A 57,671-nucleotide genomic window follows, 5' to 3' on the forward strand; every position below is an offset into this window, starting at 1 on the left:
AACACCATTTATTCGGAAAAAGAGGTTGTGACACGTTTTGTCACAGCCTCTTTTCTTTACTTGAATGGAAAAATTATAAGATTGGAGAAAACAATCGAGAAATTTGTTGTTTGAATAACAGCCAGTTAGACATTTCCTTCACTGTTTCAGTCGTCATTGGTGAACAATGTGTCTCATCTTCTTTGAACTGAGTAGCAAGTTCTTCTAAAAACTCAGGATCGTAGATGACAGCACTTGTTTCAAAATTCAATCGGTAGCTACGAATATCTTGATTTGCTGAACCTACCATGCAGATTTCATCATCCATTATCAATGTTTTTGCATGGAGGAAGCCATTCTCATAGACAAGGATCTGTACATTTTCCTTGATGAGCTGACGAGCATAATATTGTGTTGCTCGATAAATAAAAGGATGATCCGGTTTATTGGGGATCATGATTTTCACATCGACACCAGAAGCAGTTGCGATCTTCAAAGCAGCAATGACACTTTCATCAGGAACGAGGTAAGGTGTCTGTATCCAAACACGTTTTTTAGCAGAAGTAATCAATTTGATAAACGAAAGCTTGATTTGTTCTCGTTCGTTATTTGGTCCGCTTGAGACAAGCTGGATGGACGTATCAGCAAGTTTGGATTCGTCTCGATCGGCTTTTTTAAAGAAATAATTCAAATGATAGCCGACCTTTTTTTGTTCAGGCACTGAAACGTTCCAGTCTGTTAAAAAACGAAGTTGAAGCAAAGAAGAAGCGGCACCGAAAATCCGTATATGCGTATCACGCCAATAACCGAATTTTTTTGTCGTATTTACATATTGATCAGCAATATTGAAACCACCGGTGTAACTGATCTTTCCATCGATCACAACGATTTTTCGGTGATCATGGTAATTCAATCGGAAACGAAGCAATGCTTTTTGCGAGGTAACAAATGTATGGACATGTCCACCATTTTTGATTAGACGATTGAAATCTTTTGCTTTTGTGCCGTGGGAGCCAAATGCATCATATAATATACGAACTTCTACGCCTTCTGCGGCTTTTTCTTCTAAAACGCGTAAGACTTGCTGACCGATATTATCTGTCACAAATGCGTAATATTCAATATGGATCGAATGTTTGGCTTTTTTTAGATCTTGAAGCAGTGAATCTAATTTCTTTTGTCCGTCTGTGAGAAGAGTGACAGAATTCATTCTTGTCAGCGGCATACGATTTAATGAAGAGAAGAAGTCGACAAATTGTTGTTTGTCTTTGTCGCCCATGTCAGGATCGTAATGTTCAATGGTATCTCCTCTAAAAGACTGAAAGTTTTCTAATTCTTTCAAGTCACTTTGTCGGAGATAGAATTTTTTCTTATCCGTTAATCCACGTCCGAAAAATAAATATAATACAAAACCCACCCCAGGAAGGGCAAACAATACTAAGAGCCATGCCCAAATAGCTGCTACATCTCGGGGTTTGATCAAGATAGCCACTAAAGCAATAAGTGCATTCAATAGATAAAGGGCGGTTATAATACTAGATACCACAAAAATGTTCCTCCTTACATACAATAACATTAGTATAGCATGATAGAAGAAAGAAGCCTACCAAGGTGAATATACTTTTCACTCTTTTCATGAAAATGTAGGTAAATCGGGCTAAAATAGTTGCTTTTTGTAGTTTAATAAGGTAGGATATTAGTACAGTTGAATATCTCCTTAGGGGAGTAACCGGCAACATTTTGTTGCGATAATATCAACAGTAAGTTAACCAAATGGTTTTCTGGTATTGTATGAAATGGTGAGACCTAAGACAAATGCGCATTTGTCTTAGGTCTCTTTTTTTTCAGACAGGACTAGGACCGAGATCAAAAAATGGGGGATGAAATTTGGAAAACAAGGAACAAGCACAACAAGCGGTCTATAAAGAAACGATCGACTCGTTGATGCAGCAAACGCAGAGCTCAACCGATGGATTGAGCACCACGCAAGCGAAGGAAAAATTAGAAAGAGATGGCTTGAACCAGCTAAAAGAAAAGCCGAAGAAGCCAACTTGGAAATTGTTCTTAGAAACCTTCAAAGATGCAATGGTTATCGTATTGCTGATTGTCGCACTGATTCAGATGGTCATGGGAGACTACATTGAATTCTTAGTTATTTTTGCAGTGTTGATGTTGAATTCTATCATCAGTGTTGTCCAAACAAAAAAAGCAGAAGGTTCTTTAGAGGCATTGAAAAATCTTTCAGCACCTGATGCTCGAGTGATTCGTGACGGTAAAGAAAAAACGATTCCGGCAAACGAACTTGTCGTAGGGGATATCGTGTTGTTAGACGCAGGCGATTATGTACCTGCTGATGGACGTTTACTAGATGCGGGTTCATTAAAAGTAGATGAAGGCATGCTGACAGGAGAGTCGACTTCCGCAGAAAAAGAAGTAATGGATATCACAAGTACTGTTCCAGTCGGTGATCGTACGAATATGGTATTCAGTGGAACGATCGTAACTTACGGACGCGGTAAATTCTTAGTGACTTCAACTGGGAACAATACGGAGATCGGACAAGTTGCTGGTCTTTTGGAATCAACAACTGAGCAAGTCACTCCGTTACAACGAGGTCTGGATAAATTCAGTAAAAAACTAAGTCTGGCTATTTTGGCATTATCTCTACTGATTTTAGGTATCCAATTGTTCCGTATTTATCTTGGAGAAGGTACAGGAGATATGACTGCAGATATCGTCAGCGCAGTGATGTTTGCCGTAGCTGTAGCCGTAGCTGCTATTCCAGAAGCATTACAGTCTATCGTAACAATCGTGTTATCTTTGGGAACGAACAAAATGGCGAAACGTCATGCCATTATCCGAAAACTTCCAGCAGTTGAGACACTTGGCTCGACAAGTATCATCTGTACAGATAAAACTGGTACATTGACACAAAACAAAATGACAGTTGTTGACTACTTTTTAGGGAATGGCGATACTGGAGATTTCACAAATGATCCTTCGAAGTGGACAGCTGACGAACGTCGTTTGATTGAAATCAGTGTCTTAGCGAATGATGCATCGATCAGTGAAGACGGTACTAAATTGGGCGATCCTACGGAAGTAGCGTTTATCGATTTTAGTGAAAAACTAAACCAGCCTTATCAGGAAATTCGAAACAACTACCCAAGACAAGCAGAACTTCCTTTTGACTCAGATCGAAAATTGATGTCTACTGGACACACGATCGATAACGAAAATTACTTATTTGTCAAAGGTGGACCAGATATCGTCTTCCAACGCAGTAAAAAAGTATTACTGAATGGCGAAGTTGTTCCGATGACGGATGAATTGATGAAAAAATTCCAAGAGCAAAATGAAGCTTTTTCAACACGAGCATTACGTGTACTAGCTTTTGCTTACCGTCCACTTGATAATTTTGATTTATCATTTGAAGATGAAGATGATTTGATCCTTGTTGGTTTGCTTGCTATGATCGATCCTCCACGTGCTGAAGTCACTCAAGCGGTGACAGAAGCAAGAAGTGCAGGAATCAAAACGATCATGATTACCGGTGACCACAAAACAACAGCTGTTGCTATCGCAAAACAAATCGGGATTTTTGAAGAAGGAAACTTAGCTCTGACTGGAACGGAATTAGATGAATTAACAGAAGATCAACTAAACGAAGTTTTAGAAAAAGTGACGGTTTATGCACGTGTTTCTCCTGAAAATAAAATCCGTATCGTTCGTGCTTGGCAAAATAAAGGTCATATCTCCGCTATGACAGGTGATGGTGTAAATGATGCACCAGCATTGAAACAAGCAGACATCGGGATTGCTATGGGAACTGGTACAGATGTGGCAAAAGATGCAGCAGCGATGGTATTGACGGATGACAACTTTGCTTCTATTGTCAGCGCAGTAGAAGTAGGACGTAACGTGTTTGATAATATCAAGAAAGCTATTTCTTATCTATTTGCCGGAAACTTAGGTGCGATCATTGCAATCATCTTTGCCTTAGTTGCTGACTGGTCCAATCCATTTACAGCATTACAACTGCTGTTCATCAATTTAGTCAATGACTCACTGCCAGCGATTGCATTAGGTACAGAAAAAGCAGAACCCGCTACGATGAACCGTCCGCCAAGAGATCCAAATTCAGGAATCTTTACGGACAAAACATTGATTTCTGTAACGTATCGTGGTGTGCTGATTGGGATTGCTGTTATCTTCGCTCAATGGCTTGGCATGCAACATTCACCTGAATTCGGTGTAGCTATGTCATTTTCAACATTGATTTGGTGTCGGACATTGCAAACATTCCCAGCACGTTCAAATACACAAACAGCTATCCAAGCAGGGTTCTTCTCTAACAGAAGTGTCTTACTAGCTGTAGTTGTATGTAGCGCGCTTTACTGCTTAACAATGATCCCAGGACTGAAAGAAGTCTTCTCTATCCCATCAGCATTTGGATTGACAGAAGTCTTTACATGTATGGGAATCGCCCTTGTGACAATCATCTTGATGGAAATCACGAAATTGATCATTGTACGAGTACAAGGAAATAAATAAAACGAATCAAGGAGGTTGTGACACATCTTTTGTCACAGCCTCTTTTTATTTATAATAGACGGAAAGCAAAACATTTTTTTATTCATCAAAAGAGATATAATAGATAAAAGAGGAGAATGATTTATTCCGAAAAGTGAAAATATCTAACAAAAATCAAAAAGTAAGAGGGATTCAAATGAATGAAAAAGAATGGGATGATTTTGCGGAAGAATATTATGAAATCCAGCAAGAATCACAAACAACTATTGCAGAAGATGTAAGAGAATATCTGAAGTCGGAGAAAGTCCTGCCTGCTGAAATAGTAGCAGACGTTGCCGGAGGATCTGGTAGATTTCTTTCTTTAGCAAAAGAAGTTAATCACTACGATTTGATTGATTTTTCTTCAGGAATGTTAGCAAATGCAAAAAAAGAAGCAGAAAAAATTGACTTATCAAATGTTTCCTTTATCAAACGATCATTAGAAGAATTTATCCAATCCAGTGAGACATATGAAGTGGTTTTTACAGCAGCAAACCCAGCTTTGACACATCCCAATCAATTAGAAAAACTGATGAAAAAGTCAAGCAAATGGTGCGTGATCATCAGAGTAGTGGAATCAATCGATGATGTTTTTTATCCTATCGAAAAGCAGCTAGGAATGATAGAAGAAGATCCTAATACAACCCCATTTATCATGGATCAATTTGAATCATATTTAATTGATAAAGGATTCAAAGTACAGAAAAAAGATTTTACTTATTTTGCACAGGAATCAATTACTGAAGAGTGGATGAAGATGTACTATGAAGAGTACGCAAAAGATCCTGTTGTGACTAGATATATTCGCAAACTATTCAGTGAAAAACAAGAAATCATCAGTACGACTAGGTTGACCTATCGACTGCTTCTCTGGTCCAAGGACAAAAAAAGATCCCCCCACATTTCGTGAAGGGATCTTTTTTATGCGTTTATTATATTTTGTAATAACGAATATCATTTTCAATTTTTGTAATCGAGAAAGGTACGTCTGATGTATATTCTGCGCTTTCTCCATGTTCAGGAAGCGATTCGCTGAAAATCGTTTCATATTCGTCAACAGAGATTCGTTTTCGAGAATCCAGCATCTCTTGATGAGATTGTGCGAAGAGATATTCTTGATAGTTTTCCTCCAGATAACCTGTAAAAAATTCACTTACTGCACCAGAACCGTAGCTGAATAAACCAATGCGGTCTCCTGGCTGTAATGATTTCGAATTTTCCAGTAGAGAAGTTAGTCCAAGGTATAATGAACCAGTGTAAAGATTACCGATTCGTCGGCTGTAACGAATACTTTCTTCATAGCGAGCCAGTAGCCGTTCTTGATTTCCTTCATCTGTTTGGTCTAATACGCTTTGCAATGCCTTTTTTCCCATCTTCGTATATGGGATATGGAAAGCAATCGCTTGATAATCTTCAAGTCCTCGACCCGATAATTCTTTATGTCGATTCCAAACTTTTTGGAACGATTCAATATACGTAGAATTAGATAAAGGTCCATCGACAACAGGAAATTCACTGTAATCTGGACGCCAGAAATCATAGATATCTTCTGTCAGAAATACGCTGTCGTCTTCAATCGATAAAATACGCGGATTTTGAGTGATCATCATCGCAACAGCACCGACACCTTGCGTCACTTCACCCCCGCTTGCCAAGCCGTAACGAGCAATATCACTTGCTATGACTAGTACTTTTCGTTCTGGATGATTTTTGACATATTCTTTTGCCATGTGCAAAGCTGCGGTGCCACCGTAGCAAGCTTCTTTTACTTCAAAAGAACGAGCAAAAGATTGGATTTTTAGTAAATGGTGGATAATTACCGCACTCGCTTTTGAATGGTCAATCCCGGATTCTGTTCCGACGATGACCATGTCGATTCGCTCACGGTCTTTTTCTGTCACGATCTTGCTGGCAGCATTTGCCCCTAGTGTAATGATATCTTCATTCGCACGATTGACTGCCATTTGGTCTTGACCAATACCGATATGATATTTTGCAGGGTCATCTCCACGGCTTTCTGCTAATTCTGTCATATCTAAATATAAATTAGGAATAAAAAAGGAAAGACGATCAATCCCTATTTTCATTTCAACACCTCTTTACTCATGATAAAAAACTTACTTTACTAAAGTATCATAAAAAGATTAAAAGAAATATAAAAAAGCGAATATTTAAGGATTGTTAAAATTTAATCTTAGAAAAAAACAACTGGAACAAGAGCTATTTGTTTTTATAGCAAAGAATGGTATATTTTTGTAGGAGGTGGCTTACTTGAAAGAAGTCGTAATGATAGATGCTGCAAGAACGCCAATAGGAAAGTATCGCGGAAGTTTAAGTTCATTTACTGCAGTTGAATTAGGCACACTTGTGACCAAAGAATTATTAGATAAAACAAAACTGAAAAAAGATAAAATAGATCAAGTAATATTCGGGAATGTCCTGCAGGCTGGTAATGGTCAAAATGTTGCTAGACAAATTGCTTTGAACAGCGGTATCCCAGTGGATGTCCCTGCAATGACAATCAATGAAGTTTGTGGATCTGGTATGAAAGCAGTGATTTTAGCACGCCAGCTGATCCAATTAGGTGAAGCAGAGCTTGTGGTAGCCGGCGGAACAGAGAGTATGTCTCAAGCACCTATGCTGAAACCCTATCAGTCAGAAACAAATGAATATGGCGAACCAATTTCCAGTATGGTCAATGACGGATTGACTGACGCATTTTCAAATGCACATATGGGATTAACCGCAGAGAATGTGGCAACTCAATTTTCTGTGAGCAGAGAAGAGCAGGATCGTTATGCCTTGGCATCTCAGTTGAAAGCAGCTCAAGCTGTTGAAGCTGGCGTATTTGCTGAGGAGATTATTCCGGTCAAGATTTCTGCTGAAGACGTGTTATCTGAGGATGAAGCAGTTCGTGGAAATAGTACATTGGAAAAATTGGGTACATTACGTACAGTATTCTCGGAAGAAGGAACAGTAACAGCAGGCAATGCTTCTCCATTGAATGACGGTGCCTCAGTGGTGATCCTTGCATCCAAAGAATACGCAGAGAATAATAATCTGCCTTATTTGGCAATCATCAAAGAAGTAGCGGAAGTTGGTATTGATCCAAGCATCATGGGAATTTCTCCAATCACAGCTATTCAAAAATTGACAGATAAAGCAGGAATAGCTTTACCAACGATCGATCTTTTTGAAATCAATGAAGCATTTGCGGCTTCATCTATCGTGGTCAATCGAGAACTAAAGTTAGATGAAGAAAAGATCAATATCTATGGAGGAGCAATCGCATTAGGACATCCAATTGGGGCAAGCGGTGCGCGTATTTTGACCACGTTATCCCACGGATTGCTTCGTGAGCAGAAAAGATACGGGATTGCTTCATTATGTGTTGGCGGAGGTTTAGGCTTGGCAGTCTTGCTAGAAGCGAATACGGAGCAAACACGTGAGGATTTGCAAAAAAAAAAGTTCTATCAGCTCACGCCATCTGAACGGCGCAGTCAATTAGTCGAAAAAGGTGTATTGACACAGGAAAATGCACTGATTTTTGAGGAACAAACACTTTCTGAAGAGCGCTCAGATCACATGATTGAAAACCAAGTGAGCGAAGTGGAAATCCCAATGGGCATTGCGCAAAATTTCCAAATCAATGGTAAGAAAAAATGGATCCCGATGGCAACAGAAGAACCATCTGTTATTGCAGCTGCAAGCAATGGCGCAAAAATCTGTGGAAATATCTGTGCAGAAACACCTCAACGGCTGATGCGCGGACAAATCGTTCTATCAGGAAAATCGGAGTATCAAGCAGTGATCGATGCAGTGAATCATCGAAAAGAAGAACTGATTCTTTGTGCAAATGAAAGCTATCCTTCCATCGTGAAACGCGGGGGTGGTGTTCAAGATATCTCTACACGGGAATTTATGGGAAGTTTCCATGCCTACCTATCTATTGATTTTTTAGTGGATGTAAAAGATGCAATGGGGGCCAACATGATCAACTCGATCCTTGAGAGTGTAGCAAACAAATTACGGGAATGGTTCCCTGAGGAAGAGATTCTATTCAGTATTTTAAGTAATTTTGCTACAGAATCGTTGGCTTCTGCTTGTTGTGAAATCCCCTTTGAACGCTTAGGAAGAAGTAAAGAAATTGGTGAACAAATCGCTAAAAAAATCCAGCAAGCAGGGGAGTATGCGAAGCTGGATCCGTATCGTGCAGCGACGCATAATAAAGGAATCATGAATGGTATAGAAGCTGTAGTAGCAGCTACAGGAAATGATACACGTGCGGTAAGTGCTTCGATCCATGCCTATGCGGCAAGAAACGGATTATACCAAGGATTGACAGACTGGCAGATTAAAGAAAATAAACTAGTTGGGAAGTTAACGGTGCCTTTGGCTGTGGCTACAGTAGGCGGAGCTTCTAATATCTTGCCAAAAGCTAAAGTATCCTTGGCTATGCTAGATGTTGATTCAGCCAAGGAACTAGCACAAGTAATGGCTGCTGTAGGGTTAGCTCAAAATCTTGCTGCTTTGCGAGCATTAGTTACAGAAGGAATCCAAAAAGGACACATGGGGCTTCAAGCTCGTTCATTAGCAATCTCAATTGGGGCAGTTGGTGAGGAAATCGAGCAAGTTGCGCAAAAATTACGTGAAGCAGAAAAGATGAATCAGCAGACAGCTATACAGCTATTGGATAAAATCCGGGAAAAATAAAAAATATCTTTAGAGGAATAAAGCAAGATTTGCAGTTATTTTAGTTACTGCAGATCTTGCTTTTTTTCTTTTATGAGAAAAATGTGTTCATTGTTAGAATGTTTTTCTAGCTATAATTAAGTGTGCGCACAAAATAAAAAAGAATGGAGAACTTATGAATAAGAAAAAAATTACCGCACTACTGAGCATCTGTTTTGGGTTGTTTTTACTAGGTTATAAAGCCCCAATCTCTTATGCCGATATGAACACCGAATCTTGGACAGCTCGTACATATAATCGGAATTGGATGAGTCAGTTAAGAGATGATGTACGTCTATCAGAATTGTCTATTCCAGGGACACACAATTCAGCGACAGCAACTTATAGAGGAGGATTCAGTGGTTATGTGAGAACACAAAGTATCGATATTCGCAGGCAGCTTGACAACGGGATTCGTTTTTTAGATATACGCGCACGTGCCATTGATGATGTTTTTACGATGCATCATGGTGCGTATTACCTAAATCAAAATTTCGGTGATGTACTTAATAAGACAGTGGCCTTTCTTCGTGACAATCCTGAAGAAGTAGTCTATATGAGATTAAAACAAGAATACAGTAGTGTAAATGACCATACATTCAACCATATTCTTAATACACGATATTTACAAGATAGTCGCTGGAGAGATTACTTTTATTATGGAAACGCTAATCCGACTCTTAGCGAGACACGAGGAAAAATCGTCATTTTTCGTAATTTCTTAGGAAATAATGTCGGAATCCCTTATCCGTCAAGTTTTAATATACAAGACTATTGGGATCCAGTGAATCCAAATGATAAACGATGGGCTGTCGAGCAACAAATTGATAGAGCAAATCAAAGTAGAGGGACGAATGGCGTTAAATATATCAATTTTTTAAGTGCAAACGGATTTTGGAGCGGCGTACAGGGGTATGCAGCAGTAACCAATCCTTTTACCTATCGTCGTATATTACATAGAAATATCAGACACGTAGGGATCGTTCCTAGCGATTACCCAAGCGAGAAGCTCGTCAATGCGATTATTGACATCAATCATCGTTTATTAAAAAATACTGAAAGCAGAGGTAAATACCATGGCTATATCGCTTCTATTCAATGTCAAGCAGATGTTTGGAGAGTAGTAGACTGGAATCAGAGTAACAATACTGGGATCATATTTAGCAACCGAGGTCATTCAAATCAAAAATGGATTTTCGAATATGATGAACAGACAAGATCATATATCCTAAGAAGTCTGGCAAATCCAAGATATCTTCTAGCAGAAGATATCTCATCTCGTGAGGTAGAGATGATCGGTGGTTTCTTGACTCGGGCAAGATGGCGATTGATACCAGCTAGGGAAGAGCATGTAAATGGGGATGTTTATTATCTACAAAGTGTTCGGAGCCAACGAGTCTTAACTGTGCTAAACGACATATATTTAGATAATCGTCCTTTACGTATACGTCCTTTGGAACATGCGCAAAGACAACGCTTTGTCATTCACAGAGAGGACATGCAATAGACAAGAAAAACAAATTGAAAAAAGCACGAATCTATTGTTATATTCGGATATATACTTTTAATATTAACTATTTATTATATGACTAAAAAGGCTGGAATCAAAGATTCCAGCCTTTTGTGACAAATAGAATTTTTATCTATCGGCAATCGCTGTCGCTGCAAATTGTTCAATTAAAGGAATCAGAGTCAATTTGACTTTGTATTTTCGTTCAAGTGCTTTTTCGATGACAAACTCATTTTCAACAGTCATAGAAATGGTTGCTAACTTACGAGGTTCATCAGCATTTTTTTCATAAATAACTACTTCTTGTTCATTTTGTTCTGTGTAAAATTTAGGATACTCAGCAACGGCTTTTGAAAAATCAGCAAAACTTAAAGCGGCATTCGTATCAGTTGAGCGTGTATTTTCAGTTGTGTCCGCTTTTGGTTCTTCCACTTTTTCTTCTGGCACACTGACTGTTTCTTCTGTCACTGGTGTTGCAACGGCTTGTGCAGTTGGTTCATCGTTTTTCAATCGTTGATCATTCCAGTAAGATACGATCTCAATAAGAAGATTGTCACGGAATCGTTCGAAAATACCGTTTTCTCCCGAACGGATCCGCTTTAATACAGTATTGAAATTATCATCGATAGGCACGTTGATTCGTGTATCTTCATTTGTTTTTCCAGCTAATCCGATCGTTAAGATTTGACGGTTTTTGGGATCAAGCATGACTTGTAATGGCAAACCATAACGTCTCAAGCTTTCATCTTCTAGAGAACGGAATAACTGTCCTCTTACACCATCCAATGAAGGACGGAATTGATTTAATAATTTTTGTTTCTGTTTTTTCTTCATATGTTCTCTCCTTCGCTCATACCCTTTCGATTATAAGAAAAAAAAAGCCAAATGAAAAGGAGTAATGCAAAAAAACTTGCGTATACGCAAATTACAACAGAAAAATTTGCTTATTTTTCCATTTTTTGAAAGAAAAATAAAAAAAAGGAACAGGTTATCTATTCACATAACCTGTTCCAATCTTTTTATTTTTTTGGTATCAAGGCAAAAACAGGTACCTCAGGTGAATAAATGACTTCATGTTCGTGCCAAGTTGTGACCATTAGTGAATGATCGAACCGTTTTTTCAGTTCCTCGATAATTTGATCATGTGTCCAGTTTCTTGCAGGAAAATGTTGGATCTTCTCTGCATCGATCAAAAAGACAAAATCGGAATGAAAAGTCTGAATGACGTCTTCCGAGAGAGAATTCAAGCGTTCGATTGGATCCATAAAATCACCTTTCGACTTAGAATTGGGTAGTATCTGGGTCTTTTGCTTTACCAACTACACCATCTAACTGATCAATTTGTTTCATTTCTTCTTCTGTCAATTCAAAATCAAACAGTTCAGTATTTTCTTTGATTCTGCTTGGTGTGACTGACTTAGGAAGAGGAAGAAATCCGTGTTGCAATGACCAACGTAAAGCAACTTGTGCGATCGTCTTGTCATGCGCTTCAGCGATTTGTTTCATTTCAGGTACATCGAAGATTTTACCAGTGCCTAATGGGCTGTATGCTTCAAGGATCATCTCATGTTTTTTTGCATACTCAACTACAGCTGGCTGTAATTCACCTGGTGCAAGGAAAACTTGATTGACCATTGGCATGATTTTTGCTGTTTTAGCAAGTGTATCTAGATGGTGGGGCAAGAAATTGCTGACACCAATTGCTTTGATTTTACCTGCTTCATACAGTTCTTCAAATGCCCGCCATGTATCTGCGTTTGCTTGTTCCCAATTATCACGAAAAGCAACTGGATTTGGCCAGTGAATCAAGAACAAATCTACATAATCTGTTTGTAGTTTCTTTAATGATTCCTCAAAAGAAGACATCACAAGTTCATAACTGTGATTGGCATTCCATAACTTTGTTGTTAGGAAGATCTCTTCTCTAGGAATGCCACTTTCTTTAATGGCTTGGCCGACACTTTCTTCATTCTTGTATCCTTGGGCAGTATCGATATGGCGATAACCTGCAGCCAGTGCTTCTTTAACAGAGGAAACAGCGACATCCCCGTCAGGTGTTTGCCATGTGCCGAATCCTACTACTGGAATTTCGTAACCATTCGATAGACGATACGTGCTTGTTAATGAATTCATACTTTCAGCTCCTTTTTTATTCGTTCATCTATAAGTTTAGCGCATTTTCCAAAAAAAAGAATCCATTTTGTTTCTACTATTGAAATTTTTGTTTAAAAGAAAATGATTTTGATTCTGGCATTTTTGATTTTTTTTCCGTAAACTAGGACAGAAGGGAATGAGGAAATGGATATCTATTTAAAAAAAGCAATTCTGCATATTATTGACAGAGAAACGGGTTCGCCGGTCTTTTCGCAAAAAGAGCTGGATCTGACAAAAGAATATATTCGTGATTTTCTTCAAAAGAAAATCCAAAAAATCTCTTCTGCCCAAACGAAAACTGGACAATTGGCAGAAGAAAGCATGATCGTTGAATCACTTAAAATCGCTCAAGAAAATTTTGTGGAAGCAAGTGAAGCAATCGTTCAGCGATGGTTCGATATTTACCAAGAAAGTGAAGAGGCGCCAAGTGCAGATGTATTTGTTGTTTTGTATGAATTAGATACAGTGATGTACCTATCTTTATTGAAAGTCAATTATCGTGAGGCTTATACGCATTTTGTTGAAGCAGACGAAGTAGGGATTGACAACCGTTTGATTTTGAACCGAGCAATACTAGGCGCGAAAACACAAAAAGCAGATGAAGCCTTCGCAGTGAACTTGTCCGATTGGACCTACGAATTGATTGAAAAAAAATATGAGTTTTCTGGTAAAAAAGAGCTTTATTTTTCTGGAAGAGTGATCGAAAGTGTTCCTGCACCTTCTTTAGAAGAAAATGTAAAAGTGATACAAAAAGTAGCCAAGCATCTCGGAAAAAAATTCGAGACAGAAGAATTTGATATCATGGCTGATTTAAAAGAAGCTGTCTATGATACGATAGAAGAAAAAGGACGGTTGGATCATGAGATGATCGCAGAAAAAGTCTTCAAGGAAAACATTACGGCAAAACTGGCTTTTAAAGAAGAAGTACAGGAGCAAGGGTTTGTCCCAGAAGCACCCCCTGTAAAAGAAGTACAAGAAATTTCTGAGAAAAAATTTGGAAAACAAAAATTTAAACTATCAAACGGAATCGAACTGATTGTACCAGTTGATGTATATCGCAACCCAGATTTGATTGAATTTGTGAATAATCCGGATGGTACGATATCTGTGATGATCAAAAATGTGGATGAAGTATTGAATCGTTTATAAAAGTGACTGGAATATTAGATGTTCAACTACCGATGTTTAGTTGAATGAATGGTCCATGAGAAGGATCTGAAAAGACGAATATAACAAAAAAAGAGCGTGGGACAAAAGTAAAGAACACTTTTGTCTCACGCTCTAAACACGTATAAACGGCGGAAGCAGAAGCAACTCCTTCGGAAATAAACGCTTCTGTCCCAGCCTCTTTTTATCTAATAAAATTTTAAGACCATTGATTATTGATCGATTTTTTCTGCCGCATTTTTAGGGACTTCAGAAGCCTTTATTTCTTCCCAGCTTAATACACCTTTACGAGGATTGACTTTGAGTTGGAGATACGCATTCATCTTTAATGGATGTTCTCTCTCTTCGCGAAGCGTCACTTGTTTTTTTTCTCCATCTTTGTTATAAGCCGCTTGCTTGTAGGTATAAGTCGTAAATTTTTCTCCATTATCTGTTCGGTAAGCTGACATTTCGCCATTTGTCGTAATTTTTGTATAATAGGCTTCGCCCCCGTAAAAATAATGATAAGCTGCAAAACTTCCGCCGAGAAAGATGCCTAAAACGACAAGTACGCCAATTAATTTTTTCATGTACTTCACCTCTCTTCTTATTATTAACGAAATAGAAGATTTCGTCTATTGAAAGTTGTTGGCGACAGCTGAATTTTAAACTTTTCCTCATTTTGTTCTTATTGCTTCAAAAGAAAGTTAAGGACTAGCTTGAAGTCTTTCTCAAAAAACACAATTTTTTATTTATAAAAGGTACTTTTTTCGTGTATAAGATAGGCGAGTGCTCTTAGTTGACTTTGACCAAGTTTGACGTATAATAAGCTTAGTTCGAATCTTACAAAAAGTAAGCCGGACGTATTCTTTTTGATTTATTCAAAAAAAGACTATAATAAAAAAGTGAGAGCTGAAATCCTTCAGTGATCTATATTATTTAGGAGGTTTGTAAATTATGGCAAAAGAACATTACGACAGAAGTAAACCACACGTTAACATTGGTACAATTGGACACGTTGACCATGGGAAAACTACTTTAACTGCTGCGATCACTACAGTATTAGGCAAAAAAGGCCTAGCAAATCCTCAAGACTATGCTAGTATTGATGCAGCTCCAGAAGAACGTGAACGTGGGATTACGATCAATACCGCACACGTAGAATATGAAACAGAAAAACGCCACTATGCGCATATCGATGCACCAGGACACGCGGACTATGTGAAAAACATGATTACAGGGGCAGCACAAATGGATGGTGCCATCTTAGTCGTTTCTGCCACTGATGGTCCGATGCCTCAAACACGTGAACACATTTTGTTGTCACGTCAAGTTGGTGTAAAATACCTAATTGTTTTCTTGAACAAAGTAGATTTAGTCGATGATGAAGAATTGATCGATTTGGTAGAAATGGAAGTTCGCGAGTTATTGAGTGAATATGGTTTCCCAGGCGATGATACTCCTGTGATCAAAGGTTCCGCATTAAAAGCATTGCAAGGTGATCCAGATGCTGAAGCTGCTATTATGGAACTGATGGATACAGTGGATGAATATATCCCAACACCAGAACGTGATACAGATAAACCATTACTATTACCAGTGGAAGATGTTTTCTCCATTACAGGACGAGGAACTGTTGCCTCAGGTCGTATTGACCGCGGTGCTGTTCGTGTCGGTGATGAAGTAGAGATCGTAGGGATCAAACCTGAAACACAAAAAGCAGTTGTCACAGGTGTAGAAATGTTCCGTAAAACGTTAGATTACGGGGAAGCTGGGGATAACGTAGGCGTACTGTTACGTGGTATCCAACGTGACGATATCGAACGTGGACAAGTACTTGCTAAACCAGGTTCCATTACTCCACATACAAAATTCAAAGCTGAAGTGTACGTGTTGACAAAAGAAGAAGGTGGACGTCATACACCATTCTTTAACAACTACCGCCCACAATTCTACTTCCGTACAACTGACGTTACTGGAACAATCGCGTTACCAGAAGATACAGAAATGGTCATGCCTGGTGACAATGTGACGATTGATGTTGACTTGATCCACCCAATCGCTGTTGAAAACGGAACGACCTTCTCGATTCGTGAAGGTGGCCGTACAGTAGGTTCAGGTATCGTTACAGAAATCGAAGCATAAGAAACGTGATTCGAATATTTTGGTAATGAAAAATGTTTAAAATGAAAAAGCGGACAAAACAGAAATCCTGTTTTGTCCGCTTTTTTTGTTCTTCAATTGTACAATAATAGATGGCAGGAGCCGTACCTCACGCTTTGGTTCAGTCTCTTTTATTTATACTGTGAGTGTTTCCTTACTAATACACAGTTTTTAGTACTTTCTTCGTATCCATTTTTTCAAACCACTTATTCTACCTTGTGTCTGCTCAACTGGCGCATTATCAATAATCAGCAAAGCAATCATAACGTATGCAATCCAACTATCTCGCGAATATAGGGTGTAGCGTGAGACCCAGTTCGTAGCGTACTTGCTTTTGTATTCTCTTAATCCATGGAAAGAATAAAAATGAGAGCCAAACTCGTAAACCAAGTAAGCAATTCTTTCCTGTAAAAAACTCTTTCTGGAAGTTCCAACATTTGAAAGAGGTGCCATCCCTAAATTGAACCATTGGATATGTTCTTCTTTCATATAAGAAAACAAATGCAGGAACAAGAAATCCATACTGCCGGAAGGGGCTTTTTCGGGATCATATCGCATCAAATCGATCGTTCCTACTTTGTTGTTCGTGTAAGTAGGCATGATCGTCGCAAAAGCGACAATTTCTTCTTGAGTATTTTTGACTACAGCAATAGGCGCTCTTTGTAAATAATCTTCAGAGAAAAAGCCTAAAGAAAAACCTTTTTCTTTTCGAGAACCCAACCAATTATCAGAAATATTTTTGAAAATACTCATTTGCTCAGCAGAAAACGGCGGTTGTAAGACATCAAATGTAAATCCTTCTCGTTCAATCCGGTTCAAGACAGCCCGAGTGCCCTTCATTTTTTTCCCTGATGTTGTAAAACTATTCAGATCTACATAAGCTTCTTCCCCCATTTTAATGAAGTCATAGCCGAATTCATGCAAAATCATAACGATCTCTTCGCTTGTTTCGTAGAAAACAGGTAAATAGCATAATCGGTCTGTCTCTTCGATGAAAGCTTCAATTGCTTCTGGAAAATCTTCTTTCTTACCAGAAGGATCGCCCATTACGATGCATTTATTATTGAAGCAAGCGAATTGGAGAAGCACAGTTGGTTCACCGTCTTTTTCGTAGGCAAACATCCGCTTGTCTTTTAAGAAGATCAATTGACTGTCGGAGTTTCCTCCATAAGTTGTGAGGATCTTCAGTGCCTTTTCTTCATTAAAGGCTTCGCCAATCTGTTTCTTTTCTCCTTGAAGAAAATGGACAAATAGAACGATCATGAAACTAACGGCGATAATGGCCAACAACCCTGAAAACCAAATCTTTTCAGAAGGGAATAAGAAAAAGGAAATAAAATGGTGACGCCGATGTGGAAAATCAGGCAGATTGTATACACCAATAACAATATAAAGCAATGTCAATGCACCGATAATGATTCCGTCGATCGTACGCCATTCCCATGAGTAGATGAGTTGTTCCCGAAACAGTTCGTTTTTGGACGCAAGAATGATCAGAAGCAGAATAGACAAGAAAATCACCGGTGTGAAGCTAAAATCGCTTAATAAAACATAAAACAAAGCGAGTGCGATCAAGAAAATTGTAGGCAGATAGGCTCGTTTTACGCGTGCAGCGATCCCTCTCCCCATAACAATCAAAAGAAATCCTAATAATATACTAGGAAAATGGATAATAAAATGGAATTTCAATGGGTTCAAACTATGAAGCCAGCGAAACTCTGTAAAAGCTTGCGGAATAGTGGCAGAAAGTACCAACATGATTCCAGAAAAGTATAAGAGGACAACCACGATTTTATGCGCGATTTCTGTTGCTAACTGCTTAGGGATACCTGAATAACGCTGATCAAAAGTGGAACCGATATTTTTGAAGAAAAAGACGATTCCAATCAAAAACGGAATGATGTAGTAGAACAGACGATAAAGCAAGATCCACACAACGACTGTTTCTCTTGGCACACCAATAGCAGATAATCCGATAATCATCATCACATCGAAACTGCCGATCTCGCCAGGAATCATAGACACGATCCCTATCACTGAAGCAGCAATGAATAACGGAATCGTTTGCCACAGATCGATTCGGATTTCCATTAGGTAACCAACAGAAAGAAAACTGAACAGGACACCAGACCATTCCAATAATGAAACAAGCAAGAGCTGTCCTTGCGTTTTAAGTGAGGTACCACCAAGGAATCCTTTCTTTTTGAAAGTAGTGAATAAAAAGACAACAGGGAAATACAGACCACCGCCAATCAGCCATATCCAATATTGCTTCAAGAAAGGAGCAACTGGCGTGAAGACTACAAGTAAAAAAGAAAGCAGACTGTAAATAGAAAGTCCAGCCATCAAAAACAAGAAAACTTTCGATAAGGCCTGGATCACGTTTCTGCTCTCTTTCTTTTGTCCATATAGTTCAGAGCGAAGCCCCACACTGACAAACCCGCCGAAACCGGCAATATTGTTGATTGTATTGATCAGCCAGCTTGTCTCAAACAAGTAACGAGGATTCTGCTTTTGTTCAAGCATCCGATTCAAAATAATATCATAACCAATCATAGGTAACACAGAGACAAGACCAATCAACAGCATAAGTCCGCTTTTCCAAATAGGTATAGTGGCAAACGTTTCTCCTAATTGCTGGATAGATAGAGTTTTACCGATGGACATCAATTCACCGACAATAATGACAATGACAGAAATCAAAAAGATTGTTTTGAACAGTCCTAGATGGTTTTTCAGCCATTGTATGGTAGTTTTTAACAAATAAATCACCTTCTATTCCTAATAATTATGTTTCAGAAAGAAATTGAAGAACTTCTCGGTTGAAGCGTTCAGGATCTTTTCTAGCTAATTCATGTCCTTGTTCTTTTACAAGTACAAAAGAAGCTTTTGGTATAGTTTTAGCTATATACAGAGAATGTTTCAGTTTGATTACATCTTTTTTTCCTACAATAATCAAAGTTGGGGAGTTGATTTTTTTTAAATCATTTTCTGTAAGGCCGATATCATGTAGCAATAGTTTGATAACTAGCAGATTTTTACGAAGGCTTGGGCGAAATAAAGAGAACAACCATACCCATGCATAATGAAAATTGCTGATGACTCTGGCAGAAAAACGAACGCCTTTAACTAGCGTGTTTCCAGAATTTAAAATCAGTCGATGAACTTTTTGAGGAAAGCTGCTGGCAAATACCAATGCCAGATTTGCGCCATCACTAAACCCAAGAAAATCTGCCTGATTGATTTTTTCTAGCAACATAATCGTATTCAGATCCTCAGCCATCAAATGAAAATTCAATATAGATGCTTCATTTGTTGAACGGCCATGTCCTCGGCTGTCTACTAGATAAACAGTATAGTAGCGTTCAAGTACAGGAACCTGTTCTGAAAAAAAGCGGCCGCTGCCATCATTGCCATGCAGTAAAAAGAGTGGGAAGCCTTGACCACTCTTTTCATAATAAATTTCGCTCCCATCTGACATTTTTGCATATTTCTTTTCTTTTTTCACATAATCACCTACTGTGTAAAGTATAACGATTATAACAGTCATTGGGCAATCGTTTTTACTGAAAAACAACGATCATTTTCGTAAGATGATAAAAAACACAGGAAAATTCATTTTTTCTTAAGGTGTACACAGAATTTAAGGAAGAAATAGCCAAGAAGATAAAGAAATAGTAAGATAAAAAAGATGTCAAAATAACTAGGTGATGAAATGAAGCGAAAACGATTATCTATTATCCGTATTCTTTTTTACATGATCCTTCTAACGGTCATTGGTGCGGTGTTGTTTTTAGGAGGAAGAACTTATCGCTCGGTAAAACGGGTGGAAAGCTATCAAATAGAAATAACGACAGCTGCAAAAAATTATCATATGGAAGCATACGAAAAATTGATCAAGGCAATAATCTTGACCGAATCAAAAGGAAAAGGGACAGATCTCATGCAGAGTTCAGAGAGTTTGCATGGAGAAGCCGATGTCATTGATAATCCAGCTGACAGTATTGATCAAGGGGTAAAATATTTGGCGGAGATGATAATGGAAGCAAAAAAACAAGGATGTGATCTGTGGACCGCTGTCCAAGCGTATAATTTTGGGAAAGATTATATTGCCTATGTAAAAAATCATGGCGGAGAAAACACAGTAGAACTAGCAGAAGCGTATTCTAAAGATGTGTTAAGCCCACTTTTAGGAAATGAAGAAGGAAAACAGTACCGATATTGGCGGATCCAGTCCTTGCTTTACAACGGCGGCTATCTCTATCATAATGGAGGTAACATGTTTTATCCTGATATTGTCAAAATGAATGAAAAAATAATAGAGACTTACGAAAAAGTCTTTAAATAAATTAGTAGGAAATATCCAAACATAATAAAATGAGTTGAAAGAAGGAGTGCGCAAATAGTGGAAAAAAGGCAAAAAATGGAAAATCAAAAAGTGGGGTACACAACCAAAGATTGGATGTTGCGGTTTGTGAAGGGAATGTTTATCGGTTCAGGATTTATCTTGCCGGGGGTCAGCGGTGGTGCCTTAGCAGCTGTTTTTGGCATGTATGAGCGACTGATTTCTTTTCTAGCCCATATCACAAAAAATTTCAAAGAAAACGTTTTGTTTTTCCTGCCTGTTGGTCTAGGCGGAGTGACAGGCATCTTTTTACTTTCTTTTTTAGTCAGTTTTTTATTAGGGGCGTATGAAACAACAATATTGTGGTTTTTTGTTGGGTGTATCGTCGGAACTGTTCCTGCATTATGGAAAGAAGCAGGAAAAAAAGGACGAGATACTTCTGATGTGATCATCATGGTTGTTACTTTTGTTCTGGCTTATTTGTTTTTATTATACGGTGCTCGATTATTTGATGGACAAGTCGATCAGAATTTTGGGACTTGGCTGATCGCCGGCGGATTAATTGGTTTAGGTATGATTGTCCCAGGATTGAGTCCATCTAATTTTTTGGTATATATGGGATTGTACAAAGCGATGGCTGACGGATTTAAAGAAGTTCGGTTTGAAGTCATCTTGCCGATCGGAATTGGTGGGGTTCTTTGTGTCCTTGGCTTGTCAAAAATCATGGATTATATTTTCTCAAAAGCATACAGTAAGCTATTCCATTTTATTTTAGGCGTCGTTTTTGCTTCAACGATTATGATCATCCCTACTGATTACGCGGGATTGGGAGTCGCTGGAGTGCTAGCTTGTCCTGTTCTTTTTGTAGCTGGTACAGCACTAGGATGGTGGATGAGCCGTTTGGAAGAACAATATAAGTAAAGATAGTTCGATAATAAAAAACAACACACGGGTGATTCATACAAAAAAGGTCAGCATCTTTTTCGTAAGAATCATTCGTGTGTTTTTCTATAAATTTTATAAAAACAAGTTGTTTTTAATCTTGGAACACGCTAGACTTAAACACGTGATTATTTTTGAAAGTTGGCGGAAAATGGAGAAAAAGAAAATGAATGGACTTACACAGCAAGAAGTAGTTCAGAAAATGGCTTCTGGCCAGCAAAATGACTACCAGGAAGATGCATCAAAAAGTACAAAGCAAATATTCAGCGATAATATATTGACGTTATTCAATTTTCTGAACTTCGGTATCGGGATTTGCCTGTTATTTGTAGGTGCTTATTCCAACATGGCGTATTTAGCAATTATTATCGTAAATATCGTTATTGGAATTTATCAAGAAATACATGCAAGAAATCTTGTACGGAAATTATCGATTGTTTCCCAATCAGAAGTACTAGTGATTCGGGACGGTAAAGAACAATCGATTTCTACTAAAGAGCTGGTATTAGGAGATTTGGTAAAAATCGGAGCAGGAGAACAGATACCAGCCGATTTGCAGGTCATATCAGGACGGGCAGAAGCAAATGAAGCTCTTTTGACAGGTGAATCTGACTTGATTGTCAAAGAAGCTGGAGCTGAATTGCTTTCTGGGAGCTTTTTGACAAGTGGTTCTGTCATGGCTGAAGTCATCCGAGTAGGGGCAGATAATTATGCTGTCCGCTTGACTAGCGAGGCAAAAACCCACAAAGCTATTCATTCTGAACTTGTAGATTCGATTCGTAAAGTATCCAAGTTCACTAGTTTCGTGATTATTCCTTTAGGGATCATACTATTTTTGGAGGCACTGTTCATTCGCGATGCTTCTATCAAGATTTCAGTTATTGCCTCTGCAGCAGCTTTGTTAGGGATGCTTCCAAAGGGATTAGTATTGCTGATAAGTATTGCGTTAACGACAGGTGTAACAAAACTGGCAAAAAAACGGATTCTTGTTCAAGACATGTATTCCATTGAAACACTTGCTCACGTCGATACATTATGTTTGGATAAAACAGGAACCATTACTGAAGGGAAAATGAGTATCCAGCGTGTAGAAGCATTACATCCGCTGTATGAAAAAGCTATTCCAGAAATTATGGGAACGTATCTTGCAGAAAGCAGTGATAACAACATCACCATGCGGGCTATGAGAGAGTATTTTGAGCTTTCTAATCGTTATGATGTAACAAACAAAGTCGCATTTTCTTCTGATCGCAAATGGGGTGCGATGGAGTTTCCAGAATTAGGAGTCGTATACGTAGGAGCGCCTGAACGCTTGGTGGAAGAAGATCGGCTGCCAGATAGTCTAAAAACAGCTCAAGCGAATGGCTATCGCGTACTTATGTTGGGGATTGCTCCAAATCAGCAATTAAACGAAGAAACCCCCGCGTTTGTTGAGCCAGTTGCTCTGTTTGAAATCGATGATCCAATCCGAAAAAATGCGCCAGAAACACTAGCTTATCTTCATGAGGAAGGCGTTGACCTGAAAGTAATCTCTGGAGATAATCCATTTACTGTCTCCAATATTGCTAGACGTGCAGGATTACCGAATTATGATGCGTATATCGACCTTTCTCAGATTACTGAAGAATCGGACGTGCGAGAAGCTGCACATCAATATACAGTTTTTGGTCGAGTGAGTCCTCAGCAAAAGAAATTACTGGTAAATGAATTGAAAGATAGCGGCAGAACGGTTGCGATGACAGGTGACGGCGTGAATGATGTTTTGGCATTAAGAGAAGCAGATTGCAGTATCGCCATGGCAGAAGGTGACGGAGCGACACGTCAAATTGCTAATCTGGTATTGTTGGACTCTGATTTTACGACATTGCCAGAAGTCCTGTTTGAAGGACGTCGAGTAGTCAACAATGTGACGAAAGTCTCAGGTATCTTTTTCATCAAAACGATTTATTCTTTTATTTTATCGATTATCTGTGCCGTTACAGCTATTGGATTTCCATTTATCCCTATTCAGATCACGCTGATTGATTTGGCGATTGAAGGGTATCCTTCCTTCTTTTTATCATTTGAACAAGATAAACGCAAAATCACTTACCGTTACTTGCCTACTGCACTTATCAACGCTTTGCCGAATGCCTTGCTTGTAGTAGTGAATATCATAGCAGTGTATCTACTTGGAAAAACGTTCGCGTGGGGAAGTAGTGAAACCACTACGTTGATGTATTACTTGCTAATTGGAATCAGCTGCATGGCAGTTGTAAAAGCTTGTTATCCTTTCAACCCGTTGCGAATATTCTTAGCAGTAACGACAATCGTAGGGATATATGTAGCTGCGATGCTGTTCCACGGAATTTTGGAAGTAAACTTAGGTTTAGGAGAAACCATAGGATACTTCGTTATGTTCATGATCATAAATATTGTCCTTCGATTATTGTACTGGAAGGCCGATATTCAAAATCAGCTACTGAAAAGAGTAGCAAATTGATGCTTAATTAAATAGAAATGTGTTATACTTGAAAAAGAATTGAAATATGATACAATCAAACATGTATAATTGTGTCCTTTAAAATCGCACTGATTTCAGTTAGTGCGATTTTTTACCGGTTATTCTCCTGAAATATCTTTTGTTAAAACGAAAAGATATCAATAAAGCAGGGGGTGGAAAAATGGCTCAACGGATTCCTCAAGAAGTTATTGAAACGGTACGCAGTCAAACGAATATCGTTGAGGTGATTGGACAATATGTCCAATTGAAAAAGTCTGGTAAAAACTACTTAGGGCTGTGTCCTTTTCATGAAGAACGCACACCATCCTTCTCTGTTGCAGAAGACAAGCAGATCTTTCATTGCTTTGGTTGCGGTAAGGGCGGAAACGTGTTTACTTTTCTTCAAGAACTAGAAGGACTGAGTTTTCCAGAAGCAGTGATAAAAGTAGCAGATTTCGAACAGATTCCGTTGGAAGATCAATGGCGTCAGCGAACGGTAACTGTACAAAATCCTGAATCTGCTACAGGAAAATTGATTGCTGCTCATGAAAAAGCAGCGGAAATCTATCATCACATGCTGTTGCATACAAAAGCGGGACAGCCAGCCCTAGAATATTTGCAAAGTCGTGGGTTGTCTTTAGAATTGATTGAAGAATTCAATATCGGTTTTGCACCTAATGAACGCTCGTTTCTTCAGAAAGTCTTCAAGAATGAATCATTCTCAAATGAATTGTTAGAACGTTCTGGATTGTTTGTCACACATGATGATGGCCGTATGTCGGACCGTTTTTACCAAAGGGTGATGTTTCCCCTTCGTAATCCTCAAGGCCAGACAATCGGGTTTTCAGGACGCTGGCTTGCACCTGAAAAAGGGCAGGAAAAAGATCAGCCCAAATATTTGAACAGTCCGGAAACAGAATTGTTCAATAAAAGACAAGTTTTATTTAATCTTGATAAAGCAAGAAGCGATATCCGAAAAAATGGAGAAATCTTGTTGTTCGAAGGTTTTATGGATGTGATTGCTGCATGGCAGGCTGGTATCAAAACTGGATTAGCTTCCATGGGAACAAGTCTGACAGCTCAACAGATCCAGCAAATGGAAAAATTGACGAAAGAACTGGTTTTTTGTTATGACGGAGATAACGCAGGTTTTGAAGCAACCAATCGAGGGATTGAATTGCTTCGGCAAAATAGTCGCTTAGGACTTTCGGTCGTAGTCGTTCCAGAAAAGCTTGATCCTGATGAATATCTCCGTAAGTATGGGGAAGCATCTTTTCAAGAATTAGTGGCTCATGGGCGTGAAACAGTTTTTACTTTTAAATCACGTTATTTGAAACAAGGGAAAAATTTAGAGAATGAAAAAGACAAAATCGAGTACCTTGAAGAATTATTAGTTGAACTTAGCCGAGTCGTTTCACCAATTGAACAAGATATGTATTTATCGCAACTGTCCACAGAGTTTCAGGTCAGCAGAGAGACGATACAAAAACAATTGCGTGAGCTCCGAAGAACAAATCAGCAAAATCGTCAAGAACCTCAGGAAAGTCAACACACTCAGGTTACGAGACAAGAAACTGCACGAAAAAAGAGACCATTGACGCAAGTAGAAAAGGCAGAGCAGATTCTATTATATCGTGCATTTAAAGAAGTTTCTGTCCGTAATATTTTAAAAGAACGAGAATTTCAGTTTATTCATGATGCATATGCAGAAGTTTATTTTTTATTCGATGCATATGTCTCACAAAATTATGAATTCAACCTTGCAGAGTTTTTAGACTTTTTGCAAGATGAAAATTTAAGGCGGTTGGTGGTGGAGATCGAATATTTACCGGTGGCAGAAGAAAGTTCGCCACGGGAAATCCAAGACTTGCTAGATGTGATCAGCAAATCTGGCTTAGCTGATGAAATAACATTAAAAAAACAAATGCAGCAAGAAGCCAGACGTATGGGGAACAAACAGCTTGAGCTTGAATTGACGATCGAAATCATCAATTTAACGAAACAGTTAAAACAAGCCAAATAGCTACTCAAGGGGGGCCTTCTTTTATGGCAAATGGAACAGATAAAAAAAAGTATGAAGCAGCAGTAGCAGCTTTCATCAAAGAAAACAAACCCAAACGACAAGTTGTATATGATGATTTATCCAATCAGCTTGCTACACCATTCACTTTGAATGCAGATGAAATGGACAAATTGATCCAAAAGATTGAAGACGCAGGTATCAGTGTGGTGGATGAAAATGGTGATCCATCAATTCACAGCTTGAAAAGTGCTGAGAAAAAAGCTGAACAGGCAAAAACAGAAGATCTATCTGCGCCAACCGGTGTAAAAATCAATGACCCGGTTCGTATGTATCTGAAAGAAATTGGCCGTGTCTCCCTTTTAACTGCGGAAGAAGAAGTAGCGTTAGCATTGAAAATCGAAGAAGGCGACCAAGAAGCAAAACAGCGTTTAGCAGAAGCAAACCTTCGTTTAGTAGTAAGTATCGCTAAACGTTATGTAGGGCGAGGCATGCAGTTCCTTGACTTGATCCAAGAAGGAAATATGGGGCTGATGAAGGCAGTTGAAAAATTTGACTATCGCAAAGGGTTCAAGTTTTCTACTTATGCTACATGGTGGATTCGTCAAGCAATTACTCGTGCAATCGCCGACCAAGCACGTACGATCCGTATTCCAGTTCACATGGTAGAAACAATCAATAAATTGATTCGTATCCAGCGTCAATTGTTGCAAGACCTTGGAAGAGAACCTACGCCGGAAGAAATCGGTGCAGAAATGGACCTTCCGACAGAAAAAGTCCGCGAAATCTTGAAAATCGCGCAAGAACCTGTTTCCCTTGAAACGCCAATCGGTGAAGAAGATGATTCTCATTTAGGTGATTTCATCGAAGACCAAGAAGCAACAAGTCCAGCAGAACACGCAGCATATGAACTACTAAAAGAACAATTGGAAGATGTACTAGATACATTGACTGATCGGGAAGAGAATGTCCTTCGCTTACGTTTTGGTCTAGACGATGGACGTACGAGAACACTGGAAGAAGTAGGAAAAGTATTTGGTGTTACTCGGGAACGTATTCGTCAGATCGAGGCTAAAGCGTTGAGAAAATTACGTCATCCTTCTCGTTCAAAACAATTAAAAGACTTCTTAGAATAAGCATGAACTATTGACCAGAAGAGAAATCAGTAAAATGGTTTGGTTTATTTTAAAAGAAAAAAAGCTTGGGACTACGCGGTCTCAAGCTTTTTTTTCTATAGGAAGAAAATTTATTCATTATTTTTAAGTAAATCCTAAAAATAAGCTATTGGCGTGACGTATAGAATATGATAGATTAAATGGTAGCGTAAACCTAGTAAAGGAGCCGATCGCTAAGTGATGAAAAAATGTCCAAATTGCGGATCGAAAAAAATGGATGAGAACAATATCTGTCCAGACTGCGGTCATCAACTAACTGCAGAAGATCAGCAAACAAAAGAAACAATCGAAGAAATAAATGCAGATGAAACTATGCAGGATAAATCAACTGAAGACGCAGTCTTTCCTGATACAGAATTAAACGATCCAATCGAATGGTCGGAATTGAAAGATCTACCTCTCGAATCCGTGATGGAATTATTCGAAAAAACAGAACCAGAAGACGATGTATCATCTACTCACGATAAAGTAGCCAATAAAGAAAAAAGGGAACAGAAGAAAGCGACTGTTCGTGAGACTTCGGAAAAATCAGGAAAGAATCAAGAAGAAACCCTTGAATCAAAACAAAAAAGAAGAGTAGCTGAACTAAAAGAAATCGTCGATAATGAGGAAGAAAATTCGATACTGTCCGCCTATATCAAAGCACATCGTGAAGATACAAAGGAAGAGCACGCGGAAGAGCTGCTCAAAATGATCAGTGAAAAAATTGCACAGGAAAACAAAGTAGAACCAGAACATGAAGCTGAAAAAGACACTGAAAAAGACATTAGTGGAGTAAACGCTGCAGGTAAAGAATCATTAAAAACGAATGATCTAAAAACGGATATCCCGGAAAAAACTGAAACATTATCTGAAAAACAATCAGAAGACGAGAAATCGAATGGGTTGCCGGAAGCGGATAAAAAAGAAATGCTCGAAAAAGCAGACAAGAAGGCAACAGAGTCGGATGGAATAAATAATGAAGCCGATGCTGAAACTCAATCTGCAAGTGAAGATAGCACTGCTCTTGAAGCTAAAATAGAAAAAGAAGAGAACCAGCCTGAGCTGATTGAAGCAGAAACAGAACCAATAACAATCGTGCCAAATACTGAAAAAACGCCTCAAGAATCAAACCCAGAAAAAAAAGATTTAGATAAGACACAAAAGAAAAAATCAAAAAAAGTGCCGTATCTCGCTTTAGCAGCAGTTCTTCTACTAGGTGGGGGAGGCTGGGCTTATTATGACCATCATCAAAAAGTAGAAGCCGAAGTAGCAGCAGAAGCAAAAAGACAGCAACAAATGGAAGAACTTCATGGGAAACTTGCTGCCTTTTATACAGATGATCACCATCAATTTATTCGTGCAGATATGATTCATCAAGATTTATCGAAATTAAAAAATGATTTATCGAGTCTTAAGAATGAAAAAGGATATTCAGAGTTAGAAACAACTTATCAAGATATCCAATCTAAGATCCAAGATATCCAGAAAGTGAATGAATGGTTCGTAGCACCTGTGATCGTCGATGATCATCTAGCTGATGACATCAAGTTGAAAGCAGATAAAGAGATACAAACAATCGAAACGGATAACACAGATTTTGGAAAATTGATTCAACAAGCACAAACAGAAGCTAAAAATCAATATGCTGAATTGCAAACAGCTAAAGAAAAAACAGCTATAGTCTTTAAAGGCGGAAAAGTAGTGGGTTCAGCGACACGCGACCAATACAAGACGGCAAAAGAAGCAGTAGAAAAGGTGAAAAATACAGATCTATCTGCTCAGTTGAATGAACAATTGAAACAAGTAGATAAGATGCTCACTGATAAAGAGAAAAAAGCAGAAGAGGAAAAGAAAAAAGCTGAAGAAGCAAAAAAAGCAGCTGAAGAACAAGCAAAACAAGCCGCTCAAGCAGCAGCTGCAGCTCAAGCCGCTCAACAAGCTGCGGTCGCACAAGCAGCACAGCAAGAAGCGGCATCCTCGACTCCTTCCTCTTCAAACTCAGCGAATCAGCCAATCAAATCTGCCAGAGCAAGTGATATTGCCGATGCATCTAATCCAGCATGGACGTGGGCACCAGGCGTCCAAAGCAAAGTGATTGCTACATGTATCCAACGTGGATATATCGTTGAAGGAGGATACAGATTAGAAAAAGCCAGAATCGAAAATGGGGAAGGCTATTACAATCTATATGCCACTTCAACAAAATCTGCATTGATGAAAGGCATTGGAGAAAGTGCTTTGCCATTTTATATCGTAACGATCAACTGTAAAACTGGGTGGTTCGGAGGAAATGGGAGCAATTAGTTTTAGCTAAACGAAAGAGGTTGTGAGCTTGCCGTTTAACACCGTTTATTCGAAAAAGAGGAGTATGACACAACTGTTGTCGTACTCCTTTTTTCACCTTTCCAAACCAAGGCTCAGCTATTCAAGTAGATAACATTATGTTATGATAGCAAAGAAATGTATTAAGAAAACCTTTCACTATAGAGGGAGAAAAAAATGAACGATTTATTAGCAACTATATTTACAGGTATTATTATTGATGAAAATGAAAAAAATTACTTTGTCCAAAAAAATGGGCAAACCTTTGGCTTAAGCAAATCAGAAGGCGAGCACAAAATCGGTGAGGCAGTGGAAGGATTCGGCTACCAAAATCAAAAACATGAAAACCGGATCACTACACAAATTCCAAAAAGTCGCATCGGTCACTATGCATTTGGGATCGTTACTGCAACACGAAAAGATTTAGGCGCATTTGTCGACATCGGTCTTCCAGATAAAGACTTTGTCGTATCTCTTGATGAATTACCGACCATGACAGAGCTGTGGCCTAAAAAGGGAGATCGTTTGATGATTTCCCTTAGAGTTGATGCAAAGGACCGTGTTTGGGGTAGTTTAGCAGACGAAAAAATATTCAAATCTTTAAGCAAGTATGGAACAGAAGAAATGAAAAACAAAGATGTGATAGGAACAGCCTACCGTTTGAAATTAACAGGTACGTATGTTTTGACTGAAGATTTCTGTCTTGGGTTTATCCATCCTTCTGAACGATATAACGAACCTCGACTAGGCGAGCAAGTAAAAGGGCGTGTGATCGGTGTCCGACCAGATGGTGTACTGAATCTTTCATTGAAACCAAGAGCGTATGAAGCAATATCAGATGATGCACAAATGATTTTAACCATTTTAGAACGTTCTGCAGATCAGCAAATCAACTTTACAGATAAATCAGATCCAGAAGACATCATGAAAGCTTTCGGCATCAGCAAAGGTGCTTTTAAGCGAGCATTAGGCAATCTTTTGAAACAAGGACTGATTAAACAAGAAAACGGTGTGACAAAATTAGTCAAAAAATCTAATTGAGAATCCCTTGCATGTTTTTCTTAACTAGCTTATAATAATTTTAATTAACACAGTGTTATTGTTTTTCTAAATTGTAATTATTATAAATTGTTGGGGTTGAGTAAATGGTCATGAATGCTATTTCGGCGATGAAAAAAACAAAACAGCAGCTACATGAATCGGGGTTCAAGCTGACACCGCAAAGAGAAGCTACCCTGCTTGTGCTTTTGGAGAATGAGAAAGAGCATTTGTCTGCAGAAGAGATCTTCTTTTTAGTGAAAAAAAAGAGTCCAGAAATTGGACTTGCTACTGTTTATCGAACCCTTGAAATCTTGACAGAATTAAAAATTGTCGATAAAGTAAGTTTTAATGATGGATTAGCCCGTTATGATTTGAGAAAAGAAGGCGCCAAACATTTCCATCATCATTTACTATGCTTGAACTGCGGCACGATCGAGGAAGTAGAAGAGGATCTTTTACTTGAAGTGGAGCAAGTAGTAGAAGAACGTTATCATTTTTTAGTAAAAGATCATCGGCTGACGTTCCATGGAATCTGTCAGGAATGTTATGAAAAAGAAAAAAGAAACCAGTCCGTCTGAGTGTCTAGACGGCTTTTTCTTTGCTCAGATTATGGAAAAAGACTATCAGAATGAAGCGGTATCTGATATGATAGAGAGGCATGAGGGGGATTATTATGAAAGAGCAAATCAACGATTATCTCCACTACTTGAATATTGAACGGGGATTATCCGCCAATACACGTCAAAGCTATGAACGTGATTTGGAACAATACTTGCATTTTCTAGAAGAGCAGAAAGTTGCTTCATGGCAAGATGTCGATCGCTTTTTAGTCATCCGTTTTCTGGAAAAACTGCATGAAGAAAAAAAAGCGACAGCAACCGTTACGCGGATGATCTCAAGCCTCAGAAGATTCCATCAGTTTTTACGACAAGAGCGTATCACGGATCATGATCCAATGCAGCATATCGATACGCCAAAGAAAGCGCAGAAATTACCAAGTACATTGACGCTGGCAGAAGTAGAAAAGCTGATTGAAGCACCTGATACGACAAAAACGTTAGGAATAAGAGATCGTGCAATCTTAGAAGTCATGTATGCTACTGGGATGCGGGTCAGTGAATTAATTGGATTGAAATTGGGAGATCTTCATCTTTCTCTTGGGCTGGTACAGACAGTCGGTAAAGGAGATAAAGAGCGGATTATTCCTTTAGGTGATTATGCGATCCAATGGCTGGAACGCTACTTAGACGAAGCACGTCCGTTACTTGTAAAGGACGCATCTGAAATGCATGTATTTGTCAATAATCATGGAAAAGGTCTTTCCCGGCAAGGAATCTGGAAAAATCTGAAACAGCTAGTAAGAGAGGCTGGGATTTACAAAGAAGTAACGCCGCATACGCTGCGGCACAGCTTCGCCACCCACTTGCTAGAAAACGGAGCAGATTTGCGGACAGTACAGGAATTGTTAGGCCACGCGGATATCTCTACGACACAGATTTATACACATATCACGAAAAAAAGGATGACAGATGTTTATAAGCAGCATTTTCCAAGGGCTTAGTCATAGGAAGGTGAGAAGATGTTAACACATTACCGAAAAGAAAACCGTAAAATTGCTATGGGACTGTTGAGTTTCCATAAGAAGCTGACAGGTAAGTCTTCTTTGTTGAAGGAGATAGATACGTACGAATCTGAAGATGATTATGAACTTTTTTTCTTTACGCCGGAAGGTTCGACCAACATTCAAGGGATCATTGGTGTTTATTGGGCAACGAACGATCAGCTGATCATCCATGACATTTCTTTGAATCCATCTTATCGCGGTGAGAATATGGGCTTTCAAATGTTAGATGAATTACAAGAAAAGTATCCGGATGTCTCCATCCGTGCAACTGAAATCACAGAGCCTTATATTGGAAAGTGGCTAGCAAAGAAAAAGAAGAAAGAGTGAATGAGTTGACGGAGATCAATATTAAATTAGATGTATTCGAGGGACCTCTCGATCTGCTGCTTCATCTGATTCAGCAAATGGAAATCGATATATATGATATACCAATCGCTACGATCACAGAGCAATATATGAATTATATCCATACAATGAAAACACTGGAGCTAGCTGTTGCAGGAGAATACCTAGTGATGGCTGCTACATTGATGGCAATCAAAAGTAAGACGTTGCTCCCTATCCAAGAGTTTGTTACAGATGATGAAGAACTATGGGAAGAAGATCCTCGAGAAGAATTGGTCACTCAGCTTTTAGAATACCGTAAGTATAAGTATGCGGCTGAAAAATTAACAGAAAAAGCAGAGGAACGAAGTCTTTATTACACAAAAGACCCTATGAACATCGATGGATTGGCGGATGTTGAAAAACCGTTGAAGCGAGGACAAGTCAAAAAAATCGATCTGATCCGTGCTATGCAGAAAATTTTAGAACGTAAGAAATTTTCTCAAAAAATGGAAAAAACGATCACGCCCGATGATACAACGATCGAAGAACGAATGATCTTTATCGAAGAGCGTATAAAAAGAAATACGCATGGCTGTACCTTCGACTCTTTTTTTGAGTCGCCTTCCAAAAGTGAAGTTGTCACTACTTTTATGGCTTTGCTAGAGTTGATGAAAAAAGGACAGATTATTGCGCAACAAAAAGAAAATTATGAATCAATTATGCTTTATCCAGCAGTAGGAGATACCGAACATGACGAAATTAAGTGAACTTGAAGCCCTTCTTTTTATTGTTGGCGAGGAAGGAATCAGTAATGAAGAATTAAGCGGACTGTTGAATCTCAGTGAAGCAGAAGTCGCAAATTTAGTGAAAGAATTAAGAGACTCTTACGCTCAAAATCCGCACTCAGCTTTGCATATTTTTGAAACGGAAAGCCATTATGTATTAACGACTAAAAAAGAGCTAGCGCCATTGCTCAAGCGATATGCGCAAGGAACATCGAACACGTTATCTCAAGCCGCTGTCGAGACTTTAGCAATCATTGCCTATAAACAACCGATCACACGAGCTGAAATCGAGCAGATTCGAGGCGTTCAGGTTTCAGGAGCGGTACAGCGTCTGGCTGCTCATAAACTGATTGAAGAAAAAGGCAGAGTAGAAGGACCAGGTCGACCGATATTATATGGAACAACTGGTTACTTCTTGGATTATTTTGGGCTGAAATCATTAGAGGAACTGCCTGATACACAAGAAATGGAAATTTCACTTGAAGAAGATGTGTCACCAGATCTATTCTTTGATGGAATGAATAAAGGAGAACAATTGTAAATGGAGAGATTACAAAAAGTAATTGCCCACGCTGGCATCACTTCTCGTCGAAAAGCAGAAGAATTTATCCTTGCAGGACGTGTAAAAGTAAACGGACAAGTTGTAAGAGAATTAGGGATAAAAGTTGGAAAACATGACACTGTGGAAGTGGATGAAGTGCCAATTTATCAAGAAGAATACGGTTATTATTTATTGTACAAACCTAAAGGAGTCATTTCTGCTGTAGCAGATGACAAAGGAAGAAAAGTCGTTACGGACCTTCTGCCGATGGTAAAAGAACGAATTTACCCCGTAGGTCGACTGGACTACGATACTTCGGGCATCTTACTGCTGACAAATGATGGAGATTTTGCCCAGCGCCTGACACATCCAAAACATGAAGTGGATAAAGTTTATGTCGCAAAAGTAAAAGGGATTGCGACAAAATCGATGCTTGCACCTTTGGCAAAAGGAATAAAGATCGAAGGACGAAAAACGTCTCCAGCTAAATTCCAAATTTTATCAGTGGATCCTAAGACAAATCACAGTATCGTGGAATTGACGATCCACGAAGGACGGAATCATCAAGTGAAAAATATGCTTCAAGCAGTTGGGCTCCCTGTGCAAAAGTTAAAACGTGAAAAATACGGTGATTTGACATTACAAGGTCTACGCCCTGGGGATTATCGTGAATTGAACAAAAAAGAAGTCAGCAACTTATTGAATCATTCAAAATAAACACTTACTTTTTATAAGTGTTAAATGTTGCGTTTTTTGAAGAGATATGTATAATGAACATGTAAACAAAAATTATATAAGGTTCGTCTTCAGGGGCAGGGTGAAATTCCCGACCGGTGGTTATAGTCCACGACCTATTTTGCAAAAAATAGCTGAATCGGTGAAATTCCGATACCGACAGTACAGTCTGGATAAAGAAGATAGGGCTTATTTGACGCACACTTGATCAAATAACTCTAACTCTATTTTCCCTGGAAAATAGAGTTTTTTCATTTGGAGAGAAACGTCAAAAAGTTCGCTGAAGAGGAGTCCTAACAGGAGGATTTCAAATGAAGAACACCCGTGTACAGAAAATGGTTGCAGTAGCGATGTTTGCTGCGATCGCATTAGTTTTACAGTATTTTGCTTTTCCGATCATGCCGGCTTTTAGTTTTTTGAAGATTGATTTTAGTGATATCCCGGTATTGATCAGTATGTTCTTATTCGGTCCAGCGGCCGGAGTAGCAACAGCGTTCTTGCGTTCAGTATTACATCTGCTGACTACAGGTTTTTCTCCAGATAACCTAGTGGGAGACACAGCTAGTTTCTTATCAACAACGATCTTTACCTTTCCGATTTATTACTTCTTTAGTGTAAAGAAACAGCATAAAGGAAGAAATAAATTTTTAGGTGTGATTACAGGAACGATTGCTCTGACTATTTTCATGAGTATCGCGAATTATTTCGTTATTACGCCTCTTTACTTAATGTTTTTAGGACTGAACGCGACACAGATGTTGGGGATGTCTTTAGCAAATTATGTATTGATTGGGATTGTTCCTTTCAACTTGATCAAAGGATTCATCGTGAGTGCTGTCTTTTTAGTGCTACATGCGCAACTTCTTCCATGGTTAAGTCGAAAACAACATCAGTTGGAACAACGTCATACAGCAGTTAAATAAATGTCAAAAAGATCAAGAAATTTCTTGATCTTTTTTTTTGGAAAAAAATACAATACATGCAATATTGTAAACGTTTTATTTGTTTGTTTTGAGTATTTTTTTTATTTATGCATAAAAATCAATCGGATTTTTTAGAATGTGAAATTCTTCTCCTTTCAAAAGATGGAAATGTTTGTTTATATAAAAAAGGAAACGCTACAATGAAAATGAAGAAAGCTTTAAAAACCTGAAAAAAGGGGGAGAAAATAGGAAAAAACGAACTTTTTGAACAAAAGTTTTATAAAATGCGTGTTATTATTTTTGTTCTGATACTCTTTTTGATAAAATAACATTAGAGCCAAAAATGATGTCTCTAACGGAAAAGAAAGGAAGAAGAAGATGGAACAAACAAAGAAGAAAAAATTTCAAATGCCTTCAGCGTATACGGTCTTATTCATTATTATTGCAGTAATCGCTGTACTTACTTGGTTTATACCAGCTGGACACTATAGTGTAGACGATGCAGGCAACATTGTCGCTGGATCATATGAACGAGTACAACAAAATCCTCAAGGGCTGTGGGATATTTTCATGGCGCCAATCAATGGGATGCTAGGTGTACCAGCGGGGGAGCTAACTAAAGAAACACCTGCTGCAATCCCAATCTCTTTCTTCATTTTAGTTGTTGGTGGATTTTTAGGTATTATCAACAAAACAGGTGCACTAGATGCCGGAATCGCTTCAGTTGTGAAGAAATTCAAAGGAAAAGAAAAAATGCTTATTCCAGTATTGATGCTGTTATTTGCATTAGGCGGATCTACTTACGGAATGGCAGAAGAAACGATTCCGTTCTATGCTTTACTGATCCCAGTTATGATGGCAGTAGGCTTTGATACAGTGGTAGCAGTAGCCATCGTATTAGTAGGGTCTCAAGTAGGCTGTTTAGCTTCAACGGTCAATCCTTTCGCAACAGGCGTAGCTTCACAAGCTGTTGGGATTTCGATGGGTGAAGGTATTGGTCTTCGATTCTTGATGTTCGTTATTTTGTTAGCTATTTCTATTGTATATGTGTATCGCTATGCATCAAAAATCGAAAAAGATCCAACAAAATCATTAGTATACAATCAACGTAAAGAAGATATGAAACATTTCGATATCGAAGCAATCGGTCGCCAAGAAGTAATCACGAAAAAACAAAAACATGTAAATGTATTGTTCTTCATTACTTTTGGTATCATGATCATCAGTTTGATTCCTTGGACAACCTTGAATGCGAATTTCACAATTTTTGAATCATTGACAAACTGGTTAACAAATCTTCCGGTACTAGGAACTGTTTTAGGTAAAAGCATGCTTCCACTAGGTGACTGGTACTTCCCAGAAATTACTATGTTGTTCTTAGTCATGTCAATCGTCGTAGCAATCACGTATGGTATGAAAGAATCTGAATTCGTCTCTGAATTTTTAGCTGGTGCTTCTGACTTGATTGGTGTAGCTATCGTAGTAGCTGTTGCTCGTGGTATCCAAGTGGTTATGAACAACGGGCTGATTACAGACACTATCTTACACTGGGGCGAACAAGGATTAAGTTCATTATCTTCAAGCGTATTCATCATCATTACATTTATTTTCTATATTCCTATGTCATTCTTGATTCCTTCAACTTCTGGCTTAGCTGCTGCAACAATGGGAATCATGGGACCTATGGGTGAATTTGCCGGTGTAGGGAAGGATTTAGTTATCACTGCTTATCAATCTGCGTCTGGCTTAGTAAACTTGATTACGCCAACATCTGCTATCGTAATGGGTGCTGTAGCGATTGCTCGTTTCGATGTTTCAGTATGGTGGAAATTTACTGGTAAATTAATTGCGATATTATTTGTAGCCATCTGTGTGATCCTAGGTGTAGCAGCAATGTTCTAAACCTAGACAAATACAGGTACAAGGTCTATCATAAGAGTGAAGAAACCGATATACGGCTATCAATAAGCACGTGGATAAGTCGATTGCTCCATTCAGTGAGTGTTTTTTCTTTCATCATTAAGAACATTCTGCTTGCTGATGGAGCAGGCTTAAAACGTCATTATTAGAGAAGAAGAGGTTGTGTCGGAGGCATTTGACATAGCCCTTTTTAACATATTAGGAGGTTAAAATCATGAAACAATTTGTGACAGAACAACATCATGAACAAGCATTAGAATCATTGAGCGAATTGATCCGAATCCCTTCCGTACTAGATGAAGCAGATTCAGGGCAAGGACACCCCTTCGGTAAAAAAGTGATTGAAGCTTTGGACAAAGTATTGGAAATCAGTGAAAAGCTAGGATTTAGAACATTTAAAGATCCAGAAGGCTATTACGGTTATTCAGAGATTGGCTCAGGAGATGAATTATTCGGTATCTTGTGTCATATGGACGTTGTTCCGGCAGGCGACGAAAACAATTGGGAAACGAAACCATTCGATCCAACCGTAAAAGACGGCTGGTTAGTTGGTCGCGGCTCTCAAGATGACAAAGGTCCTTCCATTGCAGCAATGTATGCTGTAAAAGCTTTGATGGACGCTGGTGTGGAATTCAAAACACGTATTCGTTTTATCTTTGGTACAGATGAAGAAAATTTGTGGCGTTGTTTAGAAAAATATAACGAGAAAGAAGAAGGCATTACGCAAGGATTTGCGCCAGACGCTGAATTCCCTTTAATTTATGCGGAAAAAGGCTTACTACAAGCTTACTTGACAGGCCCTGGAACGAACGATTTTTCTGTAAAAGCTGGCGGAGCGCTGAATGTTGTTCCTGATGCAGCTCCTTATTCTGGTGAAAAGATTTCTGAAGTAAAAGAAGCATTGAAAAAACACGGATTCGATTTCGAAGAACAAGGCGAAGGAATCGTCGTTCTTGGTAAAAGTATCCACGCGAAAGATGCCGCACAAGGAGTGAATGCTATTTCTCGTTTGGCAATCGCTCTTTCAGAAGTATTCGATTTTGGCCCAATCAATTTCTTAGGAAAATTAGTTCAAGAAAATGCAACTGGTGAAGCAGTCGTGGGCAAGACAGAAGATGAACAATCTGGTGAGTTAACGATGAACTTTGCAAGTTTGGAAATCACACCAGAACAAACAAAAATCGGTGTAGATATGAGAATTCCTGTGACATTCAAAAAAGAGGATTTAGTAGCTAAATTAACTAAAACAGTAGAAAAATATGAGTTATCTTATGAAGAGTTTGACTTCCTAGATTCATTATACGTGCCATTGGACAGTGAATTAGTGAAAAACCTATTGGGAACATATCGCGAGATTACTGGAGACATGACTGAACCATTTGTATCAGGTGGCGCTACGTTTGCCCGTACAATGAACCAGTGTGTGGCATTCGGTGCGATGTTCCCTGATACTCCTGACTTCATGCATCAGGCAAATGAACGATGGGAATTAAGCAGTATGTATAAAGCAATGGAAATTTATGCAGAAGCAGTGTATCGTTTGTGCGCTAAATAAAAAATAATCATATAAAAAAGACGGATATTCGAATGGATATTCCGTCTTTTTTATTTGGTGCTGGAAAGTTTGCATTTTTCTCTTATTTTTTTTAAGGTATAATCATACTTGATTGAGAAGAAGGTATAAACTCAGATAGAAAAGGTGGGAGAAATTGAAAATATTTAGACGAATACTAATTGGCTTAGTCATTATTTTAGGATTACTTGGCGGAGGCGGTTATTACTATATACAGCAAAATACGTACGAACCATCGTCAGAAGCACAAAAGGTGGTAAAAGAAGGAAGAAACAAAGAAGATTACTTGTTTTTTGAAGGAGAGAAAAAGAATCAGGCAAAGTCTCCATTACTTATTTTTTATCCTGGTGCTCTCGTAGACCCAGAAAGTTATAGTATTTGGGCGCAAGATTTAGCAAAAAACGGCTACTCAGTTGCTATTGTCAAAATGCCTCTTGATCTAGCAGTGATAGGTGGAAACAAAGCGGATAAAATCAAAGAAGATTTTCCAGATTCCGATTATGTGATCGGTGGTCACTCTTTAGGCGGTGTCATGGCAAGTCGATATGCGAATAAGAATCATTCAGACAGTCATTTAAAAGGGGTATTCTTCATGGCAAGCTATCCCGATAAAAAAGGAACATTGAAAGAATCAGCTGTCCCAATTTTATCAATTACAGCAACTAAAGATAAAGTATTGAATCAGAAAGCTTATGAAGAAGCCAAGCAGTACTTACCTGAAAGAACAGAGTATGTATCAATCAACGGCGGGAACCATGGAGGCTTTGGTAGCTATGGTGAGCAAAAAGGAGATGGAGAGGCAGAAATTTCTAACGCAGATCAGCAAACTGTGATTGTCAATACATTGGAAAACTGGCTGAAAAAGTTGAAATAACCGAAATGGGTCCTATAGGGTCTATGAAAAAACAAGTCAAATAAATAGATAGAAAATATAACTTTCAAAATAAGTCGGGATTTCACGGAACGGGAGAAACAGATCCCGGCTTATTTTCAAGTTTAGAAAATCTAGTGTTCATTTTTAAAGCTTAGTTTGACTTAAATTTTGTTTTCTAATAAAATCGCCCGAACTGGACATTTTTGATACGCTTTTCTTACATACGCTTCTTCTTCCGGCATGACGAACTGTTGATGAGCCTCTGGTTCTTGGGCAAATAAAACGATTCCTTCTTCATCATAATCGAAAATATCCGGCGCTTCGATTTGGCAAAGGCCGCATGCAATACAGCGTTCAGGTACAAGTTTACATAGTAGTGACATTTCTAACCATCCTAACTTAAGGAGAATAATATGATTGTTTTTATTTTATCGCTATTTTCATCAAGAAACAAGCTGCGAGTCAGCTCTCTTTACCAGCTCCTTGTGGGAAAACGAACGACTTCAGTACTTATTTTCGGATTTACTCACGAACTTTTATTTGCTCATAACAGTTTTCCAGAATTGAAACAGGACAAATTTTATCAGATTATGCAAAAACTTGCACAGCAAGGCTGGATCGAAATAAATGAAAATGAAGCAAAATTAACGTCTGCAGGAGCAGATAGGTTGTCTGAACTTCGCACAGAATATACTGGTTTGCGTTTTGACCGATATGGACGAACCGGGGAAACTAGTTGGCGGCTCATCAAATTTGCTGTTCAAGTGATTTCTAATCTGGCATCTGGGAACCAAGATTATCTTCCAGCAGAGACAAGTCCTTTTTATACTTTCCAACTGAAAAAATGGCTTAGTGGAAGCAGATTGCCACGTGGAATTTTGATTGATAGCGCGTATGAAAGTTTAGCGCAGCTGTTTTCGGAGATACCAGAAGGAGCAGCCGATTTTTTAGCTAACCAATTCTCTGGAAATGATCGAACAGGACTTCTGCCGTATCAGCTAGCAAAAACCAATGATGAGTCAGCTGTTTATTTACAACAAAGCAGATGTATCCATCTTTTGCTCGCGCAAATAGAAGAACGGCCAGATTCGCTATGGTATGTGTTGATTGATCCGTTATTACAGCAAAATTTCAATCAAAGCATGATGATCACCAAGCAGATGTTTATGAATGGTCAGACAATTGACCAGATCATGGCAATACGTCATTTAAAAAAAGGGACGGTAACAGATCATCTTATTGAGTGGGCCTTGTTTTTTGATGATTTTCCATACGAGCGGATTCTCTCTCAAGAAACGGTCGAACGATTGGAACCAAATAAGGATTCCGTGCGAGAGTGGCGCTTCAGCGAATGGAATGTAGATGGACAATTAGATTATGGAGAATTTCGTTTGTATCAAATCTATCTATTGAGAAAGGAAGCGATACAGAATGTTAATAAATGAATTAAAAAAATATTTTGGATTCGATTCATTTCGACCCGGCCAAGAAGAAATTATTCAGGCGTTGCTTGATGGAGAAGATACTCTCGCTATTTTGCCTACAGGAACGGGGAAAAGCCTGTGCTATCAATTAACAGGGTATTTAACGGATGGGATGGTTCTCATCGTGTCACCGCTACTTTCTCTCATGGAAGATCAAGTGACACAACTGCAAAAACAAGGGGAAAAACGAGTAGCTACTTTCAATAGCTTGCTTTCGCGAGCTGAAAGAGGATACGTTCTCCGTCATCTGTCGCAATATAAATTTTTATTTTTGAGTCCGGAAATGTTGACTAACCCTTCTCTTTTAGAGCAGCTGAAAAAACAGGATATAGCGCTATATGTAGTGGATGAGGCACATTGTGTATCACAATGGGGAGTTGATTTTCGGCCAGAATATCAACAGTTAGGAAAAATCCGCGAGCATTTAGGAAACCCGGTCACATTGGCTCTAACCGCGACAGCGACAGATTTAGTAGCGAAAGATATACGTCAGGTGCTATTTGATCGACAGCCAAAAGAGGTTAGACAATCAGTCAATCGACAAAACATCTCGCTTTTTGTTCGAAAAACGCAGCAAAAAGAACAAGAACTTGAACAATTCATGGAAAGTGCACAGGGTGCGGCAATTATTTATTGTGCAACAAAAAAAGAAGTCGAACGTTTGTATCATTTATTCAGGGAGCGCTTTTCAGTTGGATATTATCACGGTGGCCTTGATGCAGCTCAAAGAAGACAGCTTCAGCAACAGTTTGTAAAAAATCAGCTGCAGTTTCTCATTGCTACGAACGCATTTGGTATGGGAATCGATAAATCTGATATTCGTTATGTGATCCATTACGATTTGCCAGACAGTTTGGAAAACTATGTACAAGAAATTGGTCGAGCAGGCAGAGATCAGGAAGAAAGTGCAGCAATCCTTTTATATCAAAGTGGAGATGAACGTATTCATTATTTCTTTAATCAACTTTCTAGAGAACAGCGACAAAGTTTTGAGCTTTATTTGGAATATGCAGCAGAGCAAGCGCCATTTGATGAGCTGCAAAAAAAATGGATGGAGTTAATCCAGCAGTCTGAAAAACCAGAAAATTGGGTGGAACGGCTCAAACGTCAGGAAAAAGAAAAAGAATTCCGCCTGCAGCAGATGCTTCGTTATATCCATGAAGAAGACTGCCGCAGAAAATTCATCTTGGCTTATTTTGGGGAAGAACTTTCCGAAAAGCCGCAGAATTGTTGTGATATTGATGGCGCAAAAGTAGAACTTCTACCAAAGAAAAGGGCTTTTTCTAAGACTGAACCGCTTCATTGGGAATCGATTTTACTAAATTTATTTAAAAAAAACATGGAACATTGATTTTTTAGGACAAGACACTTTTTCCTATGGTATAATACACACGATAGAGTTTAGGAGGTAAAACAGTGAGCAGAAAAGATAGACATCAATCTACAGAAAATAACGAAACACAAGAACCATGGGAACAACCAATCTATGATACAGATGATGAGGTTTCATCAAGAAGTTCTCAGAGACAACAAAAGAAAGGAAATACATTATTTCTTTCGCTATTTTTGATTTTACTAGTCTTATGTATCGCTATTCCAGCAGGTGCTTATTTCTGGATCAGAAACGGATCAAGCAACAATGCAACAGCAGCATCTTCTTCTGAAACTTCGACATCAGTAGTAGAAAGTTCCACAAGTACAACAAAAGAGGAGTCAACTGAGACTTCAACAGTAGAATCTAGTACAATGGCGGAAGAATCTACTGTTTCTCAAGATACAGGGGTAACGTCAGAAAGCAGTATTGCAGCAGAGACAACACCTTCTTCCTCAAGTGACACAACTTATCAAGCAGGGGATTCAAGCAGCAATGCAGCAGAAACAACACCTTCTTCCTCAGCTGTAGCCGGTACGACAACGACTGTTCAAGCAGGCGAAGGTCCAAAACAAGTGGCTGAGCGTGCAGGAATCACCACTGACCAATTGTTTGAATTGAATGGCTTAGATCCAAACAACTTTATGCTTTACCCTGGTCAAGAATTAAGAATTAAATAATAATAGCCGCGCTTTGCGGCTTTTTTTTTGAGAAAAAGGAGTTATATCATGACACAAATCAGTATTGCGATCGACGGACCTGCTTCATCAGGAAAAAGCACCGTTGCCAAAATCTTAGCAAAAGAATTGAATTATATTTATACGGATACCGGTGCCATGTATCGCGCAGTGACTTATCTAGCTATTACAAACAATGTATCTTTTTCAGATGAGGAAGGACTAGTTTCACTGATCAAAAAGTATCCTATCTCTTTTTCACAACAAGAAGATGGGCAGCATGTATTCACAGCATCAAAAGACGTCACACTAGAAATCCGTCAGCCTGATGTCACAAAAGCTGTTTCTGAAGTCTCTGCTCATGGGAAAGTCAGAGAAGAACTAGTTGCTATCCAACGGAAAATAGGCGAACGCGGTGGCGTTGTGATGGACGGAAGAGACATCGGGACAGCTGTATTGCCGAATGCAGAAGTGAAAATCTTTTTAGTAGCAAGCGTAAGTGAGCGTGCAGAAAGACGATTCAAAGAGAACCAAGAAAAAGGGATCCCAACTGATCTTGAAACATTAACAAAAGAGATACAGGCAAGAGACCATTATGATTCAACAAGGGAAGTTTCTCCGCTGCAGCAAGCAGAGGACGCTGTTCGTATCGATACTACCGGCAAATCCATTTCAGAAGTCGTTGCAGCGATAAAAGCCGTCGTTTTGGAAAAGGGATATCTTCTTTTTTAAATGAAGAAAAAAACTGAAAAACAATTGTTTTTTCAAGGAAAACGAACGAAATCGCTTTATTTTTTTTGAATAATCAATTAAACTAAAAACAGTACCGTACTTACGGCAGAATGTTGGTTAGGAGGACAAGTGTTATGACAGAATTTGATCAAAATCAAGAGAACAACCAGTCAATGGAAGACGCAATGAAAAGCGTCCAAGAAGTAAAAGTTGGCGATGTTGTTAAGGGCGAAGTTTTGGTTATCGAAGACAAACAAGTAATTGTCGGAATCGAAGGGGCCGGAGTTGAAGGCGTCGTTCCGGCAAAAGAATTATCAACTTTACCAGTAGAAGATATCAACGAAGTAGTGAAAGTCGGCGATGTATTAGACTTAGTCGTTATCAGTACGATCGGCAAAGATAAAGAAAACGGCAGCTATCTTCTTTCAAAACGCCGTTTAGATGCTAAAAAAGTTTGGGAAGACATCGAAAGAGATTTCCAAGACGGCAAGGTAATTGAAGCACCTGTTACAAATGTTGTCAAAGGCGGTTTAGTCGTTGACGTCGGTGTGCGTGGCTTTGTCCCTGCATCAATGGTGGAAGATCATTTTGTTGCGGACTTTTCAGATTATAAAGGCAAAACATTGAGCTTTAAAATCATTGAAATCGAACCATCAGAAAATCGTTTGATCTTATCGCACAAAGCGGTAGTTGAAAATGAAAGAGAAGAAAAGAAAAAAGAAATCCTTTCAACGATTCATGAGGGAGATGTTCTCAGCGGACGTGTCGCACGTCTTACTGATTTCGGGGCATTTGTCGATCTAGGCGGAATTGACGGTCTAGTCCATGTCTCAGAGATTTCTCATAGTCATGTAGCAAAACCAAGTGATGTGTTAGCTGTTAATGACGAAGTAAACGTCAAAGTGTTGTCTATCAACCCTGAACAAGAACGTGTTTCCTTGTCAATCAAAGATACACAGCCTGGACCTTGGTCAGAAATCGATACAAAAGCCCCAGTTGGAGCAGTATTGGACGGAACTGTTAAACGTCTAACAAGTTTCGGTGCCTTTGTTGAAGTATTCCCTGGAGTAGAAGGGCTAGTCCACATCTCTCAAATCTCACATAAACATATCGCCACACCTCACGAAGTACTTCATGAAGGTGACGAAGTGAAAGTGAAAGTATTGGAGATCCATCCAGAAGAACATCGTATTGCATTGAGCATCAAAGCTTTAGAAGAAAAACCAGCTTCAGAAGAAGAACCAAAAAATGTGGAGTCTTATGAATTACCAGAAGAAAATACTGGATTCACTATGGGAGACATTTTAGGGGATGCGTTGAAAGAAGAAGTAGAAGAAAAAGCAACCGATGATTCTGAAAAATAATTGATTTTGTATCTGTGACTGAGATGAAAGCAGCTGCTTTTGTCTCAGTTTTTCTTTTGAAAAGCGGTGAGTATTTCACAAAGGAATAAAAATACTTCGTTTAATTGACAATCTATGCTTGAAAGTTGGCATTGCATTCGTTAAACTAAGTGAGATTGGAAACTTGTGAGGAGGAAATAATATGGCAAATCCAACAATTGCAATCGTTGGCCGCCCGAACGTCGGTAAGTCTACGATTTTTAACCGCATCGCTGGTGAGCGTATCTCGATTGTCGAAGATACTCCTGGAGTAACTCGTGATCGTATTTATGCAAAAGGCGAATGGTTAGGTCGAGAATTTAGCGTGATCGACACAGGCGGAATTGATCTTGGTGATGAACCTTTTATGGATCAGATCAAACATCAAGCAGAAATCGCGATTGAAGAAGCAGATGTGATCATCTGTGTAGTCAGCGGACGCGAAGGCGTGACAGACGCAGATGAGATGGTTGCGAAAATTTTATACAGAAGTAATAAACCAGTGATTTTAGCAGTCAATAAAGTAGATAATCCAGAAATGAGAAATGATATCTATGAATTTTATTCTTTAGGACTAGGCGATCCTTATCCTGTTTCAGGAAGCCACGGACTAGGAATTGGCGATATTTTAGATGAAGCAGTGAAGTATTTCTCTGAAGAGACTGAAGAAGAGGATGACGACACGATCAAGTTTAGTTTGATTGGTCGCCCAAATGTTGGTAAATCTTCTTTGATCAACGCGATTTTAGGAGAAGAACGGGTGATTGTTTCAGATATTGAAGGAACGACACGGGATGCAATCGATACTCACTTTGTTTCTGAAAGTGGACAGAAATTCTTGATGATCGATACAGCCGGCATGCGTAAACGCGGAAAAGTATATGAAAATACTGAGAAATACAGCGTGATGCGTGCGATGCGTGCGATCGACCGTTCTGACATCGTTTTGATGGTACTGAACGCGGAAGAAGGGATTCGAGAACAAGACAAGCGAGTAGCGGGTTACGCTCATGAAGCTGGTCGTGGTGTCATTATCGTTGTGAATAAATGGGACCTTGTGAAGAAAGAAACCAATACGATGCGTGATTTCGAACAAGAGATCCGTGATGAATTCCGATATTTAGATTACGCACCGATCGTCTTTGTTTCTGCAGTGACTAAACAACGGTTGGAACGTCTTCCTGAAATGATCGAACAAGTAAGTATGAACCAGAATCTTCGTATCTCTTCTGCTGTTTTGAATGATATCATTATGGATGCTGTAGCCATCAATCCAACACCGACAGATAAAGGAAAACGGCTGAAGATCTTTTATGCTACACAAGTCGCTGTCAAACCGCCTACATTTGTTGTTTTTGTCAATGAAGAGGAATTGATGCACTTTTCTTATGAGCGTTTCTTAGAAAATCAAATCAGAAAAGCATTTACTTTTGAAGGGACATCCATTCGAATCATCCCTCGTAGAAGAAAATAGGCATTTTACCATATCAACGTTTTTTTTTCAAAAGAAAAAGACAGTTTTGTTTGTTACGTTTCTATGACTAAAAAAAGCATATGAAAATTGGTAAAAACCTTGCTATTAAGCGGTTCATATGATATCGTGATAACAGAATATTGAAGTTAATCAATATTTCTTTTTAAACTTCTGGACCACTCAGAAAGTTTTAACTAAATGATATTTCTATCATATCTCTTGTGGAGGAGGTGAATCTATCCATGGCAAACAAAGCAGAATTAATCGAAAAAGTTGCTTCAGCTACTGATTTAACTAAAAAAGATGCAACTGCAGCAGTAGATGCTGTATTTTCAACTATTCAAGATGCTTTAGCTAACGGCGAAAAAGTTCAATTAATCGGTTTTGGTAACTTTGAAGTTCGCGAACGCGCAGCTCGCAAAGGTCGCAACCCACAAACTGGTGAAGAAATCGAAATTCCAGCTAGCAAAGTACCTGCATTCAAACCAGGTAAAGCATTAAAAGACGCTGTTAAATAAGACAGTAAAAAAGCGCTTGTGGCTCTAGGGCTACAAGTGCTTTTCTTTTTATTTCCTAGCAGAAAAAGTCAATTAAGAGACAAAAATTTCGAATCCGCATGTCATACATAAAAAACGCATGTATTTTATTTAATTTTTATTTATTTCCAAGTTAAGAGGTGGACTTTGCCCTTATCTTTTCTAGATTTTGCTTACTAATGGTAAAATAAAAATAAGAAGAGGAGGGATGCGCATGGAACTTGATTATCAAGTAGAAGAAGCATTGACAAAAGTGTTCTACGGAGAAACGCTTGTCAGTCAACTAAGAGCACTTTCGATCGATCAACCCATCTTGTTTTTAACAAATCAGCGTTATTATGATTTGTTTGCAGATAAGATCAACCCATTATTTGCAAATCAGGCAAATAATGACTGGTACATTTGTGCCAATACTCAATGCAATCATTTAACAGAATTGAAGAACTTGCTTGATTTCACCAAACGCTATCCCGAAAATCAATCCATGTTTGTTATCGGATTTGGAAATGAAGGGATCATGGATCTGGCAGGTTTTTTTCAAAAACATACAATCCTTGATTCATCACTTTGGCTGATTCCTGTGTCCATCCGTTCCCTGAGCCGAGCATTAACTCCACAGCGAACGATTTTGCAGCTACCGAATCGTGTAGTGCTGCAAACCATCAACATGCCAGAACGCATCGTTTATGATCAAACGATCAGCGAGCGGCAAGTGGACGGAAAACAGATTGACTTTTTGACTTTTATCTGTTGCGGAATGATTTGTGATCACCGTTTTTTACAAAACTTGTATAAAAACTATCCAAATAAAAAGCAATTAACGACCCGGCCATTTGCCGGGATGATCGAAGAAATGATTTATTTTTATCAATTAGAGGCAGAAAATCTGTCAAATTATGGTAAACTGTTTGAACAAGCTTTTTATCTGACTGAAAATGGGCACTTGCTTTCTGCTAGTATGAAAAAATTTTTAGGGATGATGTTTCATTTCGTGTGGAATCTCCAAGCCTATCCTTTTGATTTCCAACTAAAAAATTTTTTTGTATGGCTAGACTTGCTTGGCTATCCTATCCAATGGTTGGAACAGATTTCAAAGATGGAGTATTTGGAAAAAGTCCTTTTCTTGGCAGAAAAAAGCAAAAAAATACTTGTTTTAGAAAAAATAGGTATAATAGACGGATACCAACGACCAAACGAAAAAGAATTGTTGAGAACAATGACGGTATTTCAACAAATCGTCAGCGAGATAAGAGGGAATTGAAATGAATACAAATAGCGAAAAAATGTTGCAAGCTTTATCAGATGAAGATCTGGCACAAGCACAACTCTTTTTAGAAAAAGCATTAAAAGAAGATCCAGCAGATATATTAGCTGAACTAGGGGAAGAATTGCTAGCTATTGGCTTTTTGATCGAGGCAAAACAGATTTTTGAACAATTGATCAACCAATATCCAGAAAATGACGGACTAAACATCCCGCTAGCAGAAATTGCAATCGAAGACAATGAGATCGACCTAGCTTTTGAATACTTGGAAAAAGTGGATAAGGAAAGTGATTACTATCCGCAAAGCTTATTGGCGATAGCTGATTTGTACCAAGTCATCGGGATTCCTGAAGTGAGTGAAGCAAAATTGAAAGAAGCGGCAGGGTTGCTACCGGATGAACCATTGATCCAGTTTGCACTAGCTGAATTGTATTTTTCAGTCGATCGTTTCAAAGAGGCAGCAGTGATTTATGAAACATTGTTGGCAAGTGGGATAAACGAGATGTCAGGAATCTCGATGCAAGAACGTTTAGGGCAATCCTTAAGCATGCAAGGTGAATTTGAAGCAGCTATCGCACCTTTAGAAGAAGCATTGAAAGAAGAAAAGACAGATGATCGACTGTTCCAGCTAGCTTTTACGAATCTCCAATTAAAAGAAAATCAGCAAGCAATCAACTATCTGGAAGAGCTTCGAGAAGTTAATCCACATTATCAATCATTATATTTATATCTAGGACAAGCTCTTCAAGAAGAAGAAATGGTTGAAGAAGCGCAAACAGTGTTAGAAGAAGGAATCAAAGAAAATCCTTACCAAGTTGAACTTTATCATCTAGCCTCTGAAAATGCTTTTCGTCTGCACGACAAACAGCGAGCAGAGGAACTCTTGCTGAAAGCTTTAGAAGTAGGAGACAAACAAGATGAAACATTACTTACTTTAAGCAATCTTTACTTGGATGATGAAAGATATGAAGATGTGATACAAGTGATCAATCAGATGGAAGAAACTGCTAATCCGTATGCGGAATGGAATCTAGCGCATGCTTATAATGAATTAGAAGACTTCACCGTTGCAGCTGTACACTATGAACAAGCTTATCATGAACTATCTCATGAACCAGATTTCTTGAAAGAATATGCCTTTTTCTTAAGAGAAGAAGGACAGCTAAAAAGAGCACAAGAATTATTGATTTATTATTTAAAACTTGAACCAGGAGATATGGAGGCACTGTCATTATTAGATGATCTAACAGAGAGGTGAGAAAAATGCTAATTGATGTACGGGAAAAGAAGAATTTTTTAACGTGGATGGTCAATCATGTATCTTTTAGCCGAAGAGAAGTTTTTTGGATCTTGAATTATCTTGCCAATCATGAAGCAATTTTAAGTAATGTCCACTTTGTAGAAGGGGCAAATTTTGCGGATCGAGGTCTGCAAATCAGTGATCTATCTGTTGAAGGGGAACCAATGAAATTGTTTTTGCAGGGAAAAGAATTTACGGATACAGATCAGATTTTCCATGAGATCCGATTGAATTGGAAGAAACCTTTATATGTGGAATGTCTATTTGAGAATGCTTGGCAGACAAGAGAATATCTATCGATCTTAGAAGATAATCCATTTTCTTCTTGGGATGCTTCTGTCAGTGAAGAAGATACTGAATTGATCGAGCGATATTTTCAAGAAAAAGAAGAAGCAGCAAAACTAAATATGCTTTATGCTCAAATCGATCAAGCGCTAGAAGATGGAGACAGGGATGCATTTTTGAAATTGTCTGATGAAGTCAACCGAAAAATCCTTTTGCAGACGCAAAAGAAAAATAATCGAGTAAGTGAACATAATAATTAGCTAAAAATGAATCATACCAAAAAAGACAAGGGATAGCTGGATTTGGAATCTTTCCTCACAGCTACCCCTTGTCTTTTTTATCGTTTTTTCAGTAATCTTGTTTGTGGCTTCAAATAGGTAAACCCTTGCCCTTCAACTTCATGCACATTAATAATCGACAGAAAAGCTTTTTCGTCAATCTCGTGGACGATTCTCTTGGCTTCCGTTAATTCACTAGAACTAACGACCATGTAGATGATCTTTTTTGAATTTCCAGAGAATGCACCTTCGCCAGAGAGGAAAGTGACGCCTCTTTGCAGACCGGTCATCAGCAGCGGTGCAATCTCTTCACTTTTGTTGGAGACGACAAGCAGACCTTTTGCAGAATACCCACCATCCAAGATTGAATCAATTACGCGACTGAAAACATAGGAAACGATCAACGTATACATCATGCGTTTCAAGTCGATATAGGTTAAGGAAGCAAGCAAGACGATGATATCGAATGCCAATAGGGAACGCCCCATGGAGATGCCGTAATTTTGTTCTAAAATCCGAGCGATAATATCGCTTCCGCCTGTTGTTCCACCCATCCGATAGACGATCCCGCTTCCTACCCCTGCAACCAAACCCGCAAGTAGAGAAACGATCAGTAGATCATGCTGTAAATTGATTTCTAGCGGAACCCGTTGCCAGATCCATAAAAAGAATGACAAAGAGAGTGTACCTAGAACAGTATAGGCTAAAGAACGTTTTCCCAGAATCTTTCCCCCTAGTAAAATCAACGGGATATTGATTAATAAAGTCGTATAAGCTGGATCAATTCCGAATAAAGCTCTCAAGATCAAGGTGATTCCTGAGACGCCCCCTTCTGCTAAGTGATTAGCGATGTTCAAATAAACAAGTCCAAATGCGTAAATACTCGTTCCTATAATAATAAAAAGTACTTCTTTTACTGTTTTCCGTGTGGCCATATGAATCCCAGCTTTCAATTATGTATTTTCCCAGAATCTCCATTTAGAAATTCCTTCCTAAATGTAGCATGGAAATTCGATTTTCTCAATTGCTCTTATCTAGGATTTGCGTTAAAGTTTTGGTAAGATAGTTTTGGAGGGGAAAAGATGGATGAAAAACGTTCTTTATACAGTATGCAGCAGGAAGTAGATGAGTATATCCAACAATTCAAGGTCGGGTATTTCTCTCCATTAGCTCAGCTGGCTCGATTAACGGAAGAAGTAGGTGAATTGGCCAGAGAAGTCAACCACACTTATGGAGAAAAAAGCAAAAAAGCTTCGGAACCAGATAACTCGGTAGCAGAAGAACTTGGAGATGTTTTATTCGTTACGATGATCATGGCTAATTCATTGAATATCGACTTAACTGATGTTTTTGAAAAAAATATGGAAAAATTCAATCACAGAGACCATAACCGCTTTGAACGGAAGGACAAGTAAAAAAGATGAAGTGGTTTGTGCTTTGAAGCCGCTAAAACGGACGTATCAATCAGGCATCATGCAACTGAGTACTTATCTCAGTACAAGAAACACACAGGAAAGGTTGGAAAAATGAAATTAAAACAATTACCTCTGGAATACCAAAAGGCAATTCCAGTTCTGAAAAAATTAGAAAATGCAGGATATGAAGCTTATTTTGTAGGTGGAAGTGTTCGTGATATCTTGCTGAACCAGCCGATCCATGATGTGGATATCGCAACAAGCGCATTTCCAGAAGAAATCAAACAGCTTTTTCCAAAAACGATAGATATCGGGATCGAACACGGGACTGTATTGGTATTAGAAAACAATGAACAATATGAAATCACCACATTTCGGACGGAGTCAACTTATCAGGACTACCGTAGACCAGATTATGTAGAATTCGTTCGTTCGTTGGAAGAAGACTTAAAACGAAGAGATTTTACAATCAATGCCTTTGCTTTGAAAGAAGACGGCGAAATCATCGATTTGTTCGATGGTCTGCAAGATTTAGAAGAACAAATCTTGCGAGCTGTAGGCAATCCTCATGAGCGGTTCCATGAAGATGCCTTGCGAATGATGCGCGGGTTGCGTTTTGTCAGTCAATTAGGATTCAAATTAGAGGAAGAAACCTTCTACGCCATCAAAGAAAACCACGAGCTATTAGGCAAAATATCTGTAGAACGCATAAATGTGGAATTCATCAAGATGCTTTTGGGAAATGAACGGTCTGCAGGAATCCATGCATTCATTGAAACAGAATGTTATATTTGCTGCCCTGGTTTGAGAGAAGAAGGTGAAGCACTTTTACGTTTTGCTGAATTACCTTCCGTTCCATTGAAAGAAGAGAGTCAAGCATGGACATTATTAATCAGTCAACTGGATCTAAAAGAAAATGAAATCCGCTCCTTTTTGAAATCGTGGAAGTGTTCCAATCAAATGATCAAGGATGTCCAAGCACTTGTTCAAGGACTGCGTCAACGAAAAACTGGAGTTTTAGAACCGTTCGAATTATACTTCTTAGGCAAAGACCATGCATTGCAAGTAGAAGAATTAATGACTTATTTTGATGAAACACCACAGATGGATGTCGTAGAAGAATCCTATGATCGTTTACCTATCAAGTCATTAAGCGAATTAGCTGTAGATGGTAAAATCTTGCTGGAAGAAAGTGGAAAAAAACCTGGTAAGTGGGTTAGTGAAGCTTTGCAATCAGCTGAAAAAGCTGTCGTAGAACAAAGAATAGAAAATGATAAAAAACAGGTTTTGGATTTTTTATCGAAAGAAAAATTGATTTAAAAAACGCTAGACTGTATCTGCTCAGCTTGGCTAGCTACTTAAACTGGGCAGATACGTCATTAGAAGAAAAAACATAAAATGTGACCACTTACATAAATTTGTGCTAAACTGAGGAAGTACAAGAATAAATTACATCATAAAGGAGTCTTTTTAATGAGTAAAGAAATGACAGCGCTAAAATTTTATTTTAGAAATGGAGAAACATGGACGATTAACCGCCGTCACATCGGCGATCTTTGGATCAAACAAATCACAACAAGTTTTGGACGGATCAATGGCAGTGAATTTGTTGAAATCCATCCATGTGCCGGATTTAAAATCGAAATCTTCCATGAAGGAGATGCAGTTGCGACACATGATATCAACTTAGGTGGACTAGAAATGGGCATGTTTAATCGTGCATTGAAATACGAAGATATCGAACGAATGGAAATCCTTTACCGCAATGGAACACCTGATCTTGTATACTTCCCATATCTAGATAAAGGAACAGAAGGATTAGACAATCAATACCAATCTACAAAAATCAGCGAAAAAACAGGTAATTTGTACATCGTGATCAACCCAGATCAACGAGTAGAAGATGTATACGGAGAATTTTTCGAATAAATTGATTTTACGCAAAAATGAGGTTGTGAAAGAGACATTCAGCCTTGAGTGATAATGAGAACTCTAACAAAAAAAATTGCGACGAGTAACCACAAGAGCGATAAGAAGTGATGTTGAAAATAGCTTCCCATATTTTACAAAATCGTGCCTTATGGCTGATAGGCTGTCTCTAGAACACCATTTATTCAGAATAAGGGGCTGTGACAAGACTTTTGTCACAGTCTTTTTTTGTTGTGACAAAGGAACAAGGAGGATATGATAAAAAAACAAACATTATTTTTGTTAGAAACTTTTATCTTTCTTAAGTTTTACTTGATATATGAGACTATTTGGAATAGAATGAGGCGTTGAAAAATTTATGGAAATTTCTAACTAGCAATAAACGATGAAACAATGAAATATTTTTCATTCAAAGAGAACTTTGCTATAATGATGGAAGTTTGTGTATAGGAGATCTAGAAAATGAGAGAAAGTTTTGAACAACAAAAAAAACTGTTGCATGATCGCTATGGCGCCCTTTCGATGGATGACCGCCGTCAAATACTTTGTAAGTTGCGTAAAAGAAATATATTGATGTATCGTCAGTTGGAACGTCTAAAACATGATCTGCTTCGTTTGGAGTCAAAACGTGTACAGTGTGAATTAGAGGGAAATCAAACACAAGTTGAAGTAGTTGAAACCAAAATTTTAAAGAAAAAAGAACAATTTTTAAAAATGCTTACACAAAATAAAAAATAAAGGGGATGGACGATGGAATTTGCTGAGTTAGTTATTGTATTTGCAGTAACGATCACCTTATCGAACATAGCTAGCCGCATTTTGCCAATGATCCCAGCTCCACTGATTCAAATTTTCCTTGGAGTGGTATTAGGTCTGACAGAGTGGGGACAATCAGTTGATTTTGAACCTGAATTGTTCTTGGTTATGATCATTGCACCATTATTATTTAGAGAAGGAGAAAAAGCAGATATTTCTTCGATTCTCAAAAATTTCGGGACGATTCTGTTCTTGGCATTTGGCGGAGTCATTTTGACCCTTGTCGGCGTAGGTGCGACGTTGTCATTCCTGTTGCCAAGTGTCCCTCTTGCTGCCTGCTTTGCTTTTGGAGCAGCGTTAGGTCCGACAGATGCGGTAGCAGTCAGTTCGCTTTCTGGACGGGTGAATATCCCTAAGAAAGCAATGCATATTTTAGAAGGAGAAGGCCTGTTGAATGATGCATCTGGTGTTACTGCCTTCCAGTTTGCTCTTGGTGCGCTGATCACCGGTTCTTTTTCCGCAGTAAATGCTGGGATGAGTTTAGTGGTCTCCAGTATTGGTGGAGCTTTGATCGGTTTTTTGCTTGTCTGGTTCAAACAAAAAATAATCCATTTGATTGAAAAAGCATCGGCACAAGATGTCACAGGGTATCTGCTGATCGAACTTTTGCTTCCTTTTCTAGCCTATGTATTGGCAGAGGCATTTGATGTATCTGGGATCATTGCTGCAGTGGCAGCAGGTATTCTCCAAGCTTCTGGTTTTAGGAAAATCACCGTGTTTGATGCAGAGTTGTCGAGTTTGTCCCACAGTACATGGACAACTATTGCTTTTACACTGAATGCATTAGTGTTTATATTCTTAGGAATCGAACTGACACAAGTATTCTCGCCGGTATGGGGAGACGGTTTATACCCAAACGGTCTTTTGTTAGCGATTATCGTATTGATCTCTATTATGCTTTTTGTGATTAGATTCATTTCCATCAGTCTTTTTTATATATTCAAAGATGGTAGTAAAAAGTTCAAAAAACAGTTGAACGAGATCTTGATTTTGACATTTGGCGGTGTAAAGGGAACAGTCAGTTTGGCTACGATCTTTATTTTGCCCTTTTCAATCAATAATATGATGTTTTACCAGCGATCTTTACTTTTGTTTCTGACGGCCGGTGTCATCTTAGTGACTTTGGTCATAGGGATCATTGTCTTGCCTATGCTGACGGAAACAGAGGAAGCGAAAAGCACGGATTTGAATGCTTTGATGATCTTAGAAGAGGTCGTTGAAGTTTTGCGAAAAGAAATAAAGGAAATTGATCGTGATACAAAAGAATTTTTAGCCACTGAAGCAGTGATAGAAAATTACCAGGAACGAATACGTGATCTGTACTTGGAAGATTTAACCGATGATGAAAAGCAAGAAGTACAAGAAATACAAGCGCTGATTTTGTCGATCGAACGCGACGGATTAGATGAAAGTTATCGTTCGGGTAAACTTTCTTCTAATGGTTATCGCTTTTATTCCCGTTTTCTTTCCCGGTTCGAACATTCGATCACCAGTCAATTTTTATCTTTTATCGGCTTTTGGTTCATTGTTGTCCGTAGGTTGATGCGAATCGTTCTCCATCCAAAAATGTTTTGGCAAAGAAGGTATGCGGATCGTCAGACATTTATTAGTGATGAAGATATCCAAGAAATCAGGGAGACATATCAAAAAAATACCCAATTGATTATTGAAAGTTTAGATAACTTGACTGATATTTATGATGAAACGATGCTTCAATTTTTTATCCAGCAACGCAAACTTGAGGGAATAAAAATGAGCTCGGGGAATTTGATTTCTTCGTGGATGATCCAGCAAGATAGCCTGTTTACGAAAAAAATGCTGAGAGGTTATTATCTTGAAAGAAAAATCATTGATGAATACGAAGTTGCTGAGAAAATCACGACGTTTTCTGCGAATAGCTACCGTAGGAATATCAATTTGTTAGAATCTTATACGATGAACAAACCGTCAGATAACTTTTCTTTCCGATTTGCGTTTCGAGCAAAGTCAAAAAAATCGAGCGCAACGAAATAAAAAAATAGATTTTCAAGAACGATAAAAACAAAACATGTCAGAACAGGATCGGATCGGTCCTGTTCTTTTTTTGGAACACAAAAAGAACAAATTCGAAAAAATTTTTCCTGAAGTTCACTATTTTTATGATACAATATCCAAGATAAGGAGGGAACACGTTGAAAGAATTAAAAGTAACTGACCTCAAAAAAACTTATGGTGAAAAAGATTTGTTTGACCAGATTTCTTTTTTGATCCACGAAAAAGACCGTATCGGGTTGATTGGGACGAACGGGACGGGTAAAACAAGTCTCTTAAATATTATTGCTGGTATCGATAGCGGCGATGGTGATCGGCAAACAGTGTTTTATCCAACTGATTACCGTATAGGGTACCTTTCTCAAGCAGCTGAATTTTCTGATGAACTAACTGTTCTCCAAGCAGTCTTTCAAGGAAACAGTCCCTTGATCCAAACTGTTCGAGCATATGAGGAAGCATTGATCGAACTAGGGGAAAATGGAGAAGACCCTAATGTGCAAAAACGTTATGCTAAAGCAGAAGAACAAATGAATAAAGAAGATGCTTGGACCACAGATACCAATGCGAAGATTATTTTGCAAAAATTAGGAATCAGTGAACTAGATAAAAAAATCAATACGCTATCGGGTGGTCAGAAAAAACGCGTTAGTTTAGCTCAAGTGCTGATTGATGAACCCGATTTACTATTACTAGATGAGCCAACAAACCATTTGGATTATCAAGCAATCGAGTGGTTGGAAAACTATTTGAAACAATACCGTGGCGCCCTATTGATGGTTACCCACGATCGTTATTTTCTAGATCGAGTAGCAAACCGGATCTTCGAACTT

General features: G+C 38.6%; 49 protein-coding genes and 1 riboswitch (1 of these 50 running past the window's edge). Of the genes, 39 read left to right on the top strand and 10 right to left on the bottom strand.

Annotated elements, in window-relative coordinates; all coding sequences use genetic code 11:
* Positions 1–73: 73 nt before the first annotated feature.
* Positions 74–1,525, bottom strand: coding sequence for a cardiolipin synthase (gene cls, locus ESP02_RS00535; RefSeq protein WP_010732807.1), 1,452 nt, complete (start codon positions 1,523–1,525; stop codon positions 74–76).
* Between the two features lie 341 nt (positions 1,526–1,866).
* Here cls and ESP02_RS00540 point away from each other — a divergent pair, with 341 nt between their 5' ends.
* Together ESP02_RS00540 and ESP02_RS00545 are read left to right on the top strand one after the other, a co-directional pair.
* Positions 1,867–4,533 (top strand): cation-translocating P-type ATPase, encoded by a 2,667-nt coding sequence (locus ESP02_RS00540; RefSeq protein WP_002373005.1) that lies wholly within the window; start codon positions 1,867–1,869, stop codon positions 4,531–4,533.
* Positions 4,534–4,708: 175 nt separating this feature from the next.
* Positions 4,709–5,461: a class I SAM-dependent methyltransferase gene (locus ESP02_RS00545; protein ID WP_025478362.1), complete on the top strand. Its 753-nt coding sequence runs from the start codon at positions 4,709–4,711 to the stop codon at positions 5,459–5,461.
* A gap of 22 nt (positions 5,462–5,483) precedes the next feature.
* Here the strand turns inward: ESP02_RS00545 and ESP02_RS00550 are convergent, their stop codons facing one another.
* Positions 5,484–6,638, bottom strand: a complete 1,155-nt coding sequence (locus tag ESP02_RS00550) for a hydroxymethylglutaryl-CoA synthase (RefSeq protein WP_002373008.1) — start codon at positions 6,636–6,638, stop codon at positions 5,484–5,486.
* 184 nt (positions 6,639–6,822) lie between these two features.
* On the opposite strand from ESP02_RS00550, the gene ESP02_RS00555 reads away from it, so the two are divergent.
* Both ESP02_RS00555 and ESP02_RS13405 read left to right on the top strand, forming a co-directional pair.
* The gene (locus ESP02_RS00555) at positions 6,823–9,264 is read left to right on the top strand and encodes a hydroxymethylglutaryl-CoA reductase, degradative (RefSeq protein ID WP_080283911.1); all 2,442 of its coding nucleotides are present in this window, start codon (positions 6,823–6,825) and stop codon (positions 9,262–9,264) included.
* 154 nt (positions 9,265–9,418) lie between these two features.
* Positions 9,419–10,789, top strand: coding sequence for a phosphatidylinositol-specific phospholipase C (locus ESP02_RS13405; protein ID WP_002373010.1), 1,371 nt, complete (start codon positions 9,419–9,421; stop codon positions 10,787–10,789).
* Positions 10,790–10,921: 132 nt separating this feature from the next.
* Here ESP02_RS13405 and ESP02_RS00565 read toward each other — a convergent pair whose 3' ends face one another.
* The 3 genes from ESP02_RS00565 to ESP02_RS00575 form a co-directional block, all read right to left on the bottom strand.
* The gene (locus ESP02_RS00565) at positions 10,922–11,626 is read right to left on the bottom strand and encodes a hypothetical protein (RefSeq protein WP_002373011.1); all 705 of its coding nucleotides are present in this window, start codon (positions 11,624–11,626) and stop codon (positions 10,922–10,924) included.
* A 185-nt stretch (positions 11,627–11,811) separates the two neighbouring features.
* Positions 11,812–12,057 carry a hypothetical protein gene (locus ESP02_RS00570; protein WP_002373013.1) on the bottom strand — a complete coding sequence of 82 codons (246 nt, stop codon included), beginning with the start codon at positions 12,055–12,057 and terminating at the stop codon, positions 11,812–11,814.
* A 16-nt stretch (positions 12,058–12,073) separates the two neighbouring features.
* A complete protein-coding gene (locus tag ESP02_RS00575; protein WP_002290130.1) occupies positions 12,074–12,925 on the bottom strand; it encodes an aldo/keto reductase in 852 nt (283 codons plus the stop codon).
* A gap of 165 nt (positions 12,926–13,090) precedes the next feature.
* On the opposite strand from ESP02_RS00575, the gene ESP02_RS00580 reads away from it, so the two are divergent.
* On the top strand, positions 13,091–14,095 hold the full coding sequence (locus ESP02_RS00580; RefSeq protein ID WP_002290131.1) for a nucleoid-associated protein: 1,005 nt from the start codon (positions 13,091–13,093) through the stop codon (positions 14,093–14,095).
* 230 nt (positions 14,096–14,325) lie between these two features.
* Here ESP02_RS00580 and ESP02_RS00585 read toward each other — a convergent pair whose 3' ends face one another.
* The gene (locus tag ESP02_RS00585; protein WP_002372231.1) at positions 14,326–14,682 is read right to left on the bottom strand and encodes a YxeA family protein; all 357 of its coding nucleotides are present in this window, start codon (positions 14,680–14,682) and stop codon (positions 14,326–14,328) included.
* A gap of 367 nt (positions 14,683–15,049) precedes the next feature.
* Between ESP02_RS00585 and tuf the strand changes: the two genes are divergently transcribed.
* On the top strand, positions 15,050–16,237 hold the full coding sequence (tuf, locus tag ESP02_RS00590) for an elongation factor Tu (protein WP_002372233.1): 1,188 nt from the start codon (positions 15,050–15,052) through the stop codon (positions 16,235–16,237).
* Positions 16,238–16,426: 189 nt separating this feature from the next.
* Here the strand turns inward: tuf and mprF are convergent, their stop codons facing one another.
* Entirely contained in the window at positions 16,427–19,018 is a 2,592-nt protein-coding gene (mprF, locus tag ESP02_RS00595; protein WP_146925967.1) for a bifunctional lysylphosphatidylglycerol flippase/synthetase MprF, read from the bottom strand.
* Between the two features lie 25 nt (positions 19,019–19,043).
* Positions 19,044–19,805 (bottom strand): alpha/beta fold hydrolase, encoded by a 762-nt coding sequence (locus ESP02_RS00600; RefSeq protein ID WP_002372238.1) that lies wholly within the window; start codon positions 19,803–19,805, stop codon positions 19,044–19,046.
* A gap of 165 nt (positions 19,806–19,970) precedes the next feature.
* Here ESP02_RS00600 and ESP02_RS00605 point away from each other — a divergent pair, with 165 nt between their 5' ends.
* The 17 genes from ESP02_RS00605 (at position 19,971) to ESP02_RS00685 (ending at position 39,866) form a co-directional block, all read left to right on the top strand.
* Positions 19,971–20,603 carry a lysozyme family protein gene (locus ESP02_RS00605; protein ID WP_025478224.1) on the top strand — a complete coding sequence of 211 codons (633 nt, stop codon included), beginning with the start codon at positions 19,971–19,973 and terminating at the stop codon, positions 20,601–20,603.
* A gap of 57 nt (positions 20,604–20,660) precedes the next feature.
* Positions 20,661–21,521, top strand: coding sequence for a DUF368 domain-containing protein (locus ESP02_RS00610; protein ID WP_002309619.1), 861 nt, complete (start codon positions 20,661–20,663; stop codon positions 21,519–21,521).
* A gap of 187 nt (positions 21,522–21,708) precedes the next feature.
* Positions 21,709–24,024 (top strand): cation-translocating P-type ATPase, encoded by a 2,316-nt coding sequence (locus tag ESP02_RS00615; protein ID WP_025478225.1) that lies wholly within the window; start codon positions 21,709–21,711, stop codon positions 24,022–24,024.
* A gap of 181 nt (positions 24,025–24,205) precedes the next feature.
* Positions 24,206–26,047: a DNA primase gene (gene dnaG, locus ESP02_RS00620; protein ID WP_025478226.1), complete on the top strand. Its 1,842-nt coding sequence runs from the start codon at positions 24,206–24,208 to the stop codon at positions 26,045–26,047.
* 23 nt (positions 26,048–26,070) lie between these two features.
* Complete coding sequence (rpoD, locus tag ESP02_RS00625; protein ID WP_002290142.1) at positions 26,071–27,180, top strand: RNA polymerase sigma factor RpoD; 1,110 nt, start codon at positions 26,071–26,073, stop codon at positions 27,178–27,180.
* A gap of 219 nt (positions 27,181–27,399) precedes the next feature.
* On the top strand, positions 27,400–29,505 hold the full coding sequence (locus ESP02_RS00630; protein WP_002372243.1) for a cell division site-positioning protein MapZ family protein: 2,106 nt from the start codon (positions 27,400–27,402) through the stop codon (positions 29,503–29,505).
* A gap of 195 nt (positions 29,506–29,700) precedes the next feature.
* Complete coding sequence (locus ESP02_RS00635) at positions 29,701–30,564, top strand: virulence factor B family protein (protein ID WP_002372244.1); 864 nt, start codon at positions 29,701–29,703, stop codon at positions 30,562–30,564.
* A 104-nt stretch (positions 30,565–30,668) separates the two neighbouring features.
* Positions 30,669–31,142, top strand: coding sequence for a Fur family transcriptional regulator (locus ESP02_RS00640; RefSeq protein WP_002290152.1), 474 nt, complete (start codon positions 30,669–30,671; stop codon positions 31,140–31,142).
* Between the two features lie 95 nt (positions 31,143–31,237).
* The gene (xerD, locus tag ESP02_RS00645) at positions 31,238–32,125 is read left to right on the top strand and encodes a site-specific tyrosine recombinase XerD (protein ID WP_010732791.1); all 888 of its coding nucleotides are present in this window, start codon (positions 31,238–31,240) and stop codon (positions 32,123–32,125) included.
* A gap of 18 nt (positions 32,126–32,143) precedes the next feature.
* Complete coding sequence (locus ESP02_RS00650) at positions 32,144–32,515, top strand: GNAT family N-acetyltransferase (RefSeq protein WP_002290158.1); 372 nt, start codon at positions 32,144–32,146, stop codon at positions 32,513–32,515.
* Positions 32,512–33,282 carry a segregation/condensation protein A gene (locus ESP02_RS00655; protein ID WP_002372246.1) on the top strand — a complete coding sequence of 257 codons (771 nt, stop codon included), beginning with the start codon at positions 32,512–32,514 and terminating at the stop codon, positions 33,280–33,282. Before ESP02_RS00650 ends, ESP02_RS00655 begins: the two co-directional genes overlap by 4 nt.
* On the top strand, positions 33,266–33,841 hold the full coding sequence (scpB, locus tag ESP02_RS00660; protein WP_002309607.1) for an SMC-Scp complex subunit ScpB: 576 nt from the start codon (positions 33,266–33,268) through the stop codon (positions 33,839–33,841). The genes ESP02_RS00655 and scpB overlap by 17 nt, the downstream gene beginning before the upstream one ends.
* On the top strand, positions 33,842–34,558 hold the full coding sequence (locus ESP02_RS00665; protein WP_002372247.1) for a pseudouridine synthase: 717 nt from the start codon (positions 33,842–33,844) through the stop codon (positions 34,556–34,558).
* Positions 34,559–34,639: 81 nt separating this feature from the next.
* A riboswitch (FMN riboswitch) is annotated at positions 34,640–34,764 on the top strand.
* Positions 34,765–34,887: 123 nt separating this feature from the next.
* Positions 34,888–35,499: an ECF transporter S component gene (locus tag ESP02_RS00670; protein ID WP_002309605.1), complete on the top strand. Its 612-nt coding sequence runs from the start codon at positions 34,888–34,890 to the stop codon at positions 35,497–35,499.
* 378 nt (positions 35,500–35,877) lie between these two features.
* On the top strand, positions 35,878–37,401 hold the full coding sequence (locus tag ESP02_RS00675) for a YfcC family protein (RefSeq protein ID WP_002290168.1): 1,524 nt from the start codon (positions 35,878–35,880) through the stop codon (positions 37,399–37,401).
* Between the two features lie 232 nt (positions 37,402–37,633).
* On the top strand, positions 37,634–38,974 hold the full coding sequence (locus tag ESP02_RS00680) for a M20 family metallopeptidase (RefSeq protein ID WP_002315221.1): 1,341 nt from the start codon (positions 37,634–37,636) through the stop codon (positions 38,972–38,974).
* Between the two features lie 154 nt (positions 38,975–39,128).
* Positions 39,129–39,866 (top strand): alpha/beta hydrolase, encoded by a 738-nt coding sequence (locus tag ESP02_RS00685; RefSeq protein ID WP_002372251.1) that lies wholly within the window; start codon positions 39,129–39,131, stop codon positions 39,864–39,866.
* A 161-nt stretch (positions 39,867–40,027) separates the two neighbouring features.
* Here the strand turns inward: ESP02_RS00685 and ESP02_RS00690 are convergent, their stop codons facing one another.
* Positions 40,028–40,249 (bottom strand): ferredoxin, encoded by a 222-nt coding sequence (locus ESP02_RS00690; protein WP_002309599.1) that lies wholly within the window; start codon positions 40,247–40,249, stop codon positions 40,028–40,030.
* Between the two features lie 30 nt (positions 40,250–40,279).
* Between ESP02_RS00690 and ESP02_RS00695 the strand changes: the two genes are divergently transcribed.
* The 10 genes from ESP02_RS00695 (at position 40,280) to ESP02_RS00740 (ending at position 50,632) form a co-directional block, all read left to right on the top strand.
* Positions 40,280–41,311 (top strand): helix-turn-helix domain-containing protein, encoded by a 1,032-nt coding sequence (locus ESP02_RS00695; RefSeq protein WP_002372252.1) that lies wholly within the window; start codon positions 40,280–40,282, stop codon positions 41,309–41,311.
* Entirely contained in the window at positions 41,298–42,701 is a 1,404-nt protein-coding gene (locus ESP02_RS00700; protein ID WP_025478231.1) for an ATP-dependent DNA helicase RecQ, read from the top strand. Before ESP02_RS00695 ends, ESP02_RS00700 begins: the two co-directional genes overlap by 14 nt.
* 65 nt (positions 42,702–42,766) lie before the next feature.
* Positions 42,767–43,402, top strand: coding sequence for an SAG1386/EF1546 family surface-associated protein (locus tag ESP02_RS00705; RefSeq protein WP_002315217.1), 636 nt, complete (start codon positions 42,767–42,769; stop codon positions 43,400–43,402).
* Between the two features lie 48 nt (positions 43,403–43,450).
* Entirely contained in the window at positions 43,451–44,131 is a 681-nt protein-coding gene (cmk, locus tag ESP02_RS00710) for a (d)CMP kinase (RefSeq protein WP_002372254.1), read from the top strand.
* A gap of 134 nt (positions 44,132–44,265) precedes the next feature.
* Positions 44,266–45,495, top strand: coding sequence for a 30S ribosomal protein S1 (gene rpsA / locus ESP02_RS00715; RefSeq protein WP_002290176.1), 1,230 nt, complete (start codon positions 44,266–44,268; stop codon positions 45,493–45,495).
* A 181-nt stretch (positions 45,496–45,676) separates the two neighbouring features.
* Positions 45,677–46,987 carry a ribosome biogenesis GTPase Der gene (der, locus tag ESP02_RS00720; RefSeq protein ID WP_002290177.1) on the top strand — a complete coding sequence of 437 codons (1,311 nt, stop codon included), beginning with the start codon at positions 45,677–45,679 and terminating at the stop codon, positions 46,985–46,987.
* A 242-nt stretch (positions 46,988–47,229) separates the two neighbouring features.
* Positions 47,230–47,505, top strand: coding sequence for an HU family DNA-binding protein (locus tag ESP02_RS00725; RefSeq protein ID WP_002290178.1), 276 nt, complete (start codon positions 47,230–47,232; stop codon positions 47,503–47,505).
* Between the two features lie 232 nt (positions 47,506–47,737).
* Positions 47,738–48,784: a hypothetical protein gene (locus tag ESP02_RS00730; protein WP_002309590.1), complete on the top strand. Its 1,047-nt coding sequence runs from the start codon at positions 47,738–47,740 to the stop codon at positions 48,782–48,784.
* Between the two features lies 1 nt (position 48,785).
* Complete coding sequence (locus ESP02_RS00735; protein ID WP_038398824.1) at positions 48,786–50,045, top strand: tetratricopeptide repeat protein; 1,260 nt, start codon at positions 48,786–48,788, stop codon at positions 50,043–50,045.
* A gap of 5 nt (positions 50,046–50,050) precedes the next feature.
* Positions 50,051–50,632 carry a ReoY family proteolytic degradation factor gene (locus tag ESP02_RS00740; protein WP_002335598.1) on the top strand — a complete coding sequence of 194 codons (582 nt, stop codon included), beginning with the start codon at positions 50,051–50,053 and terminating at the stop codon, positions 50,630–50,632.
* Between the two features lie 77 nt (positions 50,633–50,709).
* Here the strand turns inward: ESP02_RS00740 and ESP02_RS00745 are convergent, their stop codons facing one another.
* Entirely contained in the window at positions 50,710–51,585 is an 876-nt protein-coding gene (locus ESP02_RS00745) for a YitT family protein (protein ID WP_002290183.1), read from the bottom strand.
* 147 nt (positions 51,586–51,732) lie between these two features.
* Between ESP02_RS00745 and ESP02_RS00750 the strand changes: the two genes are divergently transcribed.
* The 6 genes from ESP02_RS00750 to ESP02_RS00775 all read left to right on the top strand — a co-directional run.
* Positions 51,733–52,065 carry a nucleotide pyrophosphohydrolase gene (locus tag ESP02_RS00750; protein ID WP_002335599.1) on the top strand — a complete coding sequence of 111 codons (333 nt, stop codon included), beginning with the start codon at positions 51,733–51,735 and terminating at the stop codon, positions 52,063–52,065.
* Positions 52,066–52,176: 111 nt separating this feature from the next.
* On the top strand, positions 52,177–53,385 hold the full coding sequence (locus ESP02_RS00755) for a CCA tRNA nucleotidyltransferase (protein WP_010732783.1): 1,209 nt from the start codon (positions 52,177–52,179) through the stop codon (positions 53,383–53,385).
* Positions 53,386–53,538: 153 nt separating this feature from the next.
* Complete coding sequence (locus ESP02_RS00760) at positions 53,539–53,994, top strand: hypothetical protein (protein ID WP_002290187.1); 456 nt, start codon at positions 53,539–53,541, stop codon at positions 53,992–53,994.
* A 462-nt stretch (positions 53,995–54,456) separates the two neighbouring features.
* Positions 54,457–54,732, top strand: a complete 276-nt coding sequence (locus ESP02_RS00765) for a hypothetical protein (protein ID WP_002290188.1) — start codon at positions 54,457–54,459, stop codon at positions 54,730–54,732.
* A 12-nt stretch (positions 54,733–54,744) separates the two neighbouring features.
* On the top strand, positions 54,745–56,823 hold the full coding sequence (locus ESP02_RS00770; protein WP_038398828.1) for a sodium:proton antiporter: 2,079 nt from the start codon (positions 54,745–54,747) through the stop codon (positions 56,821–56,823).
* 158 nt (positions 56,824–56,981) lie between these two features.
* Positions 56,982–57,671, top strand: partial view of an ABC-F family ATP-binding cassette domain-containing protein gene (locus ESP02_RS00775; protein WP_038398830.1) — the 5' end (the start) only. Its footprint extends 1,194 nt past the window's final position; only the first 690 of its 1,884 coding nucleotides appear in the window; the start codon lies at positions 56,982–56,984; its stop codon lies beyond the right edge, outside the window.

The organism is Enterococcus sp. NBRC 3427, from assembly GCF_007996925.1.
GTDB lineage: Bacteria > Bacillota > Bacilli > Lactobacillales > Enterococcaceae > Enterococcus_B > Enterococcus_B lactis.

What these genes read in the sequence shown, in the direction of transcription:
- ESP02_RS00640 (WP_002290152.1), top strand. Translation starts at nt 30,669, where the DNA reads ATGGTCATGAATGCTATTTCGGCGATGAAAAAAACAAAACAGCAGCTA.
- rpoD (WP_002290142.1), top strand. Translation starts at nt 26,071, where the DNA reads ATGGCAAATGGAACAGATAAAAAAAAGTATGAAGCAGCAGTAGCAGCT.
- ESP02_RS00765 (WP_002290188.1), top strand. Translation starts at nt 54,457, where the DNA reads ATGAGAGAAAGTTTTGAACAACAAAAAAAACTGTTGCATGATCGCTAT.
- ESP02_RS00770 (WP_038398828.1), top strand. Translation starts at nt 54,745, where the DNA reads ATGGAATTTGCTGAGTTAGTTATTGTATTTGCAGTAACGATCACCTTA.
- cmk (WP_002372254.1), top strand. Translation starts at nt 43,451, where the DNA reads ATGACACAAATCAGTATTGCGATCGACGGACCTGCTTCATCAGGAAAA.
- ESP02_RS00725 (WP_002290178.1), top strand. Translation starts at nt 47,230, where the DNA reads ATGGCAAACAAAGCAGAATTAATCGAAAAAGTTGCTTCAGCTACTGAT.
- ESP02_RS00745 (WP_002290183.1), bottom strand. Translation starts at nt 51,585, where the DNA reads ATGGCCACACGGAAAACAGTAAAAGAAGTACTTTTTATTATTATAGGA.
- ESP02_RS00760 (WP_002290187.1), top strand. Translation starts at nt 53,539, where the DNA reads ATGAGTAAAGAAATGACAGCGCTAAAATTTTATTTTAGAAATGGAGAA.
- ESP02_RS00735 (WP_038398824.1), top strand. Translation starts at nt 48,786, where the DNA reads ATGAATACAAATAGCGAAAAAATGTTGCAAGCTTTATCAGATGAAGAT.
- ESP02_RS00700 (WP_025478231.1), top strand. Translation starts at nt 41,298, where the DNA reads ATGTTAATAAATGAATTAAAAAAATATTTTGGATTCGATTCATTTCGA.
- ESP02_RS00615 (WP_025478225.1), top strand. Translation starts at nt 21,709, where the DNA reads ATGAATGGACTTACACAGCAAGAAGTAGTTCAGAAAATGGCTTCTGGC.
- dnaG (WP_025478226.1), top strand. Translation starts at nt 24,206, where the DNA reads ATGGCTCAACGGATTCCTCAAGAAGTTATTGAAACGGTACGCAGTCAA.
- ESP02_RS00565 (WP_002373011.1), bottom strand. Translation starts at nt 11,626, where the DNA reads ATGAAGAAAAAACAGAAACAAAAATTATTAAATCAATTCCGTCCTTCA.
- ESP02_RS00635 (WP_002372244.1), top strand. Translation starts at nt 29,701, where the DNA reads ATGAACGATTTATTAGCAACTATATTTACAGGTATTATTATTGATGAA.
- ESP02_RS00680 (WP_002315221.1), top strand. Translation starts at nt 37,634, where the DNA reads ATGAAACAATTTGTGACAGAACAACATCATGAACAAGCATTAGAATCA.
- ESP02_RS00650 (WP_002290158.1), top strand. Translation starts at nt 32,144, where the DNA reads ATGTTAACACATTACCGAAAAGAAAACCGTAAAATTGCTATGGGACTG.
- der (WP_002290177.1), top strand. Translation starts at nt 45,677, where the DNA reads ATGGCAAATCCAACAATTGCAATCGTTGGCCGCCCGAACGTCGGTAAG.
- ESP02_RS00730 (WP_002309590.1), top strand. Translation starts at nt 47,738, where the DNA reads ATGGAACTTGATTATCAAGTAGAAGAAGCATTGACAAAAGTGTTCTAC.
- rpsA (WP_002290176.1), top strand. Translation starts at nt 44,266, where the DNA reads ATGACAGAATTTGATCAAAATCAAGAGAACAACCAGTCAATGGAAGAC.
- ESP02_RS00605 (WP_025478224.1), top strand. Translation starts at nt 19,971, where the DNA reads ATGAAGCGAAAACGATTATCTATTATCCGTATTCTTTTTTACATGATC.
- ESP02_RS13405 (WP_002373010.1), top strand. Translation starts at nt 9,419, where the DNA reads ATGAATAAGAAAAAAATTACCGCACTACTGAGCATCTGTTTTGGGTTG.
- xerD (WP_010732791.1), top strand. Translation starts at nt 31,238, where the DNA reads ATGAAAGAGCAAATCAACGATTATCTCCACTACTTGAATATTGAACGG.
- ESP02_RS00695 (WP_002372252.1), top strand. Translation starts at nt 40,280, where the DNA reads ATGATTGTTTTTATTTTATCGCTATTTTCATCAAGAAACAAGCTGCGA.
- ESP02_RS00575 (WP_002290130.1), bottom strand. Translation starts at nt 12,925, where the DNA reads ATGAATTCATTAACAAGCACGTATCGTCTATCGAATGGTTACGAAATT.
- ESP02_RS00570 (WP_002373013.1), bottom strand. Translation starts at nt 12,057, where the DNA reads ATGGATCCAATCGAACGCTTGAATTCTCTCTCGGAAGACGTCATTCAG.
- ESP02_RS00670 (WP_002309605.1), top strand. Translation starts at nt 34,888, where the DNA reads ATGAAGAACACCCGTGTACAGAAAATGGTTGCAGTAGCGATGTTTGCT.
- ESP02_RS00740 (WP_002335598.1), top strand. Translation starts at nt 50,051, where the DNA reads ATGCTAATTGATGTACGGGAAAAGAAGAATTTTTTAACGTGGATGGTC.
- ESP02_RS00755 (WP_010732783.1), top strand. Translation starts at nt 52,177, where the DNA reads ATGAAATTAAAACAATTACCTCTGGAATACCAAAAGGCAATTCCAGTT.
- ESP02_RS00630 (WP_002372243.1), top strand. Translation starts at nt 27,400, where the DNA reads ATGAAAAAATGTCCAAATTGCGGATCGAAAAAAATGGATGAGAACAAT.
- ESP02_RS00600 (WP_002372238.1), bottom strand. Translation starts at nt 19,805, where the DNA reads ATGACTGTTATAATCGTTATACTTTACACAGTAGGTGATTATGTGAAA.
- ESP02_RS00675 (WP_002290168.1), top strand. Translation starts at nt 35,878, where the DNA reads ATGGAACAAACAAAGAAGAAAAAATTTCAAATGCCTTCAGCGTATACG.
- ESP02_RS00665 (WP_002372247.1), top strand. Translation starts at nt 33,842, where the DNA reads ATGGAGAGATTACAAAAAGTAATTGCCCACGCTGGCATCACTTCTCGT.
- ESP02_RS00550 (WP_002373008.1), bottom strand. Translation starts at nt 6,638, where the DNA reads ATGAAAATAGGGATTGATCGTCTTTCCTTTTTTATTCCTAATTTATAT.
- scpB (WP_002309607.1), top strand. Translation starts at nt 33,266, where the DNA reads ATGACGAAATTAAGTGAACTTGAAGCCCTTCTTTTTATTGTTGGCGAG.
- ESP02_RS00580 (WP_002290131.1), top strand. Translation starts at nt 13,091, where the DNA reads ATGGATATCTATTTAAAAAAAGCAATTCTGCATATTATTGACAGAGAA.
- ESP02_RS00545 (WP_025478362.1), top strand. Translation starts at nt 4,709, where the DNA reads ATGAATGAAAAAGAATGGGATGATTTTGCGGAAGAATATTATGAAATC.
- ESP02_RS00750 (WP_002335599.1), top strand. Translation starts at nt 51,733, where the DNA reads ATGGATGAAAAACGTTCTTTATACAGTATGCAGCAGGAAGTAGATGAG.
- tuf (WP_002372233.1), top strand. Translation starts at nt 15,050, where the DNA reads ATGGCAAAAGAACATTACGACAGAAGTAAACCACACGTTAACATTGGT.
- ESP02_RS00690 (WP_002309599.1), bottom strand. Translation starts at nt 40,249, where the DNA reads ATGTCACTACTATGTAAACTTGTACCTGAACGCTGTATTGCATGCGGC.
- ESP02_RS00585 (WP_002372231.1), bottom strand. Translation starts at nt 14,682, where the DNA reads ATGAAAAAATTAATTGGCGTACTTGTCGTTTTAGGCATCTTTCTCGGC.